Source organism: Streptomyces amakusaensis (assembly GCF_039532665.1).
In the GTDB taxonomy this organism is placed as follows: domain Bacteria; phylum Actinomycetota; class Actinomycetes; order Streptomycetales; family Streptomycetaceae; genus Streptomyces; species Streptomyces amakusaensis.
Genome location: NZ_BAAASB010000020.1, coordinates 1 through 55,705, shown reverse-complemented (window position 1 = coordinate 55,705; position 55,705 = coordinate 1). Strand labels below are relative to the sequence as shown.

General features: G+C 71.0%; 57 protein-coding genes (1 of these 57 cut by a window edge). 27 read left to right on the top strand and 30 right to left on the bottom strand.

Annotated features, from left to right (window positions below; all coding sequences use genetic code 11):
• The 6 genes from ccsB to hemL form a co-directional block, all read right to left on the bottom strand.
• Positions 1-585, bottom strand: partial view of a c-type cytochrome biogenesis protein CcsB gene (ccsB, locus tag ABD371_RS28910; protein WP_344483247.1) — the 5' portion only. 483 nt of this gene lie to the left of the window's left edge; 585 of the gene's 1,068 nt are visible here — the first part of the coding sequence; the start codon lies at positions 583-585; the stop codon falls past the left edge of the window.
• On the bottom strand, positions 582-2,366 hold the full coding sequence (resB, locus tag ABD371_RS28905; protein WP_344483245.1) for a cytochrome c biogenesis protein ResB: 1,785 nt from the start codon (positions 2,364-2,366) through the stop codon (positions 582-584). The genes ccsB and resB overlap by 4 nt, the downstream gene beginning before the upstream one ends.
• A 4-nt stretch (positions 2,367-2,370) precedes the next feature.
• Positions 2,371-3,108, bottom strand: a complete 738-nt coding sequence (locus tag ABD371_RS28900) for a cytochrome c biogenesis CcdA family protein (protein ID WP_344483243.1) — start codon at positions 3,106-3,108, stop codon at positions 2,371-2,373.
• The gene (locus ABD371_RS28895; protein WP_344483241.1) at positions 3,108-3,716 is read right to left on the bottom strand and encodes a TlpA family protein disulfide reductase; all 609 of its coding nucleotides are present in this window, start codon (positions 3,714-3,716) and stop codon (positions 3,108-3,110) included. Before ABD371_RS28895 ends, ABD371_RS28900 begins: the two co-directional genes overlap by 1 nt.
• Positions 3,717-3,880: 164 nt before the next feature.
• Positions 3,881-4,576, bottom strand: coding sequence for a histidine phosphatase family protein (locus ABD371_RS28890; protein ID WP_344483239.1), 696 nt, complete (start codon positions 4,574-4,576; stop codon positions 3,881-3,883).
• Positions 4,573-5,880, bottom strand: a complete 1,308-nt coding sequence (gene hemL / locus ABD371_RS28885) for a glutamate-1-semialdehyde 2,1-aminomutase (protein WP_344483236.1) — start codon at positions 5,878-5,880, stop codon at positions 4,573-4,575. Before hemL ends, ABD371_RS28890 begins: the two co-directional genes overlap by 4 nt.
• Before the next feature lie 274 nt (positions 5,881-6,154).
• Here hemL and ABD371_RS28880 point away from each other — a divergent pair, with 274 nt between their 5' ends.
• The 3 genes from ABD371_RS28880 (at position 6,155) to ABD371_RS28870 (ending at position 8,464) form a co-directional block, all read left to right on the top strand.
• Positions 6,155-6,712 carry a hypothetical protein gene (locus tag ABD371_RS28880; protein ID WP_190125854.1) on the top strand — a complete coding sequence of 186 codons (558 nt, stop codon included), beginning with the start codon at positions 6,155-6,157 and terminating at the stop codon, positions 6,710-6,712.
• Between the two features lie 60 nt (positions 6,713-6,772).
• A complete protein-coding gene (locus ABD371_RS28875) occupies positions 6,773-7,300 on the top strand; it encodes a GNAT family N-acetyltransferase (protein ID WP_344483231.1) in 528 nt (175 codons plus the stop codon).
• Between the two features lie 96 nt (positions 7,301-7,396).
• Positions 7,397-8,464, top strand: coding sequence for a Rieske 2Fe-2S domain-containing protein (locus ABD371_RS28870; RefSeq protein ID WP_344483228.1), 1,068 nt, complete (start codon positions 7,397-7,399; stop codon positions 8,462-8,464).
• Here ABD371_RS28870 and ABD371_RS28865 read toward each other — a convergent pair.
• Positions 8,461-9,204: a GbsR/MarR family transcriptional regulator gene (locus ABD371_RS28865; protein WP_344483225.1), complete on the bottom strand. Its 744-nt coding sequence runs from the start codon at positions 9,202-9,204 to the stop codon at positions 8,461-8,463. The genes ABD371_RS28870 and ABD371_RS28865 overlap by 4 nt on opposite strands.
• Positions 9,205-9,427: 223 nt before the next feature.
• Here ABD371_RS28865 and ABD371_RS28860 point away from each other — a divergent pair, with 223 nt between their 5' ends.
• Together ABD371_RS28860 and ABD371_RS28855 are read left to right on the top strand one after the other, a co-directional pair.
• Positions 9,428-10,099, top strand: coding sequence for a DUF4097 family beta strand repeat-containing protein (locus ABD371_RS28860; protein ID WP_344483222.1), 672 nt, complete (start codon positions 9,428-9,430; stop codon positions 10,097-10,099).
• A gap of 87 nt (positions 10,100-10,186) precedes the next feature.
• Positions 10,187-11,302, top strand: coding sequence for a serine hydrolase domain-containing protein (locus ABD371_RS28855; protein ID WP_344483220.1), 1,116 nt, complete (start codon positions 10,187-10,189; stop codon positions 11,300-11,302).
• A 97-nt stretch (positions 11,303-11,399) separates the two neighbouring features.
• On the opposite strand, the gene ABD371_RS28850 is transcribed toward ABD371_RS28855, so the two are convergent.
• Together ABD371_RS28850 and ABD371_RS28845 are read right to left on the bottom strand one after the other, a co-directional pair.
• The gene (locus tag ABD371_RS28850; RefSeq protein WP_344483217.1) at positions 11,400-11,612 is read right to left on the bottom strand and encodes a DUF397 domain-containing protein; all 213 of its coding nucleotides are present in this window, start codon (positions 11,610-11,612) and stop codon (positions 11,400-11,402) included.
• The gene (locus ABD371_RS28845; RefSeq protein ID WP_344483215.1) at positions 11,612-12,442 is read right to left on the bottom strand and encodes a helix-turn-helix domain-containing protein; all 831 of its coding nucleotides are present in this window, start codon (positions 12,440-12,442) and stop codon (positions 11,612-11,614) included. Before ABD371_RS28845 ends, ABD371_RS28850 begins: the two co-directional genes overlap by 1 nt.
• Positions 12,443-12,579: 137 nt before the next feature.
• Between ABD371_RS28845 and ABD371_RS28840 the strand changes: the two genes are divergently transcribed.
• The 5 genes from ABD371_RS28840 (at position 12,580) to ABD371_RS28820 (ending at position 16,041) form a co-directional block, all read left to right on the top strand.
• The gene (locus tag ABD371_RS28840; RefSeq protein ID WP_344483212.1) at positions 12,580-12,804 is read left to right on the top strand and encodes a hypothetical protein; all 225 of its coding nucleotides are present in this window, start codon (positions 12,580-12,582) and stop codon (positions 12,802-12,804) included.
• A gap of 244 nt (positions 12,805-13,048) precedes the next feature.
• Positions 13,049-13,342: a hypothetical protein gene (locus ABD371_RS28835; RefSeq protein ID WP_344483210.1), complete on the top strand. Its 294-nt coding sequence runs from the start codon at positions 13,049-13,051 to the stop codon at positions 13,340-13,342.
• Positions 13,343-13,347: 5 nt separating this feature from the next.
• The gene (locus ABD371_RS28830) at positions 13,348-14,082 is read left to right on the top strand and encodes a Mut7-C RNAse domain-containing protein (protein WP_344483207.1); all 735 of its coding nucleotides are present in this window, start codon (positions 13,348-13,350) and stop codon (positions 14,080-14,082) included.
• 136 nt (positions 14,083-14,218) lie between these two features.
• Positions 14,219-15,667, top strand: a complete 1,449-nt coding sequence (locus tag ABD371_RS28825; protein WP_344483205.1) for an FAD-dependent oxidoreductase — start codon at positions 14,219-14,221, stop codon at positions 15,665-15,667.
• A 38-nt stretch (positions 15,668-15,705) separates the two neighbouring features.
• Positions 15,706-16,041, top strand: coding sequence for a YnfA family protein (locus ABD371_RS28820; protein ID WP_344483203.1), 336 nt, complete (start codon positions 15,706-15,708; stop codon positions 16,039-16,041).
• Positions 16,042-16,089: 48 nt separating this feature from the next.
• Here the strand turns inward: ABD371_RS28820 and ABD371_RS28815 are convergent, their stop codons facing one another.
• Entirely contained in the window at positions 16,090-16,746 is a 657-nt protein-coding gene (locus tag ABD371_RS28815) for a TetR/AcrR family transcriptional regulator (RefSeq protein ID WP_344483200.1), read from the bottom strand.
• 116 nt (positions 16,747-16,862) lie between these two features.
• On the opposite strand from ABD371_RS28815, the gene ABD371_RS28810 reads away from it, so the two are divergent.
• A complete protein-coding gene (locus tag ABD371_RS28810) occupies positions 16,863-17,873 on the top strand; it encodes a hypothetical protein (protein WP_344483431.1) in 1,011 nt (336 codons plus the stop codon).
• A 286-nt stretch (positions 17,874-18,159) separates the two neighbouring features.
• Entirely contained in the window at positions 18,160-18,921 is a 762-nt protein-coding gene (locus ABD371_RS28805; protein WP_344483197.1) for an SDR family NAD(P)-dependent oxidoreductase, read from the top strand.
• Positions 18,922-18,950: 29 nt separating this feature from the next.
• Here ABD371_RS28805 and ABD371_RS28800 read toward each other — a convergent pair whose 3' ends face one another.
• Positions 18,951-20,144: an RtcB family protein gene (locus tag ABD371_RS28800; protein ID WP_344483194.1), complete on the bottom strand. Its 1,194-nt coding sequence runs from the start codon at positions 20,142-20,144 to the stop codon at positions 18,951-18,953.
• 172 nt (positions 20,145-20,316) lie between these two features.
• Between ABD371_RS28800 and ABD371_RS28795 the strand changes: the two genes are divergently transcribed.
• Together ABD371_RS28795 and ABD371_RS28790 are read left to right on the top strand one after the other, a co-directional pair.
• Positions 20,317-21,279 carry a hypothetical protein gene (locus ABD371_RS28795; protein WP_381734988.1) on the top strand — a complete coding sequence of 321 codons (963 nt, stop codon included), beginning with the start codon at positions 20,317-20,319 and terminating at the stop codon, positions 21,277-21,279.
• A gap of 191 nt (positions 21,280-21,470) precedes the next feature.
• On the top strand, positions 21,471-22,220 hold the full coding sequence (locus ABD371_RS28790) for a DUF3558 domain-containing protein (protein ID WP_344483191.1): 750 nt from the start codon (positions 21,471-21,473) through the stop codon (positions 22,218-22,220).
• 82 nt (positions 22,221-22,302) lie between these two features.
• On the opposite strand, the gene ABD371_RS28785 is transcribed toward ABD371_RS28790, so the two are convergent.
• From ABD371_RS28785 to ABD371_RS28775, 3 genes are read right to left on the bottom strand one after another with little or no spacing between them, the layout of a single operon-like run.
• The gene (locus ABD371_RS28785) at positions 22,303-23,502 is read right to left on the bottom strand and encodes an amidohydrolase family protein (protein ID WP_344483188.1); all 1,200 of its coding nucleotides are present in this window, start codon (positions 23,500-23,502) and stop codon (positions 22,303-22,305) included.
• Positions 23,499-24,656 carry an MAB_1171c family putative transporter gene (locus ABD371_RS28780; protein WP_344483185.1) on the bottom strand — a complete coding sequence of 386 codons (1,158 nt, stop codon included), beginning with the start codon at positions 24,654-24,656 and terminating at the stop codon, positions 23,499-23,501. Before ABD371_RS28780 ends, ABD371_RS28785 begins: the two co-directional genes overlap by 4 nt.
• The gene (locus ABD371_RS28775) at positions 24,656-25,027 is read right to left on the bottom strand and encodes a hypothetical protein (protein WP_344483182.1); all 372 of its coding nucleotides are present in this window, start codon (positions 25,025-25,027) and stop codon (positions 24,656-24,658) included. Before ABD371_RS28775 ends, ABD371_RS28780 begins: the two co-directional genes overlap by 1 nt.
• 496 nt (positions 25,028-25,523) lie before the next feature.
• Here ABD371_RS28775 and ABD371_RS28770 point away from each other — a divergent pair, with 496 nt between their 5' ends.
• From ABD371_RS28770 to ABD371_RS28745, 6 genes are all read left to right on the top strand, one after another.
• Positions 25,524-25,898 carry a transcriptional antiterminator gene (locus ABD371_RS28770; protein ID WP_344483179.1) on the top strand — a complete coding sequence of 125 codons (375 nt, stop codon included), beginning with the start codon at positions 25,524-25,526 and terminating at the stop codon, positions 25,896-25,898.
• 46 nt (positions 25,899-25,944) lie between these two features.
• A complete protein-coding gene (locus ABD371_RS28765; RefSeq protein ID WP_344483176.1) occupies positions 25,945-26,298 on the top strand; it encodes a DUF2620 domain-containing protein in 354 nt (117 codons plus the stop codon).
• A 96-nt stretch (positions 26,299-26,394) separates the two neighbouring features.
• On the top strand, positions 26,395-27,753 hold the full coding sequence (locus ABD371_RS28760; protein WP_344483173.1) for a YhfT family protein: 1,359 nt from the start codon (positions 26,395-26,397) through the stop codon (positions 27,751-27,753).
• A gap of 18 nt (positions 27,754-27,771) precedes the next feature.
• Positions 27,772-28,827 (top strand): phosphotriesterase family protein, encoded by a 1,056-nt coding sequence (locus tag ABD371_RS28755; protein ID WP_344483170.1) that lies wholly within the window; start codon positions 27,772-27,774, stop codon positions 28,825-28,827.
• Complete coding sequence (locus ABD371_RS28750) at positions 28,827-30,017, top strand: aminotransferase class V-fold PLP-dependent enzyme (protein ID WP_344483167.1); 1,191 nt, start codon at positions 28,827-28,829, stop codon at positions 30,015-30,017. Before ABD371_RS28755 ends, ABD371_RS28750 begins: the two co-directional genes overlap by 1 nt.
• A 5-nt stretch (positions 30,018-30,022) precedes the next feature.
• Entirely contained in the window at positions 30,023-31,195 is a 1,173-nt protein-coding gene (locus tag ABD371_RS28745; RefSeq protein WP_344483164.1) for an alanine racemase, read from the top strand.
• 80 nt (positions 31,196-31,275) lie between these two features.
• Here ABD371_RS28745 and lysS read toward each other — a convergent pair whose 3' ends face one another.
• Positions 31,276-33,024, bottom strand: a complete 1,749-nt coding sequence (lysS, locus tag ABD371_RS28740; protein WP_344483162.1) for a lysine--tRNA ligase — start codon at positions 33,022-33,024, stop codon at positions 31,276-31,278.
• A 144-nt stretch (positions 33,025-33,168) separates the two neighbouring features.
• Here lysS and argS point away from each other — a divergent pair, with 144 nt between their 5' ends.
• Entirely contained in the window at positions 33,169-34,938 is a 1,770-nt protein-coding gene (gene argS, locus ABD371_RS28735; protein WP_344483160.1) for an arginine--tRNA ligase, read from the top strand.
• 56 nt (positions 34,939-34,994) lie between these two features.
• On the opposite strand, the gene ABD371_RS28730 is transcribed toward argS, so the two are convergent.
• A complete protein-coding gene (locus ABD371_RS28730) occupies positions 34,995-35,264 on the bottom strand; it encodes a DUF1876 domain-containing protein (protein ID WP_190125881.1) in 270 nt (89 codons plus the stop codon).
• Between the two features lie 189 nt (positions 35,265-35,453).
• Here ABD371_RS28730 and ABD371_RS28725 point away from each other — a divergent pair, with 189 nt between their 5' ends.
• The 3 genes from ABD371_RS28725 (at position 35,454) to ABD371_RS28715 (ending at position 38,638) form a co-directional block, all read left to right on the top strand.
• Positions 35,454-36,353 carry an NAD(P)-dependent oxidoreductase gene (locus tag ABD371_RS28725; RefSeq protein WP_344483156.1) on the top strand — a complete coding sequence of 300 codons (900 nt, stop codon included), beginning with the start codon at positions 35,454-35,456 and terminating at the stop codon, positions 36,351-36,353.
• Between the two features lie 230 nt (positions 36,354-36,583).
• Positions 36,584-37,480 (top strand): glycoside hydrolase family 19 protein, encoded by an 897-nt coding sequence (locus ABD371_RS28720; RefSeq protein ID WP_381735017.1) that lies wholly within the window; start codon positions 36,584-36,586, stop codon positions 37,478-37,480.
• A 246-nt stretch (positions 37,481-37,726) separates the two neighbouring features.
• Positions 37,727-38,638, top strand: a complete 912-nt coding sequence (locus tag ABD371_RS28715; protein WP_344483150.1) for a glycoside hydrolase family 19 protein — start codon at positions 37,727-37,729, stop codon at positions 38,636-38,638.
• 73 nt (positions 38,639-38,711) lie between these two features.
• Here the strand turns inward: ABD371_RS28715 and hemB are convergent, their stop codons facing one another.
• The 7 genes from hemB to ABD371_RS28680 all read right to left on the bottom strand — a co-directional run bounded on the left by hemB (position 38,712) and on the right by ABD371_RS28680 (position 46,107).
• The gene (gene hemB / locus ABD371_RS28710; RefSeq protein WP_344483147.1) at positions 38,712-39,701 is read right to left on the bottom strand and encodes a porphobilinogen synthase; all 990 of its coding nucleotides are present in this window, start codon (positions 39,699-39,701) and stop codon (positions 38,712-38,714) included.
• Complete coding sequence (locus tag ABD371_RS28705; protein WP_344483144.1) at positions 39,698-40,273, bottom strand: DinB family protein; 576 nt, start codon at positions 40,271-40,273, stop codon at positions 39,698-39,700. The genes hemB and ABD371_RS28705 overlap by 4 nt, the downstream gene beginning before the upstream one ends.
• Before the next feature lie 171 nt (positions 40,274-40,444).
• A complete protein-coding gene (locus ABD371_RS28700) occupies positions 40,445-42,103 on the bottom strand; it encodes a bifunctional uroporphyrinogen-III C-methyltransferase/uroporphyrinogen-III synthase (protein ID WP_344483141.1) in 1,659 nt (552 codons plus the stop codon).
• Complete coding sequence (gene hemC / locus ABD371_RS28695; protein WP_344483138.1) at positions 42,100-43,059, bottom strand: hydroxymethylbilane synthase; 960 nt, start codon at positions 43,057-43,059, stop codon at positions 42,100-42,102. The genes ABD371_RS28700 and hemC overlap by 4 nt, the downstream gene beginning before the upstream one ends.
• The gene (locus ABD371_RS28690) at positions 43,056-44,717 is read right to left on the bottom strand and encodes a glutamyl-tRNA reductase (protein ID WP_344483135.1); all 1,662 of its coding nucleotides are present in this window, start codon (positions 44,715-44,717) and stop codon (positions 43,056-43,058) included. The genes hemC and ABD371_RS28690 overlap by 4 nt, the downstream gene beginning before the upstream one ends.
• A complete protein-coding gene (locus ABD371_RS28685) occupies positions 44,714-45,442 on the bottom strand; it encodes a redox-sensing transcriptional repressor Rex (RefSeq protein ID WP_344483132.1) in 729 nt (242 codons plus the stop codon). The genes ABD371_RS28690 and ABD371_RS28685 overlap by 4 nt, the downstream gene beginning before the upstream one ends.
• 389 nt (positions 45,443-45,831) lie before the next feature.
• Positions 45,832-46,107, bottom strand: coding sequence for a glutaredoxin family protein (locus tag ABD371_RS28680; protein WP_344483129.1), 276 nt, complete (start codon positions 46,105-46,107; stop codon positions 45,832-45,834).
• A gap of 193 nt (positions 46,108-46,300) precedes the next feature.
• Between ABD371_RS28680 and ABD371_RS28675 the strand changes: the two genes are divergently transcribed.
• The 3 genes from ABD371_RS28675 to ABD371_RS28665 all read left to right on the top strand — a co-directional run bounded on the left by ABD371_RS28675 (position 46,301) and on the right by ABD371_RS28665 (position 49,796).
• The gene (locus ABD371_RS28675; protein WP_344483126.1) at positions 46,301-47,245 is read left to right on the top strand and encodes an HAD family hydrolase; all 945 of its coding nucleotides are present in this window, start codon (positions 46,301-46,303) and stop codon (positions 47,243-47,245) included.
• A 331-nt stretch (positions 47,246-47,576) separates the two neighbouring features.
• Positions 47,577-48,371: an ECF subfamily RNA polymerase sigma factor, BldN family gene (locus ABD371_RS28670; protein WP_190125893.1), complete on the top strand. Its 795-nt coding sequence runs from the start codon at positions 47,577-47,579 to the stop codon at positions 48,369-48,371.
• 219 nt (positions 48,372-48,590) lie between these two features.
• The gene (locus ABD371_RS28665) at positions 48,591-49,796 is read left to right on the top strand and encodes a DUF5667 domain-containing protein (protein ID WP_344483122.1); all 1,206 of its coding nucleotides are present in this window, start codon (positions 48,591-48,593) and stop codon (positions 49,794-49,796) included.
• A gap of 111 nt (positions 49,797-49,907) precedes the next feature.
• On the opposite strand, the gene ABD371_RS28660 is transcribed toward ABD371_RS28665, so the two are convergent.
• From ABD371_RS28660 to ABD371_RS28630, 7 genes are all read right to left on the bottom strand, one after another.
• The gene (locus tag ABD371_RS28660) at positions 49,908-50,915 is read right to left on the bottom strand and encodes a lysophospholipid acyltransferase family protein (RefSeq protein WP_344483119.1); all 1,008 of its coding nucleotides are present in this window, start codon (positions 50,913-50,915) and stop codon (positions 49,908-49,910) included.
• 7 nt (positions 50,916-50,922) lie between these two features.
• The gene (locus tag ABD371_RS28655; RefSeq protein WP_344483116.1) at positions 50,923-52,014 is read right to left on the bottom strand and encodes an NAD-dependent epimerase/dehydratase family protein; all 1,092 of its coding nucleotides are present in this window, start codon (positions 52,012-52,014) and stop codon (positions 50,923-50,925) included.
• A 126-nt stretch (positions 52,015-52,140) separates the two neighbouring features.
• Positions 52,141-52,239, bottom strand: a complete 99-nt coding sequence (locus tag ABD371_RS28650) for a 30S ribosomal protein bS22 (RefSeq protein ID WP_003948845.1) — start codon at positions 52,237-52,239, stop codon at positions 52,141-52,143.
• A gap of 121 nt (positions 52,240-52,360) precedes the next feature.
• Complete coding sequence (locus ABD371_RS28645) at positions 52,361-52,573, bottom strand: helix-turn-helix domain-containing protein (protein WP_003958488.1); 213 nt, start codon at positions 52,571-52,573, stop codon at positions 52,361-52,363.
• A gap of 128 nt (positions 52,574-52,701) precedes the next feature.
• Positions 52,702-53,523: a phosphatase gene (locus tag ABD371_RS28640; RefSeq protein ID WP_344483109.1), complete on the bottom strand. Its 822-nt coding sequence runs from the start codon at positions 53,521-53,523 to the stop codon at positions 52,702-52,704.
• Between the two features lie 188 nt (positions 53,524-53,711).
• Positions 53,712-54,887, bottom strand: coding sequence for an acetoin utilization protein AcuC (locus tag ABD371_RS28635; RefSeq protein ID WP_344483106.1), 1,176 nt, complete (start codon positions 54,885-54,887; stop codon positions 53,712-53,714).
• Between the two features lie 25 nt (positions 54,888-54,912).
• Positions 54,913-55,557, bottom strand: coding sequence for an HAD family hydrolase (locus tag ABD371_RS28630; protein WP_344483103.1), 645 nt, complete (start codon positions 55,555-55,557; stop codon positions 54,913-54,915).
• Between the last annotated feature and the right edge of the window lie 148 nt (positions 55,558-55,705).

Genomic DNA, 55,705 nt, shown 5'->3' with positions numbered 1-55,705 from the left:
CGGGACGAGCTGGTCGCTGGCGGTGTAGAGCCAGGTGGTGGCGATGCCCAGATCGATGAGGACCGTGCCGACCAGCGGCAGCCCCATCCAGCGGACGTTCTTCCCCGCCGCCAGGAACACCAGGTACGCGCCGACCAGCACCGTGGAGAAGGTGATGGAGAACTCGTACATGTTGCCCCAGGGGGCGCGCTGCACGGAGAACGCGCGGGCCGCGACGCCGCCCGCCTGGACGGCGAAGGCGACCACGGTGAGCGCGATCGCGATCCGGCCGTACAGATCGCCCTTGACGGTGCCGCCGGCGGCTCCGGGGCCGTCCGGGACGTCCCGGGCGCCGGGCGCGGCACGCGTCACGACCTTCGGCTTGTCGAGGACGGCGGTGCCGCCCTCCTTGCCCCGGACCTGGACGGTCACGGCGGGGGCCGTGGCGGTGAGCGCGGCGGCGGTACGGCCGACCTTGCTGCGGCTGCCGAAGACCCACTCGGCGATGTGCGCGAGGAAGGCCAGCGTGTAGACGGCCATCGCCGAGTAGATCAGCGTGTTGCTGATCTGGGCGAGGTTCTCGTTGGTGGCGGCGGCGAGAGTCACTTCCCAGCCCCTTCGGCGGAAACTTCCACGGAATCGCTTCGATCGTCGTCGGAATCGTTCGGTTGATCGTCGGGCGTGTCGGACGAGGTGTCCTCGGCCGGGGCGGGCGTCCGCTCGTGGAGCGTCAGGGCCAGCTCGGTCAGCTCCTCCGGGAGCCTGGGCGACTCGCCCCGGCCCAGACCGGCCATCTCCACCACCGTCACCCCGTCGTCACCGCGTACGGCGCGCACCCAGATCCGGCGGCGACGCACGAACAGCGAGCCGACCAGGCCTCCGATGGCGGCGATCGCGCCGCCCAGCGCCCAGCCGTTGCCGGGCGACTGGGAGATCTGGAAGCTGGCCCACTCCTTGACCTCCGGCTCGAAGGTGATGGAGCCCGCGCCGTCGGGGAGCTGCATCGTCTCGCCGGGCAGCAGGCGCTTGGCGAGCTTGTTGCCGTCCTTGTCCTTGAACTGCTTCAGCTTGCGGGTCTCCAGCTGGTAGACGTTCTGCGGGAGTCCCGCGTTGACGCCCAGGTCGCCGGTGAAGCCGGTGAGCGCCAGGATCGGGGCGTCCAGGCCGGGGAAGGTGGAGAACATGTTGCCCTCGCCGTGGCCCGCGAAGGTCGGCACGAAGAAGGCGCTGAAGCCGAGCTGCCGCTTCTTGCCGTTCTTGTCGCGGTAGCCGTCCATGACCTTGATCGCGCCGGTGGAGGTGACATTGGCGTCCCTCGGCAGCAGCGGCACCGCGTCCTGGTAGACGACCTTGCCCCGGCCGTCGCGGACGGTCACGACGGGCGCGTACCCGTGCGCCAGCAGATAGACCTTGGTGCCGTCGACGACCAGCGGCTTATTGACCTCGATCTTGGACTTCTTCTCCTTGCCGCCCGGCTCGGACCAGGTGACGGCCGCCTCGAAGGTGCGCGGGGTGCCGCGCTGCGGACCGGTGCGCTCGTAGGTGCCGGTGAAGCTGTCCAGCATGAAGGTGAACGGGACCAGGTCGTCGGTGTCGTAGAGGGCGCCGGACCGGAAGTCGTCGTAGTGCGGGAGCACATTGGAGAAGCCGTCGCCCTCGACGATCAGCTTGCCGCCCTCGGACTTGAAGAGCTGCCCGGCGGCGAACGCCACCAGCATCACGATCAGCGAGACATGGAAGACCAGGTTCCCGGCCTCGCGGAGGTAGCCCTTCTCGGCGGCGACGGCGGTGCCGACGGTGTGGGCGCGGAACCGGCGGCGCTTGAGCATCGACAGCGCCGCCTCCCGCACCTCCTCGGGCTCGGCGTCGGTGCGCCAGGTGGTGTACGCGGGCATCCGGTTCAGCCGGCCGGGCGCGCCCGGCGGACGGCTGCGGAGCTGCTCCACGAACTGCCAGGAGCGCGGGACGATGCAGCCGATGAGGGAGACGAACAGCAGGATGTAGATCGCGGAGAACCAGACCGAGCTGTACACGTCGAAGAGCTGGAGCTTCTCGAAGAGCGGCGTCCAGGCCTCGTTCTCCTCCTTCCAGACGCTCACCTTGAGGTCGTCCACGCTGTTCTGCGGGATGAGGGAGCCCGGGATCGAGCCGAGCGAGAGCAGCAGGAGGAGGATCAGCGCGACCCTCATCGAGGTCAGCTGCCGCCAGAACCAGCGGATCCAGCCGACGACCCCGAGGGTGGGGCCGCCGATGAGGCGGTCGTCGCCGGGGCGGTCCTCGGCCGGTGCGGTGGAGAGCCGGGCGGAGGCTTCGCTGTCGCGGTGCTCCCCGTCCTCGGCCGCCGTGTTCCCGGCCCCGGACCCTGCGTCTGTCTCTGTCTTGCTCATTGGTTCAGATCCCCACCGTGAAGCTAGTGGTCCAGCTCTGTGCCTGCTGCATCATGACGTCCCAGATCCCGGTCAGCAGCAGCACCCCGGTCGCGATCATCATGATGCCGCCGACCCGCATCACCCACACGTAGTGGCGCTTGATCCAGCCGAACGCGCCGAGGGCCTTGCGGAAGGCGATGGCGGCGAAGAGGAAGGGCAGACCGAGGCCCAGGCAGTACGCCACGGTCAGTATGGCTCCCCGGCCCGCGCTGCCCTGCTCCAGGGCGAGCAGCTGCACGGCGGAGAGGGTCGGGCCCATGCAGGGGGTCCAGCCGACGCCGAAGAGCGCGCCCAGCACCGGAGCGCCCGCCAGCCCGGCGACCGGCTTCTTGTGGAAGCGGAACTCGCGCCGGTTGAGCCAGGGCATCCCGCCCATGAAGAAGGCCCCGAGCAGCACCATCACCACGCCCAGGATCTTGGAGATGGTCTCCTGATTGGCCTGGAGCTCGCTGCCGAAGTGCCCGAAGAGCGCCCCGCCGGAGACGAAGACGGCGGTGAAGCCGAGGACGAAGAGGGAAGCGCCGAGGAGCATCCGGCCGCGCTTGGCCTCGGCCAGATCGGTTCCGGTGATACCGGTGACATAGGAGAGATAGCCCGGCACGAGCGGCAGTATGCAGGGCGAGAAGAAGGAGACGAGCCCGGCCAGCAGTGCGATCGGCAGGGCCAGCGCGAGCGCCCCGCTGAAAACGGTCTCGTTCATCACTTCTCCGCGATCAGCGGGTCGATCATCTTGCGGAGCTGCTTCTCATTGAGAGCCATCAGCGAACGCGCGGCGATCTTTCCCTCGCGGTCGAGAACGACGGTGGAGGGAATGGCCTGCGGGGCCAGGGTTCCCTTGGGGAAGCCATTGACGAGCAGCTTGCCGGCCGGGTCGAAGAGGCTCGGGTAGTCGACGTCGTAATCCTTCTCGAAGGCGAGCGCCGGACCCTTCTGGCGGTCCCGGGTGTTGATGCCGACGAACTCCACGCCCTTGGGCTTCAGGTCATTCGACACCTTGACGAAATGGGGTGCCTCGACCCGGCAGGGCGGGCACCAGGAACCCCAGACATTCAGGACGACGACCTTGCCCTTGAGGTCGGCGACATCGAGGTTCTCGCCCTCCAGGGTTTCGCCGGAGAGTTCGCCGGTGCTTCTGCGCTCGCCCTGGGCGACGGTGGAGATGCCACCGGTGTTGGTGACGAAATTGCTGTCGTCGCCGCCACCGGTCTTGCCGGTCTCACCGCCGCCGCAGGCGGTGAGCAGGACGAGCCCGCCGGCCACGGTCACGGCGGTCAGCAGGGCAGCACGAGAGGCACGGCTCAGGCTCATGTGAAAAGTTTCGCATGGCGGTTGCAGCGATCTTGAGCGCCCCCCTCGCTGCCCGTATGACCCCCCTTGGGCCTGTTGTCAAGGGGCCTTAAAGAAAGTGTTCCGGCCGCGGCGCGCCGGAGAAGGGATCAAAGCCCTTCTCCGGCGGACCCGGCGGGAGTTCCTCAGGCCCCGAAGGCCTTCGACTGGCCCTTCACCGGCTTGGCCCCGGCGAGCAGATGCGGGGGCACCAGATCGCGCGCGGGCTCCGAGTACCCGACCGAGACGAGCCGGTCGCCCGTGTAGGTGAAGGTGGTGAGCGAGGCCAGCGTGCACTGCCGGCGGCGCGGGTCGTGCCAGAGCTTGCGGTGCTCGACGAAGCTCCTGACGATCCAGATCGGCAGCTGATGGCTGACGAGAACGGCCTCGTGGCCCCGGGCCGCGTCCCGCGCGGAGTCCAGCGCGCCCGACATCCGCACGACCTGCTCGATGTACGGCTCGCCCCAGGACGGACGGAAGGGGTTGGTCAGATGCCGCCAGTTCCCCGGCCTGCGCAGCGCGCCGTCGCCGACGCCGAAGGTCTTGCCCTCGAAGACATTGCCCGCCTCGATCAGCCGCTCGTCGGTGCCGAGCGACAGCCCGTGGCTCTTGGCGACGGGGGCGGCGGTCTCCTGGGCGCGCTCCAGCGGGGAGGCCACGACATGGGTGACGTCCCGGTCGGCGAGGTGCTCGGCCACCCGGTCGGCCATCTCCCGGCCGAGGTCGGAGAGGTGGTACCCGGGGCGGCGGCCGTAGAGGACCCCGTCGGGGTTGTGGACCTCTCCGTGCCGCACCACATGGACCACCGTCCGGGTGGTGTCGAGGCCGTTCCCCGTGCTCATGCCGTGGCCTCGGCGGCGGCCCGGGCGGCGGCGGGCAGCGCGGCGGCGATCCGCTCGACCGCCGCGTCGTCGTGGGCCGTGGAGACGAACCAGGACTCGAAGGCGGACGGCGGGAGATAGACGCCGTCGGCGAGCATCGAGTGGAAGAAGGCGTTGAAGCGGTGGGCCTCCTGCCGCTTCGCCCCCTCGTAGTCGGTGACGGGGTCGGCGGTGAAGAAGACGGAGAACATATTGCTCGCCCGCTGCACCCGGTGGACCACGCCCGCCTCGGTGAGCGCCTTGGTGACCAGCTCCTGGATCGTGGCGGAGACCGCGTCGACCTTCGCGTACGCCGTCTCGTCCAGCAGCCGCAGCTGCGCCAGTCCGGCGGCGGTGGCGATCGGGTTCCCGGAGAGGGTGCCCGCCTGGTAGACGGGGCCGGCCGGGGCCAGGTGTCCCATCACGTCCGCCCGGCCGCCGAAGGCCGCGGCCGGGAAGCCGCCGCCCATGACCTTGCCGAAGGTCATCAGATCGGGCTCGACGCCGTCGACGCCGTACCAGCCGGCCCGGCTGGTGCGGAAGCCCGTCATCACCTCGTCGGAGATGTAGAGCGCGCCGTGCTCGCGGCAGAGGTCCTTCAGGCCCTGGTTGAAACCGGGCAGCGGGGGGACCACGCCCATGTTGCCGGGCGAGGCCTCGGTGATCACACAGGCGATCTCCCCGGGGTGCGCGGCGAAGGCCCGCCGGACCGCTTCGAGGTCGTTGTAGGGCAGGACGACCGTTTCGCCCGCCTGCGCGCCGGTGACCCCGGGGGTGTCGGGCAGCCCGAAGGTCGCCACGCCGGAGCCGGCCGCCGCGAGCAGCGCGTCCACATGGCCGTGGTAGCAGCCGGCGAACTTCACGACCTTGGCCCGGCCGGTGAATCCCCGGGCGAGCCGGATCGCGGACATCGTCGCCTCGGTGCCGCTGGAGACCAGCCGCACCTGCTCGACGGGGGCCACCCGGGCGACGATCTCCTCGGCCAGGGCGACCTCGCCCTCGCCGGGCGTGCCGAAGGAGGTGCCGCGCGAGACGGCCTCCCGCACGGCGTCCAGAACGGCCGGGTGGGAGTGGCCGAGGATCATCGGTCCCCACGAGCAGACGAGGTCGACGTACTCCCGTCCGTCCGCGTCGGTGAGGTACGGGCCGGTGCCGGACACCATGAACCGGGGCGTGCCGCCCACGGCCCTGAAGGCCCGCACGGGAGAGTTGACGCCGCCGGGCGTCACGACGGACGCGCGGTCGAAGAGCGCCTGCGAAACTGGGGCTTCGTATGAATACGCCACTTTGGTCCTGATCTGCGATTCGGGGTTCGGGCGGCCGGGGGCGGATGATCTCGGCCACGGGTGAGCGGGGAGCGGGATCTCCTCGTACGACGGAACGACGTCAGCCCCCTCGCATCTGCGAAACTGGTGCGACACAGGGAAGGCTCACGGAATCCATGGTGTCAGAGGCCACGGCGTTCCTCGCGGACAGGTGTTTCACCAGGCGTGCGCGGGGGAGGTCACTGTCACGATGATCGGGTTGCGCGGCGGGGGCCGCGAGTGGTCGGGTGGAGATATGTATCGCGGCGGCGGACTGGGCGAGGGCACCGACGACCTGGGTCCCGAGCCTGCCCGGAGGGGCAAGCACCGGCGGGGCGACGCCGACGCGGATGCCATGGGAGGCAGGAACGGCCGCATGGGGGTGACCTACAAATACTTCGGTGCGCCCAATGGGGCGACGGCGGCACGGGTCCCCATCTCGATGCGCCCGGAAGAACTCGGCGGGGACGAGCTCGGCATGGGCGGCCTCTTCACCAAGATCAAGCCAGAGACCATAGCCGCCATGGTGCTGATGGGCATCCAGGGCATGCCCCTCAGCAAAGTCCCGCCGCTGGAGCTGGTCGTCCTGCATCCGGACTACGCCGTGGTCAAGCTCCCCATGACCGTCGTGGACCCCCTCCGCGACATAGGCGAGGAATCCGTCGGCGCCGCCGCCTTCATCTGGTCCACCGTCCCCGACCGGGGCGGCCCCAGGGACGCCTTCCACGTCTACCGGCTCCTCCACGAGTGGCAGGACTTCAGCCTCCGCCTCCACGAGGCGGGACACCAGCCGTACTGCCTGGTCTGGCCCTGATCCCTCGCCGTCGGCCGCCGCTCCGGGGCACTGTCAGTGCCGGGTCCTACAGTTCGGGACATGGTGACCAACGCGGCGGCGGTACGCCTCGAAGGATGGACCGAAGGTGATCTCGCGCTGCTCCGCGCGGCCAACGCCCCCGAGCTGATGCAGCATCTGGGCGGCCCCGAGACCGAGGAGCGCCTCCTCGCCCGGCACCGGCGCTATGTCGCCCTGAGCGCGGACCGCACCGGCCCCGGCCGGGTCTACCGCGTGGTGACGGCCGACACCGGCGAGGACGCGGGGACGGTGACCTACTGGGAGACCGACGAGTGGGGCGAGCCCGCCTACGAGATCGGCTGGGGCGTGCTGCCCGCCTTCCAGGGCCGTGGCATCGCCACCGCCGCCGCCCTCGCGGTGATCGCCGAGGCCCGTGCCCGGCAGGGCGGGCGGCGCTATCTGCACGCCTGCCCGAAGACGTCGAACGAAGCGTCGAACCGGGTCTGCGCCAAGGCCGGGTTCACGCTGCTGGGCGCGTTCGACACCGAGTATCCGGAGGGCAATCCGATACGGGCGAACAATTGGCGGTTCGATCTGTCCGCCCCCTGAGCGCCCCCTCCCCGTTCAGGTGATTTCCGGCATTCCTCGCCGATGCCGCATCTGGGTGGGCAGGCTTCCCGGAGCGGCATCCGTGAGGGGGGAATGGTGGGATTTTCACGTGATTACGGGCGCGGGATCAGCGAGGGGCCGACTCCGGCGGACAGGGCGGGGACACCCGCTCTGCCGTATCCGAGCGGCTGGTCCGCGCTGGCGTTCTCGGGGGAGGTGCGGGCGGGCGCTGTCCTGACGCGTCCGCTCGCGGGTGAGGACGTGGTGCTGTACCGGTTGCGGACGGGGGCGGTTCGGGCCGTGCGCCCCTACTGTCCGCACCTGGGTGCGCATCTCGGTCTGGGACGGCTGGAGGGGGACGACCTGGTGTGTCCGTTCCATCTCTTCGCGTTCGGCCCCGACGGCGCGTGTGTGCGGACGGGCTACGGCACCCCACCACCACCCAGGTCGGGGCTGGAATCGCTGCCGGTGCGCGAAGCGAACGGGGCCGTCTTCGTGTGGCGGCACCACGACGGACGCCCCCCGGACTGGTCGATCCCCGACTGGCATGTGATCGGCCACCTGCCCGCCCGCGGTGTCGTGTGGGAACTGGCGGGGCATGTGCAGGAGGTCATCGAGAACTCGGTGGACGTCGGGCACTTCGCCACGCTCCACGGCTGGAAGAAGGCGGACGTCGGCGGGCCCGTCGCCTACGACGGAGCCGGCTTCCATGTGTCGCTGCGGGCACAGGAGTCGGCACCGCTGCTCGGAGACTTCACGGTCGAGGTGGAGGTGGACGGATACGGGCTGGGGTGTCTGCACGCCGATGTGTACACCTCGCGGGTCGGGCTGCGGATGTGCACGATGGTGATGCCGACCGCGATCGGCCCCAACCGGATGCAGTTCCGGCAGCTGAACCGGATCGCGTTCAGTCAGCCGGGACGGCTGCCGGGCCCGCTCGCCCGTGCGGTGAGCCGGACCGCCACCCGGCTGCTGAACCGTCCGATCTTCCGCGCCAGCCGCGAATTCACCGCCGCGGACTTCCCCGTCTGGCACCACAAGCTGTACCGGCAGCCACCCCGCCTCGCCCACGGCGACGGACCGATCGGCTCTTTCCGGCACTGGGCCCGCCGCTTCTACCCCCCGCCCGAAGTGGCCGACGAGACCGGCGGCCAGGACAGCTAGGACTTGTGGGCGCCGTCGGAGGTCCCGCCGGGCGTCGTGTGGAGGATCTCGCGGGCCTGGTCGGCGGCGCGGGCGATGCTCTCGGAGACGAAGTCCACGTAGCGGGCGATGTTCTCCAGGCGCGTGGCGGCCGGGGTGTCGGGGCCGAGGACGCCGACGCCCTGCCGGGCGATGTCGCCCAGGTGCGCGGTGGCCCGGGCGCTGGCCATCGTGGACTGGTACATGACGTCGTCGTCGACGACGTAGCGCTCACGGCGGTGGTCGTCGCGTTCGCGGCGGATCAGGCCCTGGCTGCCGAGGAACGTGACCGCTTTGGAGACGGACCCGGGGCTGATCCGGAGGCGTCCGGCGAGTTCGGAGGCGGTGAGGCTGCCCGCGTCGGTGGTGTAGAGGCTGGCCAGGACCCGGGCCGTCATCCTGGGCAGGCCCGACTGCATGAAGACGGTGGCGAACGTCTCCTCGTACTCGCGCACCGCTTCGGCGTCGCGCCCATGGGTCTGCGGGGGCGTGCCGGGGTCCGGGGCCGTCGTGGTCTTCTTGCGGCGGTGGGCGCGGCGTTCGGTGGCGCGGTGGGCGAGGTCGGCGCGGTAGGCGGCGGGGCCGCCGTTGCGCATGACCTCGCGGGTGACGGTCGAGGTCGGGCGGTCCAGCCCTCTGGCGATCTCCGCGTAGGAGAGGTCGTCGGCCAGCCCCAGCGCGATCCGCTGGCGTTCCTGCTGGGTGAGTCGGCCGCCTGGCATCGTGTTCTCCTCCGTGATCGTCCGTGGCCCCCCACAGTAGCGTTCACTTTCGATCCATTGCAACGTGTCACATCTTGATCGTTGCGTTAAAACTTCCCTCATTGCAATGAATTCACTGCCTTGAGCTGCGGTTATGTCGATCCATCGCAACGATGTGATTGCCAGACCTGGAAATGCAACGTAGCTTTTCCCTCATCGGAAACAGCAACGGAAGGGCAGTACGATGCAGAAGTTCGACACCCCCACCCCGGTCACCGTCATCCTGGACGTCCCCGCCGGCGACATCCGTCTCATCGCCGCCGACCGGGCCGACACCACCGTCGAGGTCCTCCCCAAGAACCCGTCCACGGGCCGCGACGCGAAGGCCGCGGAGCGCACGGAGGTCGTCCACGGCGACAACGTCCTGCGGATCACCGCCCCGCGGGCGGACAACCAGGTCTTCGGCCCCTCCGGATCCGTCGAGGTCACGGTCCAGCTGCCCGCGGGATCCCACGTCGAGGCGAACGCGGCCCTCGCCGGGCTGCGGGGCGTCGGACGGCTCGGCGACGTCACCTTCGAGACCGCTCAGGGCACGGTCAAGCTCGACGAGGCCGCGAGCGTCCGGCTGACCCTCCAGTCGGGCGACGTCACGGTCGGCCGTCTGGGCGGCGACGCGGACATCAGCACCCAGAAGGGCGACCTCCGCGTCGACGAGGCCGTGCGCGGCACGGTCACGCTGCGCACCGAGCACGGCGAGATCTCCGTCGCCGCCGCCCGTGGGGTCTCCGCCTCCCTGGACGCCGGCACCTCCTACGGCCGGATCCACAACACGCTCCGGAACGCCGACGGCGCCGACGCCGCCCTCACCGTCCACGCCACCACCGCCTACGGCGACATCAGCGCGCGCAGCCTCTGACGCGGACACACACCCCGCGCCGATCCGGCCCGTTCACCCGCACTCTCCCCACCGCACTCCCCCCTCAGACCTGAAGGAGCACCCACCATGTCCCTCACCCTTGGCGACCAGGACCGTCCCGAGCTGCGGAAGCTCATCGAGGGGATGATCGAGTCCGGCTTCACCGGTGTGACGATGCGCCTGCACGACGAACAGGGCGAATGGGTCGGCAGCGCCGGGGCGCGCGAGCTGGGCGGGACCGAGAAGCCCCCGGTGGACGGGTACGTCCGGATAGGCAGCAACACCAAGACCTTCACCGCGGCCCTGGTGCTGCGGCTGGTGGCCGAAGGCGCGATCGAGCTGGACGCCCCGGCCGCCGACCACCTGCCCGGGTTCGGGCTGGACCCGCGGATCACGGTGCGGATGCTGCTGCGGCACACCAGCGGGGTGTTCAACTTCACCGGCGAGTACCACGCCGACGGGACCTTCACCCCGGGGATCCCCGCCACGAACACGGGCCAGGAGTGGGTCGACAAGCGGTTCACGGCCTACCAGCCGGAGGAACTGGTGCGACTGGCCCTGTCCCGGCCCGCGCGGTTCGAGCCGGGAACGGGCTGGAGCTACTCCAACACCAACTACGTCCTGCTCAGGCTGCTGGTCGAGAAGGCCACCGGCCGCTCCTTCGCCGGGGAGATGCGGCGACTGGTCCTGGAGCCGCTCGGACTGTCGGACACCCTGGTGCCGGACGGCGACCCGGAGCTGCCCGAGCCGCACGCCCGCGCCTACTACCGGTACGAGGACGCCGGGCGGACGGAGACCGTCGACGTCACCCGGCACGACCCCTCCTGGATCTCGACCGGCGGAGACATGATCTCCACCACCCGGGACCTCCACACATTCATCTCCTCGCTGCTGAGCGGCAAGCTGCTGCCCGCCCCGCTGCTGGCCGAGATGTGCGAGCCGCACCCCGAGACCGGTTACGGCCTGGGCCTGTTCGTCCAGCAGGCGAGCGGGAACGGCGGCACCGTCATCACCCACAACGGCGGTGTGGCGGGCCACGGAGCGCTGATGTACAGCACGGCCGACGGCAGCAAGACCCTGATCGCCGCGCTGAACTACGTGGACGACGCCGCGCTGTCCCTCGCCGGGGCGTTCCAGAAGGCCGTGGCACAGCTCGTCGAGGAGGTGTTCGGCGGCCAGGACACCCCGGCGGCCGAGCGGTGATCCTCATACCCGTGCGCCCGCGCCTCCATGTACGACCGAGCCCCACCGTTCCGGAAGATGGGAAACGGCGGGGCTCGGGGTGGTGTTGTACGGGTGCCTAGACGGCGCTGGACCGGGCGAGGGTCACCAGGCCGGCGAAGGCCGAGGGGGACACCATCAGGGTCGGCCCGGCCGGGTTCTTGCTGTCACGGACGGGGACGACGCCGGTGGCGGACGCGTGGCCGGGAGCCCACTCGACGCAGTCACCACCGTTCGAGGTGCTGTACGAGGACTTGACCCACCGAAGCGGGGAAGAGCTGGTCTTGCTCATTACAGATTGCCCTTTCGTAGCTGTTCGATCATGGCGACTGAGTCCGCCTGAGACATTGCCCCGAGCTGTAGTTGATGGTAGTTCCTCATCAACGGCAGCACGGATGACAGCTCACGGTCCAGATACGTATGCGTCTGCGACTCCACGTAGGACATCAGGGCCCGTTCGGGCATCGTCAGAAGAAAGACCATGCGAGTGAAAGGCTTGTCCTCCGCCATGGAGTACGGCGCGATCTGAAGCCCGGTGTGGGGAAGCGCGGCGAACTCGATCAGCCGTGCCAACTGGGCGTCCATCACCTCGGGTCCGCCGATCGGCCGACGGATACAGCTCTCGTCCAGCACGGCGAAGATCAGCGGCGCGGGCGTCCGGACGAGCCCCGCTTGCCGCTCTATCAAATAGTCGACCCGCTCGGCGGCCTGTTCGGGGGTGATGTCCCCACGCCGCACCGCGCCAGCCGCCATCGCGCTCGCGTACTCGCGCGTCTGAAGGAGGCCGGGAATCACTCCCGACTCGAACAACCTGATCTCCGACGCCCGGCGCTCATGCCCGACATAGTCCGGGAACCCCTGCAACAGTGCCGTTTTCCGCACCGCCAGACTCTGGCGCTCGAACTGATCTCCGGTGTCGAAAACCCTATCAATGCCGGACGCGAAACGTTGAGTTGGTGAGCGTCGGCCAATTTCCACAGCGGATACATGCGACCCGGTGCACCCGAGCCGTTCGGCCAGTTCCTCCTGGGTCCAGCCGCGCGCATCCCGCATAGTGCGCAGACGCGCCCCGAAGGCCGCCCCCGGTCCGCTCTCGGGGTTCAGCTCCCTGCGGTTCGGCATCCCGACTCCCGATTCATCAAGCAATCTGCATCAGTTGAACGCGCTCCGGACGTACGCCACTCTGCCATCACCGAGTAGTCGTCGTACTACAGAGAGGAATATTCGGTGTCTGGCATGAGCGGTTTTCTGGAGGCGGCATGAGCGGCGGGCTCGTGGTGGGGGACATCGCGTACGACGCCGGCGCCAGGGCTCTGGGGGTGGTGATGGCGGAGTGCGCGACGCACTACGCGCTCCGGCCTCCCCAGGGCGGCCTGGAGTGGGAGGCGTTGAGGAAGGACGTGCGTCCGCCCACGGACGCCGACAGGCTTTCGGCGGCGGTCGCCGAACGGAACGCCAACAGCCGCAAACGGACTTGGCAGTGAGCCGCTGACACCGGCGGCGACCCCACAGACCCCCCGCTCCTGTGCGGCAGCGTCCCCCGGCGCTGCGGAAGATCGCACGGAGCGGCGGACCCCCCGGCCGGGCGATGCGTGCCCGGCCGGGGGAAGGGGGAGCAGGCCCCGTGGCCCGTTCCCCGGCCCCGGCCGTCACCCGGTACCCACGCGGCGGCCGGGGCCACCCCGCACCCATCCCCGTACCCACACCGAACGAACAGGAGGCTGGGCAGTGCCACGCCGTACGGCAGCGGAGAAAGCAGCCGCCCGCAACCGCGTCATCACCGACCGGACCACCGTCATCACCCGCTACACCCGCGGCGATTCCCTCAAAGCCATCGCCCGGACGTACGACGTCCACGCCCCCTGGCTCGCCGCCCGCCTCACCCGCTGGGGCGTCCCCGTCCGCACCCACGCGCACGCGACCTCCCACACCCACGTACACCGGGACAGCGACACCGGAGCCGTCACGGGCATCCGCTGCCCCGACCTCCGCTGCCGCCGGGCTCGCCCGATGACATCCTGATCAGCATGAACAGACCGGAAATCCATCTCGCCGTCGCCCCCGAGCTGCGGCTGTTCGTCCCGTCGGAGTACCGCGAGGGCCGGACGCCACTGTGCACGGACGGCTCCTCGACGCTGGGTCATGTCGTCGAGTCGCTGGGCGTCCCGCTGACCGAGGCGGGCCGGCTGCTGGTCGACGGGGAGCCGGTGACGGTGGCTCACATCCCGCGCGAGGGCGAGAGCGTCGAGGTCTTCGCGGTGGAACGCCCGCAGCGGGTGCCCGGGGCCCCGCTGCGGTTTCTGCTCGACGTCCATCTCGGCACGCTCGCCCGGCGGCTGCGGCTGCTCGGCGTGGACGCGGCGTACGAGAGCGAGGACATCGGGGACCCGGCGCTGGCCGCGCTCTCCGCGAAGGAGCGGCGGGTGCTGCTCTCGCGGGACCGGGGGCTGCTGCGCCGCCGTGAGATCTGGGCCGGGGCCTATGTCTACAGCGACCGCCCCGAGGAGCAGCTGAGGGACGTACTGGAGCGGTTCGCGCCCCCGCTCGCGCCGTGGAGCCGCTGCACCGCGTGCAACGGACCGCTGCGGGAGGCCGACAAGGACACCGTGCAGGGCCGGCTGGAGCAGGGCACCCAGCGGTCGTACGACGTGTTCGCCCAGTGCTCCGCGTGCGAACGGGTGTACTGGCGGGGCGCGCACCACGCCCGGCTGGAGGCGATCGTCGACGAGGCGGTGCGGGAGTTCGGCGGCGCGACCGCTTAACTCGCCTCAAGATTACGGGAGTTGAAACGGATCACCCTCATGACGGCGTGATCGCCGGGGCCCGGAGTAGCGTGGCGGACGAGCTGATCGACCACCGTCCGCCGGCCGTCCTCGCGTCGGCCTGAAGGAGGCAGCCATGAGCCGAACCGATGGAACCGACGGGTCCGACAGGCCCGACGACCTGGACGGCCCCGCCCCCGAAGTCCTCGTCGTCGGCGCGGGACCCACCGGGCTGCTGCTCGCCGGGGATCTCGCCGCCGCGGGCGTCCGCGTCACCCTGATCGAGCGCCGCCCGTCCGGTACGAGTTCCCTGACCCGCGCCTTCGCCGTGCACGCCCGGACGCTGGAGCAGCTGGACGCCCGCGACCTCGCCGACGAGCTGATCACCCGGGGGACCCCCACCAACGGCATCCAGTTCCTCGGCAGCACCGTCCTGGACCTCAACCGGCTGGCGACCCGCTTCCCCTTCGTGCTGGTGACCCCTCAGTACGAGGTGGAGAGGCTGCTGGAGCGGCGCGCCCGCGCCGCCGGTGTCTCCTTCCGCCACGAGACCGAGCTGACGAGCCTGACCCAGACCGCGAACGAGGTCATCGCCGGGGTGACCTCGGCCGACGGCGCGCACTCCACGATCCGCGCCCGCTACGCCGTCGGCACGGACGGCGCGCACAGCTCCGTACGCCGCCTGCTGGGGACGCCCTTCCCGGGCAAGGCGGTGATCCGCTCGATGATCCTCGCGGACGTACGGCTGACGGAGCCGCCCTCGGAGCGGATCACGGCCGTCGCCACCGGCGACGCGGTCTCCTTCGTCGCCCCCTTCGGGGACGGCTGGTACCGGATCATCGCCTGGCGTCGCGACCGCCAGATCCCCGACACGGCCCCCGTCGAACTGGCGGAGCTGCGCGAGATCACCCGTACCGTCTACGGCACCGACCTCGGCATGCACGACGCCCGCTGGGTCTCCCGCTTCCACTCCGACGAGCGGCAGGTCCCCTCCTACCGGAGCGGCCGGGTCTTCCTCGCGGGCGACGCGGCGCACGTCCACTCCCCGGCCGGCGGCCAGGGCATGAACACCGGCCTCCAGGACGCGGCCAACCTCTCCTGGAAGCTGGCCTCGGTGGTCCGGGGCGAGGCCCCCGAGCCCGAGGCCCTCCTCGACAGCTACCACGCGGAACGGCACCCGGTCGGGGCGATGGTGGTCCGCTCCAGCGGCGCGATGCTCCGCATGGTCGTCGCCCACACCCGGCCCGTGCTGGCGCTGCGCTCGGCCGCCGTCCGGCTGCTCACCGCCGTCCCGGCCGCCGGGGACCTGGCCGCCGGGAAGATCTCCGGCATCGGCATCTCCTACGCCCGGCCCCGCGGGTCCCACCCGCTGACCGGACGGCGCGCCCCCGATCTGCGGCTGGTGGAGGGCCGTCTCCACGAGCTGCTGCGCGGCGGCACACACGTCCTGGTGGCACCGCCCGGGTCGAAGCCCTCCGAGGCCCCCGCCCCGGCGGGGACCGTCACCGCGCACTGGGCGTCGGACCGGCGCGACGCGCTGCTGATCCGCCCCGACGGCTACATCGCCTGGGCGGGCCGGGCCTGACGCCCGGAGGGCGCCGGGGCCCATGGCAGGCTGTTCCCATGCTCGTCCTGCGCTCCGCCGCCCTCTTCATCGTCGCCGCCCTCTTCGAGATCGGCGGTGCCTGGCTGGTGTGGCAGGGGTTCCGGGAGCATCGCGGCTGGATCTGGATCGGCGCGGGGGTCATCGCGCTCGGCGCGTACGGCTTCGTCGCCACGCTCCAGCCCGACGGCGAGTTCGGCCGGATCCTCGCCGCGTACGGCGGGGTCTTCGTCGCGGGCTCCATCGCCTGGGGCATGGTGGCCGACGGCTACCGGCCGGACCGCTGGGACGTGATCGGCGCGCTGGTCTGCCTGCTGGGCATGGCCCTGATCATGTACGCGCCCCGGGGCCGCTGAGCCGGGCCCCGGCGGCTCATCACCCGCGCGGAAGCACCCGGTTCGGCTTCACGGCCGGGTGCGTCGCTCGGCCGCGTCGAACGCGGGCGCGAGCGGGGCCAGCGCCGCGCGGAGCTCGTCCGGCAGGGAGCCGGAAGGTACGACCAGCCCTTCGCCGCCGAAGCTCCCGGCGGCCCCTTCGTTCCCGGCCGGCTGGAGCCAGCCTTCCAGCGCGATGCGCACCGCCGCGGCGACACCTGCCGCGAGAACACGAGCCGTGTGCGTTCCGGCGTCGTCCAGGCATTCGGCGATCACCGCCGCAAGAGGGTGCTCGATGCCGGCGGTGGCGTCGAGGAACGCGTCGCGCAGCGCGGTCCGGGTGGTGATCAGCAGAAGTGCCGCGTGTTCACGCTCACCGGTGTTCGTGTACTGCTCGACCACCGCTTCGGTGACGGCATCGGCCAGGCGCGCTCCCGCGGGCCGGGCGGCGACCGCCGCCGCGATGCGCGCCTCCCGGTCTGCGGTGACAGCGGAGACGATCGCCTGTTCGCGGCTGGCGAAGTAGTTGTTGTAGGTGCGCGGCGAGACCCCGGCCGCCTCGGCGATGTCCTCGACCCGCACCTGGTCCGGTCCGCGCTCCATGGCCAGGCGCAGGGCCGCCTCGCGCAGCGCCTCGCGCGTGGCCTTCTTCTTGCGCTCCCGCAGCCCTGGTGGTGGTGTCGTCACGCTGTCAGCGTTCCACACAGGAATGCGCGGACGCAAACTTGCGTGCACGCACATTCCCTGTCAGCCTCGATTCGGCCGAGACCGACAGAAGGGACGTCGCCATGCGCGCAAGGGGAATGACCTACAGCACCGGATTCGTTGTGCACGGCCGGATTTCCCACGAGCCTTTCGATCCCTCGGTGGTCCGGCGCGAGCTCACCATCATCCGCGACCACCTGCACTGCAACGCGGTCCAGATCATCGGCGGCGACCCGGACCGGCTGGAGTCGGCCGCCGGCTTAGCCGCCGAACTCGGTCTGGAGGTCTGGTTCTCGCCCTATCCGCTGGAGCTGGATCCGGACCGGATCCTCGCGCTCTTCCGTGACTGTGCCGAGCGGGCGGAGCGACTCCGGCGGCAGGGGGCCTCGGTCGTGTTCGTCGCAGGGGTCGAGCTGAGCGTGATGAACCGCGGGTTCCTGCCCGGAGAGAGCCCGGAGGAGCGGGTCGAGCAGCTCATGAGCCGACCCGAGCGACGGGCCGAGGCGATGCGTGAGCTCGGCGTGCGCGTCAACGCGTTCCTCGGCGATGCCGCGGCCACGGTCCGCGAACGCTTCCAGGGCGCGCTCACCTACGCCTCCATCCAGTTTGAGCAGGTCGACTGGACCCCCTTCGACATCGTGACGTTCGAGCTGATCCGCTCCGCCGAGGTCGCCGACCGGTTCCGGGACGCCGTGCGCAGCCTGGCCCAGGGCCCGAAGCCGCTCGCCGTCACCGGCTTCGGCACCGCGGCCTACCAGGGCGCGGGAGACCGCGGTGGACGCGTGCTGGAAGTGGTCGAGCACGACCCGCGAACCAAGGCACCCGTCCGGCTGAACGGCACATACGAGCGGGACGAGGCAGGCCAGGCCGCATACCTGAGCGAACTCCTGGAAATCTTCGAGACGGAGGGCGTGGACAGCGCGTTCGTGTTCCTGTTCGCCCAGCCCGGCTACCCGCACCGCCCGGACGGCGACCCCCGGGACGACCTGGACCGGGCCGGCCTGGGCATCGTCAAAATCCTCGAAGGGCGCCGGGGAGAGGCCTATCCCGACATGGAATGGGAACCCAAGGCCGCCTTCGCGGCAGTGGCTCGGCGGTATCGGAGGTGACAGCCCTCTGGCGGACGGAAGCGGCATTCACCGAACCTGCCGCGGACCTCGCGCCGGTCCACCACTGCCGCTGCCGGCGTTGCGGGCGACCGCTGGTCGATCGGGGAGGCAGTCGGCCTGGACCGACCGTTCGCCTGGACCGGGAGAGCCGGCCCGGGCGTGGACAAGATCCGGGCCATGCGCCAGGGATCCCCCCTCGGGCCGGCCCCCGCCTATCCTGGCGGCGTCGTTCGATGCTGTGCCGATCACCGCTGTGCCGTTCAAACAAACCGCCGAGGAGCAGGACATGACCACCGGTACCCCCGTCGCCGTCGTCACCGGAGCCAGCAGCGGCATCGGGGCCGCCACCGCGCGCCGGCTGGCCGCCGCCGGCTATCACGTGGTGCTCGCCGCGCGCCGGGCGGAGCGGATCGAGGCGCTCGCCGGGGAACTCGTCTCGGCGGGCCACCGGGCCACCGCCCACGCCCTCGACGTCACCGACCGGGCGGCCGTCGACGCCTTCGCCGCCGGTCTCGACCGCTGTGACGTACTGATCAACAACGCCGGGGGCGCGCTCGGCGCGGACCCGGTCGCCACCGGCGACCCCGCCGACTGGCGGCGGATGTTCGAGGTCAATGTCATCGGCACCCTGCACACCACCCAGGCCCTGCTGCCCGCGCTGACCGAGAGCGGCGACGGCACGGTGGTCGTCCTCACCTCCACGGCGGGGCACGGCACCTACGAGGGCGGCGCGGGCTATGTCGCCGCCAAGCACGGCGCGCACGTCCTCGCCGAGACGCTCCGGCTGGAGATCGTCGGCACCCCGGTGCGCGTGATCGAGATCGCGCCCGGGATGGTCAGGACCGAGGAGTTCGCCACCACCCGCTTCCACGGCGACGCCGAGAAGGCCGCGAAGGTCTACGCCGGTGTCCCCGAGCCGCTCACGGCCGAGGACATCGCCGACACCATCACGTGGGCGGTGACCCGCCCGCCGCACGTCAACATCGATCTGCTGATGGTCCGCCCCCGAGTGCAGGCCTCCAACACCAAGGTGCACCGGGAGCTGTGAGGCCCCCGGGGCTCTGAGGCTCTTAAGACTCAGCCCTTCACGCAGATGACCTGCTTGAGCTTCGCCACGACGGCCACCAGATCGCGCTGCTGGTCGATGACGCGCTCGATCGGCTTGTACGCGCTGGGGATCTCGTCGACGACGCCGGGGTCCTTGCGGCACTCGACGCCCCGGGTCTGCTCCTCCAGGTCGGCCGTGGTGAAGCGCTTCTTCGCCTGGTTGCGGCTCATGGTGCGGCCCGCGCCGTGGGAGGCGGAGTTGAAGGACTTCTCGTTGCCGAGGCCCTTGACGATGTAGGAGCCGGTGCCCATCGAGCCGGGGATGATGCCGTAGTCGCCGCTGCCGGCGCGGATCGCTCCCTTGCGGGTGACCAGCAGGTCCATCCCGTCGTACCGCTCCTCCGACACATAGTTGTGGTGGCAGGAGATGACGGGTTCGAAGGCGACCTTCGCCTTGCGGAACTCCTTGCGGATCACTTCCTGGAAGAGGCCCATCATGATCGCGCGGTTGTGCTTCGCGTACTCCTGGGCCCAGAACAGGTCGTTGCGGTACGCCGCCATCTGCGGGGTGTCCGCGACGAAGACCGCGAGATCCCGGTCCGGGAGGTCCTGGTTGTGCGGCAGCTTCTGGGCCTCGGCGATGTGGTGGGCGGCCAGCTCCGCGCCGATGTTCCGGGAGCCGGAGTGCAGCATCAGCCAGACCGCGCCGGTCTCGTCGAGGCACAGCTCCACGAAGTGGTTTCCGCCGCCCAGCGTGCCCATCTGCTGGGTGGCCCGCTCGCGGCGGAATTTGACCGTGTCCGCGACGCCGTCGAAACGGCCCCAGAAATCGTCGAGCCCCTCGGCCCGGAAGCCGAACACCCGCGCCGTGTCGACCGGCTCGGAGTGCATGGCCCGGCCGACCGGGATCACGTCCTCGATCTTGCCGCGCAGCCGGGAGAGATCGCCCGGCAGATCGTTGGCGGTGAGCGAGGACTTCACCGCCGACATGCCGCAGCCGATGTCGACGCCGACCGCCGCCGGGCAGACCGCGCCCTCCATGGCGATCACCGAGCCGACGGTGGCGCCCTTGCCGTAGTGGACGTCCGGCATCACGGCCAGGCCCTTGATCCAGGGCAGCGTGGACACATTGTGCAGCTGCCGCATCGCGATGTCCTCGACCGACGCGGGGTCGGTCCACATCCGGATCGGGACCTGGACCCCCGGTACCTCTACGTACGACATACTTCCCCGATTCCCCCGATAAGCCATGAAAAACAATGAACCGCAAAACCGGTGCCAATGTCCGCGTAAGACCCAGCGGACCGGCAGCCACGGCAGTGCGTGCGATAGACATTGTGTCCATCGGCCGCCCTCGCGCGGCAACCGCTTTTCCGCTCGAAGGGAGCCCGGTACCGTGCAGCGAAAGGCGTACGCGCCCGGCCGTGAGGCAGCCCCGGCCCGGGGGATCAGACCCCGCGCGTCCATGGTGTACGTGCCCGTTCTCGTGGCGGGTCTCCTCGCGGCGCTGGCGACCGGCTGCACCGACGACTCCGGTGCCGAGGGCTCCGCCGGGGACTCCAAGCCCGGCAACGGGACCCAGGCCGCCGCCCAGCCCGGGAAGTACCGCACCCTGCTGGAGCCCTGCGGTTCGGTGGGCCGTTCCACGCTCAGGGATCTGCTGCCCGGGGTGACCGGACTCCCGGAGACACAGCAGCGCAAGGCCCTGCGCGGCACCGCGGCCAGCACCTTCGACACCGACCGCCGGGTGGGCTGCGGCTGGCGGGCCGACTCCCCCGACGCCTCGCACACCCTCAGCCTCGACTTCGAGCGCGTGGTGTCCTACGACCCCGCCGTGAGCGACAGCGACCGCGCGCAGGAGGTGTTCCTCAAGAAGTACCCCACCGCCCTGCGCCCGGCGAGCACCCCTTCCGACACGGCGGGTACGGGGTCCGCGACGGCCGACCCGGCGGGCGCGAACGAGACGGCCCAGACCATCCGTACCGAGGAGACATCGGGGACCGAGGAGAGCGCCGGGACATCGCCGTCGTCGACGTCGTCGCAGAGCCCGTCGGACTCCTCCTCCGCTCCCCCGGACGGAACCGACGAGGGCCTGGAGAGCGACCCCGCCGACCTCGAACCGCGCATCCTCGACGACCTCGGGGACGCCGCCTTCATCAACGACACGCTCACCCCCGCCGGAGCCGGATCCACCGCCCAGCGGCGCACCGTGAGCGTGGCGTTCCGCACATCCAATGTGATCGTCACCGTCGTCTACACCGAGCAGTCCGGGCGTATCACCTCGGTTCCCGACAGTAAGGAACTCCAGGACAAGGCCCGGAGCCTGGCCGGGAAGCTGGCCGGCAAGCTCGGCGGCTGACGGCCCGGCGGCCGTGCCGCCCGCGCCCGGCGGCGGACCCGGCCGCGCGCCGGGGCCGCGTACCGTGTCCGTGGCCGTGGCCCGCCCACCGGAGACGTACGACCGTACGGCCACGACCGTATGACCGCAGCCTCAACGACCTCACGACCATCTCCGACCTCCGACCTCCGACCGACGAAACCGAAGGAACCATGCACCGAACAGCCCCGCGCCTCGCCCGCATACTCGCCTGCGCAGCCGTCCCGGTGATGCTCGTCGCCTCCGGCTGCTCATCGGACTCCGACCCCAAGCCCGAGAAGCCCGCCGCGGCCGGCGAGGCGAACGGCGGCGAGGACTCGGCCGCCGAGTCGGCGAAGCCCCCGGTGAAGAAGTCCCCGGCCGTCGAGCGCGAGAAGTTCGCCAAGCTCCCCGACGCCTGCAAGTCGATCCCCCGCGCCACCGTCGAGAAGCTGGTCCCCGAGACCAAGTCGAAGAGCGGCACCGCCGGCCGGTCCACAGACACCATGAGCCGCGCCGGCTGCTCCTGGAACAGCCTGGACGACAACGGCGTCAAGGGCTCGCAGTACCGCTGGCTCGACGTCTCCTTCCTCCGCTACGAGTCCGACGAGGCCCTCGCCGTCAGCGGCGCGCAGCGCGCCGAGGAGAGCTTCGCCAAGGAACTCGCCAAGGCCCAGGGCACCTCGGGGGCCAAGCAGGTCAAGACCGAGACCGTGAAGGGCGTCGGCGACCAGTCCTCGGCCGTCACCTACCGGCTCCGCAAGACCGGCGAGGACTTCTCGTACGTCACGGTCGTGGCCCGCACGGAGAACGCCGTGGTCAGCCTGACCTACAACGGGACCGGCTACGCGGGCGCCGAGCCCCCGGCGGTCGCGGACCTGTCGAAGAGCGCCGTGTCCGCCGCGAAGGACGCCGTGGGTGCGGTGACGGCCGCCAACAAGTGACCCCCGGCGGCGAACGGCCTCCGGGACACCGGCCGGGGAGGGGCCCGCACCGCGCATCGGTACGGGTCCTCCCTCCGGCCTCTCAGCCGTTGTCGGCGTGAAGGGGCCGGCCCGCCGCGAAGACATGCCGGATCCGGCGGAGCGCGTCCAGCTCGGCCGAAGGGTCGCCGTCGACGACGATGAGGTCCGCGCGCCTGCCCGGGGCCAGAACACCCGCGTCGGCGAGCCCGAGAGCGTGCGCGGCGTTCACCGTCGCCATGTCCAGGATCTCGGTGTTCCCGAACCCGATGGACGCGAAGAATTCGAGCATGCCGACGTAGTCGCCGAACCGCGCTCCCGGCACGCCCGCGTCGGTCCCGGCGATGAACCGGACACCGGCCTCGCGCATCTCCCCGATGGACTCGACCATCTGCTGGGCGCGTTCGGGGCCCATCTGCTTGAGGAACAGCCGCCAGTCCCCGGAGACGCAGCGGCAGACGGAAACATCGTTGTCTACGATCCGGCGGGTGACCTCCGGGTCGTAGACGATGCCCTCGGCGGTGCGCCAGGAGCAGTGCTCGATGGTCCGGACGCCGGCGTCCACGCACTCGGCGATGGTCTCCGTGCCGTGGGCGTGGGCGGCCACCCCCAGACCGTGGTGCGCCGCTTCCCGGACGATCAGACGGAGCCGGTCGGGGGTGAACTGCGGCTCCCACATGCGCGGGCCGCCGGGGGTGAGCGCGCCGCCCGAGGCCATGACCTTGATCAGGTCGGCTCCGGCCGCCGCGTTGCGGGCGATCTGCTCGCGGATCTCCTCGTCCGTGGTGACCTCGCCGCCCAGGAAACCGCAGTGCCCGCCGCGTGAGGTGATCGGCGCGGTGGCGGTGACGATCCGGGGCCCGGCGACGGCCCCCGAGGCGATGGAGTCGCGCAGCGCCACGGCGAGCCCGCCGCGGTCGCCGAGATCCCGTGCGGTGGTCACCCCCGCGGCGAGCAGCTGCCGGGCCCGGTCCGCCATGGCCGCGGACAGTTCACCGGGGGTGGCGTCGACCACCGCGCTGACGAGGTCCGGGCCCGCGTCGAAGGCAAGGTGGACATGACAGTCCATCATCCCGGGCATCAGGGTCGCCCCGGGACAGCGCAACCGGGGCACCTGCGCGTCGACCGACGCGTCCAGCTCGGCGGCGGGGCCGACGGCGGCGATGACACCGGAGTCGGCGTCGACGAGTACGGCACCATCGGCGATCAGTTGATTCGCGGGGCCGGCGATGACACGGTCCGCGGTGATCAATATCTTGCTCACGATTCCCTTTCGTGCAGAAACCTGGATATGGCGATGAGTTCACGGGCGTCGGCGTCCAGGTCCCCGCCGACGGGTATCGCCACGGGGACCGCGGACACCCCGACGTACGGGGACTCCGCCCTCGCATTCGCCATATTCGTCGAATTCAGGGCCAGCGCCTCGGTGATGTGCCGGGCGAGCTGGTCGGCGGGAGCACGGGCGAGGTCGGCCTCGGGCGCGACCTGCCTCAGATACGGGCTCAGCCGCACCAGTCCGTCGCGGCACTCGATGAACCTCCGGTAGAACCGCTGCTCCTGGGTGCGGTACCGATACGGACGACGCCACCGGAAGCCGGCCGACGGCTGATCCAGGACGAGTTCCGGGTAGGCGGCGGTCAGCGCCGTCCACAGGGGAGTGAGTTCGCGGTGCATACGGCGGTGGTGCGCGACCGACCGCAGCCTGATGAACAGCTGCACGGAGGCCGAGTAGCAGATTCCCGCGAGCGTGATCCCCATCGCCCAGTTGGAAATCGACCAGTTGACGGTGTTGAGCTCCTGGTGCGACCCGGGTTCGCCGATGCGCAGCACCACCAGGATCATCCGGTTCACCGAGGTCAGGGCCAGCCCGAAGAGCCCCAGGGCCACGATCAGCAGGCCGTAGCCGAGATGCTGGGCCGCTTTCCGGGCGTAACGCAGGGCCCACCGTCCGGAGGCCAGATAGGCATGGATGAAGTACGCGTTCCCGATGACGTAGAACGAGGCGATGGCCGGCTCCGCCATGTGCGGGGTGGCCAGCGAGTGACCGCGCATCGCCGCGGGCGTGACGGCCATGGAGACGACCAGGGCGATCAGGACGCCGGCGAGGAGGGCGGTCTCCACCCGGAGACGGCGGTCGTGCGCGGCGCGCGTGCCGCGCACCGAGAAGACGAAGAACAGCTGAAGGGCGAACAGGCCGGAGATGTAGATCCCGTTGAACGCCACCTTCCCGACCCCCACGGCCGTGGCGCTGTCGATCGAGCCGATGATCCCGGGAATGCTCAGAGCCTCGCCGACCAGCAACAGCGACAGACTGGCGACAAGGATGCGCAGCACCCGGTCGTGCGTGGCGCGCGCCAGGTCGATGCTCTTCCAGAGCACCCCGACGGCCAGCAGGACAATCAGCGGAATCTGGAACATCACATCCACCCCCAGCGGGGATGGAGCGCGGAGCGGAGCGGCCCGAGGTCCGAGTCCTCCGAGGCGGGGAGAGTGACACGGGTCATCATGGATGACCATTCCAGAATGATGGTCGCGACCATCTCGGCCTCACGCTCGTGTTCCTCGCTGTACGCGGTGCGTCGCAACACGCTGGTGATGACGTCGTACGAGATGTTCGGCAGCAGGTCCTGCCAGACCTCGTGGTCCGGCTCGCCCTCGTTGTGGTCGGCGAGTATATGGCCGATCTCATGCAGGATGATGTGGTCCTGGTGGGCCGGGCTGGTTTCCCGCTGATAGAAAATATAATCCGCGTCGCCCGCGTCGATCCATATGCCGAAGGGGCCCGACACGGGCAGGGCATAGGGAACGAGGTGAATAGGATGACCCCGGTATTCACCCAGAAGCCTGCACAGCTCATGCATCTGAATCGGGTGTTTTATACCGAGGCTTCTGAGGAAGCGCTTGCAGCGCTTCCGTAACCTACGCTCGTTCAAGGCCGTACCCCCGCTTGCAAGTCCGCCGGGCGCGCCCCCGAAAAAAGCATGCGCCAGAGAGCGCCCCGCCCACCCGATCGTTGCCATCGGGTGGCCGGATGGCAAGAGTTCAACGACTTCCACGGTGATGTTGACTCAAAAAGACCTCACTGATTGCGGCAGCCCCGTCCTTGTCATCGGGAAGTCCGCTGAAATGTCCGTGCCGCCACCCTCCCCGGCCGCCGCGATTCGCGGGACGATGGCGATGCCGATGGCGTACGGGGGGATCCGGCACGGTGCCCGCCGCGCCGGGGCCGAAGCTGCGCCGCCGGGAAAGCGGAATCCTGTTTACTGTCCGGTCCAGGAGGTTCCCATGGACGACGGACTCGCCGAGCGCCTCCGTCTCTTCCGCGAGAGCGGCCACGTCCGGCCCGCCGTGGCCGACTTCGTCGCCGCCGAGCTGGCCGCGCTCGCCGACGAGGGCCACACCGTCACCGAGGCGACGGCGGGCATGCTGACGAGCCATCTGGTCATGGCCCTCACCCGGCTTCTCGACGGAGCGCCGGTCGAGCCCTCCCCCGCCGACGGGCGGATGGCCGCGGAGCTGACCGCCCACCCGGCGGCGGTGGCGCGCGCCCGCGCCGTCGCCGCCCGCGCGGGCCGGGAGCTGGGCGGCGCGCTGCCGGAGGCCGAGGTCGCCTTCCTCGGGATGCATCTGGCGGTGCTCGGACGGCCGACCGCCCCCTGACGCCCCCGCCCCCGCCGCCCCGCCAGCAGAGAAGGAGCAGCCAGCCATGAAGATCCTCACCGGTGGAGTCGGCAAGGCCGAGACCGCGGAAGCGGTCAGGGAGCTGGGCCTCGGCGGCGTCGAGGTCATCGTCTCCAGCGACATGGACGCGGCGGTACGGCTCCGCTCGGGCGGGGCGGACTACTACCTCGGCACCTGCCACACCGGGGCCGGGGCCTCCCTCGGTGTGCTCGTCGCCCTGCTGGGGCAGGGCGTGTGCCACACCTTCGGGCGCTCCGTACCCACCCCGGAGGAGGTCGCGGAGCTGCTCCGGGGCGGCAAGCGGGTCTTCGGCTTCTCGCTGGACAGGATCGACACGGTCGCCCCCGCTCTCGCCCGTGCCATCGCCGACCGGGTCTGAGACGTCCAGACCTGAGGCGTCCAGACCTGCGGCGTCCAGACCTGAGCCGCCGAGGGCCCGAGGCACCGGGCCCCGGGCGTCCGAAGGAGTGATTCCGTGAGCGGCACGGCTCTCGACTTCTCCCTCACCCAGCAGCTGACCGTGACGGCCCTCTGCGCGCTGTCGGCGTTCATCGCCCACCGGGCCCTCGCCGTCTTCAACGACGGAGTGCGCCCCTTCCTCCTGGACTTCATCCAGGGCCGCACCACCCGCGGGGCCACCACCGCGGTCTCCTTCGGCCTCTCCGCCGGTTTCGTCTTCGGGCTCGGCGCGCCGATGGCGCTCTCCACCGGGGTGCTCAACCCCTGGCTGCTCTTCCTCCCCACCGATGTCCTCGGGCTGCTCGCCCCCAGGAAGTGGCTCGCCCCGGTGCTCGGCGGGGCCTGGGGCGCGGTGGTCGTCCTCGGCCTGGACGGCGCGAACGGCCTCGCGCACGAGCTGCCCGTCGACTTCCTCACGGCGATGCGGCGGATGGCGACGCCGATCCTCTTCCTCTTCGCGCTCTTCCCGGTGCTCGCCGTCACCCGGCAGTTCGGCCGGCTGCTCGGCGGGGTCGCGGGGGTCCTCGAACTCGCCCTGACCGTGCTGACCATGAAGCTCTGGCCACAGATGTTCGCCGGGTCGCTCGCCATGGCGGCGGGCGTGCTGATGCTCATCGGGCTCGCCGTGACACGGGATCTCCGCGGACGGCGGGCGGAGCGGGCGAAAGCGGGGGCCCTCCCGGCAGGGGCCCTCCCGGCCGGACCGCCCGGCGACGGCGACGGCGACGGCGAGGACCTCATGGCCTCCCTCTTCAGCGCGAGCGCGGCCCGCCTCCGCCGCCATCTGCCGCTCTTCATGCTGCTGGGCGCGGGCGTCGCCGTCCTCGCCCAGAGCCATGTGCTCGGCGGCGGCGAGGCCACCAGCTTCCTGATCGCCAAGGGCGACTACACCGAGGCCGCGCAGGTCGACTTCTACCGCGCCTTCGGCTTCCTCCCGCTGATCGCGACGACCGCGCTGGCCTCCGGCGCGTACGGCATCGCGGGCTTCACCTTCGTCTACCCCATCGGCTATCTGATGCCGAACCCCGCCCTCGCCGCCCTCGCCGGGGCCGCCGTCTTCGCGGCCGAGGTGCTGGCGCTCGCCGCCATCGGACGGCTCCTCGGCCGGCTGCCCGCCGTACGCGACTCCTCGGAGCAGCTGCGCGCCGCCATCACCGACGCGCTCCAGCTGGCGATCCTCTTCGGCTCGCTGCTGGCCGCCGAGGCCATGGGCGGCGGGCTCGGGATCATGGTCGTCGGCGGACTGTGGCTGCTCAACGAGGCGATGGGACGGCCCGTGGTGCGGATGGCGGCAGCCCCCGCCGCGGTGATCGCCGGCGGAGTGCTCCTCAACCTCCTGTACTGGCTGGACCTCTTCACCCCGGTCACCGGCTGACCCGCCCGTGGAGCCCCCGTGAACCGAACCCACCCACCGCCGCCACCGCCGCCCGTGGTGCTGCACACGGTCACCGGCCCGCTCCCCCTCGACCGCGTGACGGGCCCGGTCCTCGCCCATGAGCACCTCGTCCTCGATCTCGACCGTACGGGCGAGGGCGCCGCCGTCCTCGGCCGGCGGCACTCCCCGGCGGTCGCCGCCGAGCTGGCCGGGCTGCGCGAGGAGTTCGGGCTCTCCCTGGTGGTCGAGGTGACCTGCCGGGGCATGGGCCGCGACGTACCCGCGCTGGCAGAGATCTCCCGGGCGTCGGGCGTCGCCGTGACCGCCGCCACCGGCTGGTACTACGAGCGCTTCCACACCCCCGACACCGTCGGCCGCGAGGTGGCGGAACTGGCGGAGACGCTGGTACGGGAGATCACCGACGGCATCGGCGACGGCGGCGGAACCGGCGGCGTCCGGCCGGCCGTGATCGGCGAGATCGGCAGCCACGGCGAGACGCCGAGCGGGCCCGAGGCCCGGGTGCTGCGCGCGGCGGCGCGGGCGGCGCTGGCCACCGGCCTCCCGGTCGCCACCCACGCGGGGCTGGGCCGGGGCGGACCCGCCCAGCTCGATCTGCTCGCCGGGGAGGGGCTGGCCCCGGAGCGGATCGCCATCGGCCACCAGGACCTGCTGGACCGCCCGGCGACCCATCGCGCGCTGGCGGCGGCGGGCGCGTACGTCTCCTTCGACACCGTCGGCAAGGAGCACTACCGCAGCGACGCGACCCGGCTGCGGCTGCTGCTGGCGCTGCTGGACGCCGGCCACGCGGACCGGGCGCTGCTCAGCTGCGACATCTCACGCCACGGCTATCTGCGGACCGAGGGCGGACCGGGGTACGGGCACCTCCTCCGGGTCTTCCTGCCGAGGCTGCGCGCGGCCGGCGCGGACGAGGAGCTGCTCGACCTGATCACCCGGCGCAACCCGCTGCGCCTCCTCACCGGCACCGACCCCGGCCCGCGCCGCCGCCCGCACCCCGCCCCGGACCCCCTCGAAGGCCCCGAACCCCTCGATCCGCGCACCCCGCAGGAGCCCTGATGCCCGCCCTCCCCCGCACTCTCCCCCGTACCTTCCCCCTCCCCACCGTCCCGCTCCAGGACGCCATCGCCCGGCAGTTCCGCCTCCTGGAGTGCACAGCCGCCCACTTCGAGGGCCAGGAGCTGTTCACGGCGGACGCCGGAATCGTGCCGGGCCTCGGCCGCCCGCTCGCCACCGCCCGGGTGGAGGCGGTACTCGCCGACTTCCTCCGCGCGCCGGACGCGGCCCTGGTCCAGGGCGCGGGCACCGGGGCGATCCGGGCCGCCCTGCACGCCATGGCCCGGGCCATGGCCCGCTCCGCCGACCCCCGCGAGCGGGAACGCGAACTCCTCATCCACCGCGCCCCCGTGTACCGCACCACCGGCACCACCCTGCGGAGCATGGGAGTCCGCACCGCCGAGGCCGACTTCAACGACCCGGACGCGCTGCGCACCGCGCTCGGCCGCGCCCGCTGGGCCTACATCCAGCACACCCGCCAGCGCCTCGGCGACTCCTACGACCTCGGCGCGACCCTCGCCGCCTGCCGGGAGGCGGGGGTGCGCACCATCGTCGACGACAACTACGCGGTGCTGCGGGTCCCGGCCTGCGGGGTCGAACTCGGGGCGGACGCCTCCTGCTTCTCCCTCTTCAAGCTGCACGGTCCCGAGGGCGTCGGCATCGTCGCGGGCGCCCCCGACCTCGTCGCCCGGGTCCGCGCCGACAACTACTCGGGCGGCGGCCAGGTCCAGGGCCACCAGGCGCTGGACGCCCTGCGCGCCCTCACCCACGTACCGGTGATGTGGTCGATCCAGTCCCGAGTCACCCAGGAGATCGCCGACCGGCTGGCCGCCGGGGAGGTGCCGGGCGTGGCGGAGGTGGCGATCGCCAATGCCCAGGACCGCTGTCTGCTGGTACGCCTGGACCGTCCCGTCGCCCGCGAACTGCCCGCCGTCGCGGCCCGCTTCGGGGCCGCGCCGCACCCCGTGGGCGCGAACTCCCGCTACGAGATCGCCCCGCTGATCTACCGGATGTCCTCCTCCACCCTGGACGACTGCCCCGGGCTCGCCGACTGGACCGTGCGCGTGAACCCGATGCGCGCGGGCGCGAACCTGGTCATCGGCCTGCTCCGCAGCGCCCTCGCGGCACTCCCCGAACCCGCCGCCGAGCCCGCCGAAGCTCCTGAAACGGCCGTCGCGACGCCCCGGGCCTGACCGCCGTGTTCCTCGACACCGTCCTCGCCCGCAACCCCGCCCTGGTGACGGCAGCCGCCGCCCTCCACCAGCGGGGCGACATCCCGCCCGACACCTATGTCATGGACCTCGACGCCGTCGAGTCCAACGCCGCGCTGCTCGCCGCCGAGGCGGACCGGCTCGGTCTGACGCTCTGGTTCATGGCCAAACACCTCGGCCGCAACCCCGAGCTGATCCGGGCGATCGCCCGCGCCATCCCCCGGTACGCGGCCGTCGACGCCGACGAGGCCCGGGCCCTCGAAGCCGCCGGGGCCCGCCCCGGCAATCTCGGCCATCTCGTACAGATCCCGCGCCGCGCCCTGCCCGGACTGCTCGCCAGCCGGCCCACCGCGGTCACCGTGTACGACCTGGCCAACGCCCGCGCGGTGTCGGAGGCGGCGGTACGGCTGGGGTACGCGCAGGACATCCTCGTGCGCCTCGAATCCGCCCCCGGCACCGGCCACCCCGGCCAGGAGGGCGGGGTGCCCCTCCCGGCGCTGGCCGGTTTCGCGGCGGCGGCCGGGCGGCTCCCCGGGGTACGGATCGCGGGGGTCACCGCCTTCCCCTGTCTGCGCTGCGACCCGGTCACCGGGGAGCCCCGCCCGACGCCGAATCTGGGACTCCTGCTGACGGCGCGCGAGACACTGCGCGGGCTCGGTCACCGCGATCTCTCCGTCAGCGCCCCCGGCGCGACCTCCGTGGCCGCGCTGCCGCTGCTCGCCTCGGCGGGCGCGACCCACGCGGAGCCCGGTCACGCCCTCACCGGCACCACACCCCTGCACGCGGTGGATCCGCACCGGCCGGAGAAGCCCGCGTACGTGTACGTCACCGAGGTCGCCCACACCCTCGCGGACGGCCGCCCGGCGCTCTTCGGCGGCGGCTTCTACCCGCGCGGCCGGGTGGCGAGCGCCCTGCTCCCGCGCGGCGGTCTCCGGCTGCGGGTGGCGGACGCGCCCGCCGGGAACATCGACTACTACCGGCTGCTCGCGGCCCCCGCCGCCCCCGGGGCCGTGCGGACCGGCGACACGGCGGTGCTCGCCTTCCGTACCCAGATCTTCGTCACCCGCTCGACGGTCGCCGTCGTCTCGGGCCTCTCGGACCGCTCCGCGGGCTCCCCCCGGCTGACCGGCCTGTACGACTCCCGGGGCCGCCCCCTCTGATCCGCGAGGGGGTACGCCGAAGGCCCGTGCCCCGGCCGCCCCGAACGGGGGACGGCCGGGGCACGGGCCCCAATGACCGGCTACGCGCCGAGCAGCTTGCGGACGCGGTCCATGCCGACCGCCAGCAGCAGCGTGGGCAGCCGCGGCCCGGTCTCCCGGGTCACCAGCAGCCGGTAGAGCAGGGCGAAGAACGTCCGCTGGGCGGTCTTCAGCTCAGGGGTCGGCTTGGCGTCCGGCTCCAGCCCCGCCATCACCTTCGGCACCCCGTAGACCAGGGTGGTCAGGCCGTCGAGGGACCAGTGCGACTCCAGGCCCGCCAGCAGCCTGCGCAGCGACTCGCGGCCCTCCTCGTCCAGCGAGGCGAGCAGCTCGGCGTCGGGCTCCTCGCGCACGATGGTGCGCGCGTCGGCCGGGACCTGGCTGGTGATCCAGTTCTCCGCGCGGTCCAGCCTCGGCCGGGCCTCGTCGAGCGAGGCGATCGGGTTCTCCGGGTCCAGCTCGCTCAGGATGCGGATGGTCTGCTCGTCGTGTCCGGCGGTGATGTCCGCGACGGACGCCAGCGTGCGGTACGGCAGCGGCCTCGGGGTGCTCGGCAGCTCCCCGGCGGCGGTGCGCACGGCGCGGGAGTACGCCGCCGCGTCGGCGGGCAGCGCGGAGCCGTCCGCGACCTTCGCCGCGAGCTTGTCCCACTCGTCGTACAGCCGCTGGATCTCCTGGTCGAAGGCGATCTTGAAGGCCTGGTTGGGCCGGCGGCGCGCGTACAGCCAGCGCAGCAGCGGCGCTTCCATGATCTTCAGCGCGTCGGCCGGGGTGGGGACCCCGCCCTTGGACGACGACATCTTCGCCATGCCGCTGATGCCGACGAAGGCGTACATCGGCCCGATCGGCTGCTTGCCGCCGAAGATGCCGACGATCTCGCCGCCGACCTGGAACGAGGACCCGGGCGAGGAGTGGTCGACCCCGCTCGGCTCGAAGATCACGCCCTCGTACGCCCAGCGCATCGGCCAGTCGACCTTCCACACCAGCTTGCCGCGGTCGAACTCGCTCAGCCGGACGGTCTCGGTGAAACCGCAGGCCGAGCAGGTGTACGTCAGCTCGGTGGTGTCGTCGTCGTAGGCCGTGACGGTGGTGAGGTCCTTCTCGCAGCCGCCGCAGTAGGGCTTGTACGGGAAGTAACCGGAGGAGGTCGCGCCGTCGTCCTCGCCCGCCGCGCCGGAGCCCTCGGCGGCCTCCAGCTCGGCCTCGTCGACCGGCTTCTGCGACTTCTTCGGCGGGGCCTTCTTGGTGCGGTACTGAGCGAGGATCGCGTCGATGTCGCCGCGGTGCCGCATCGCGTGCAGCACCTGCTCGCGGTAGGCCCCGGCGGTGTACTGCGCGGTCTGGCTGATGCCGTCGTACTCGACGCCCAGCTCGGCCAGGGACTCGACCATCGCGGCCTTGAAGTGCTCCGCCCAGTTCGCGTGGGGGGAGCCCTTGGGCGCGGGCACCGAGGTCAGCGGGCGGCCGATGTACTCGGCCCAGCTCTCGTCGACGCCCTCGACGCCGGCCGGCACCTTGCGGTACCGGTCGTAGTCGTCCCAGGAGATCAGATGGCGGACCTGATAGCCCCGCCGGCGGACCTCGTCGGCGACCAGGTGCGGGGTCATCACCTCGCGGAGATTGCCCAGGTGAATGGGGCCGGAGGGGGAGAGTCCGGACGCGACGACGACGGGGGCGGTCGCGGCCGACGGTTTCGCCCCGGGCGCACGCCGTTCCGATTCCGCAATGACCTCGTCCGCGAAACGGGAGACCCAGTCGGTCTCGGTGCTGCTCTGAGCCACGATCGGCACGTCCTTCTTCCTCAATCGTCGGTTGAGGCCATTCTCCCAGACGCGAGGACCCGCTCCGGGGTTTTCCACAGCTGCGGAGAGTGAGCCCGGTCCCCCGTGGGACACTTGACATCCACCTACCCCGACCTTCAGGAACGGAAGATCATGGCCGCGGTCCCTTCCCTCGCCTCGCATGTGCAGCAGCGCCTCGCGGACGCCCTCTCGGCAGCCCTGCCGGAGGCCGGCTCCGCCGACCCGCTGCTGCGACGAAGCGACCGGGCCGACTTCCAGGCCAACGGCATCCTGGCGCTCGCCAAGAAGACGAAGGCCAATCCGCGCGAGCTGGCGGTCAAGGTCGTCGAGGCGATCGGGGCCGATGACGCGCTCCAGGAGATCGAGGTCTCCGGACCGGGCTTCCTCAACATCACCGTGAGCGACGCGGCGATCGTCCGCACCCTGGCCGCCCGCGCCGCCGACGACCGTCTCGGCGTGCCGTTCAACGAGCACCCGGGCACCACCGTGATCGACTACGCCCAGCCGAACGTGGCCAAGGAGATGCACGTCGGCCATCTGCGGTCGGCCGTGATCGGCGCGGCGATGGTCGAGATCCTGGAGTTCACCGGCGAGACGGTGATCCGCCGCCACCACATCGGCGACTGGGGCACCCAGTTCGGCATGCTCATCCAGTATCTGATCGAGCACCCGCACGAGCTGGACCACAAGAGCGAGGGGGAGGTCTCCGGCGAGGAGGCGATGTCCTCGCTGAACCGCCTCTACAAGGCCTCCCGCGCGGCCTTCGACTCCGACGAGGAGTTCAAGGCCCGCTCCCGGGACCGGGTGGTCGCCCTCCAGTCGGGCGACCCCGAGACCCGCGCCCTGTGGCAGCGGTTCGTGGACGAGTCGAAGATCTACTTCTACTCGGTCTTCGACCGGCTGGACATGGAGATCCACGACGCCGACGTGGTCGGCGAGTCCGGTTACAACGACATGCTGGACGAGACCTGCCGCATCCTGGAGGAGTCGGGCGTCGCGGTCCGCTCCGAGGGCGCGCTCTGTGTCTTCTTCGACGACGTCAAGGGCCCGGACGGCAAGCCGACCCCGCTGATCGTCAAGAAGTCGAACGGCGGCTACGGCTACGCGGCCACCGACCTCTCCGCCATCCGCGACCGGGTCTCCGCTCTCCAGGCCGACACCCTGGTCTATGTGGTGGACGCCCGGCAGGCCCTGCACTTCAAGATGGTCTTCGAGACCGCCCGCCGGGCCGGCTGGCTCAATGACGAGGTCAAGGCGGTCCAGCTGGCCTTCGGCACGGTCCTCGGCGCGGACGGCAAGCCGTTCAAGACCCGTGAGGGCGAGACCGTGCGGCTGGTGGACCTGCTCGCCGAGGCGGTGCAGCACGCCACCGCCGTCGTCCGCGAGAAGGACAGGCAGAACCAGCTGACCGAGGCCGAGATCGCCGAGCGCGGCGAGCAGGTCGGCATCGGCGCGATCAAGTACGCGGACCTGTCGACCTCGGCCACCCGCGACTACCGCTTCGACCTGGACCAGATGGTGTCCCTCAACGGCGACACCTCCGTCTACCTCCAGTACGCGTACGCCAGGATCCAGTCGATCAAGCGCAATGCCGGCGAGTTCCGCCCGGCCGCCCACCCCGAGCTGCCGCTCGCCCCCGCCGAGCGGGCCCTCGGTCTGCACCTGGACCGGTTCGCCGAGACGGTCGCCGAGGTGGCCGCCGCCTACGAGCCGCACAAGCTGGCCGCGTACCTCTACCAGCTGGCCTCGCACCTGACCAAGTTCTACGACCAGTGCCATGTGCTGAGCGCGGACAACCCGCCGGAGGTCGTGGAGAACCGGCTGTTCCTGATCGACCTGACCGCCCGCACCCTCCACCAGGGCATGGCCCTGCTGGGCATCCGTACCCCCGAGCGCCTCTAGGCATCCGCCTGTCCCCGAGGGCCCCGGCCGATGACGGCCGGGGCCCTCGGGGCTGCTCAGGCCAGGGGGTGGGAGGTCCGCCCGGAGGCCTCGTCGATCTCGGTGTGGGCTTTTCTCAGCAGCTGGGACGAGATGTCCATGAGCGCGCGGGCAGCCGCGATCTCCTCCCCGACCCGGAGCTGTTCCGAGTCGGACGGATGGCGCTGCGCATGGCCGTGCCCGCGCACTTCCGTCCCGTCCGCGAGTCTGACCATGGCGGCGGCGCGGGTGCTGTCGCCCTCCTCGCGGAATTCCAGCTCGATGTGCCATCCGACGAGTGTCTGCATGGTGGATCACCTCCAGCGGTACGTCTCCAGGGTGCGCCCGAAGGCCGCAGATCACCACTTTCCGGCGGGCCCGCGCCTCCCACGGCTTACCTTCTGGTGGGTACGCACTCATTAGTCGGTACTTGTGGCTCCCGCCGCGCGCGATGAGGATCGAGGAACACCCCAGGCCATTCACCGAGGAGCCTCCCCATGTCCGCGCCCGTCTCCCCCTCCCTCTCTCCCTCGTCCTCCTCTTCCTCCGTCTCCGTGCTGGGTCTCGGCATGATGGGCTCGGCCCTCGCCTCGGCCCTGCTCGACGCCGGTCACCGGGTGACCGTCTGGAACCGGACCTTCGCCAGGACCGGCCCGCTCGCGGACCGGGGCGCGGTCGCCGTAAAAACGGCGGCCGAGGCCGTCGCGGCGAGCGAGCTGGTGATTCTGTGCCTGCTGGACAACGGAAACGTGCGGGAGGTCCTCGACTCGCTCGGCGAGGAGGCGGCGGGCCGGACGCTGGTCAATCTGACCAATGGGACGCCCCGGCAGGCGCGTGATCTCGCGGTGTGGGCCGGCGGGCGCGGGGCCCGCTATCTGGACGGCGGGATCATGGCGGTTCCCCAGATGATCGCGGGACCGGCCGCCTATGTCTTCTACAGCGGCGACGAGAAGGCGTTCGGGGAGCACGAGTCCACCCTCGCCGCGTTCGGCGGCGCACAGTTCGTCGGGGCCGACGCCGGTTTCGCGGCGCTCTACGACATCGCCCTGCTCACCGGCATGTACGGGATGATGATCGGCGTCTTCCAGGCGTTCGCGCTGGCCCGTACGGAGAACATCCCGGCGACCGAGGTCGCCGGCCCGCTCACCGATTGGGTCGGCGCGATGCTGACCGGTGCCCGGCCCTGGGCCGAGGCGATCGACTCGGGCGAGCATCTCACCGATGTCTCCAGTCTCGCCGTCAATCACGCGGCGGTACCCAACTTTGTGGAGACCTTCCGGGACCAGGGTCTGGACCCCGCCTTCTTCGAGCAGCTGCAGAAGCTGCTGGTGCGCGGGATCGAGCGGGGGCACAGCGCGGACGGCCTCTCCCGACTGGCTGATCTCTTGAAGAAGTAGCGGCTCAGAACAAGCCGCCACACCTCTTTCGATGGCATTTGGGGGTCAACAGCCCCCGGAAACATATGCGTTGTGAAAGTGGATTCACATTGGTCTATACCTTGACTGCACCCCGTCAAGACGCTTCAGTAGAGCGAACCCCCACCACCACGGCGCACCGGGAACCCCCCGGACTCCCCCCACCGGGCGGACCCGGTACGGCCGTTGACGCACGAAGGAGACACTCCGTGCTGAAGCAGCGCATCAAATCGGTGCTCGTCGCCGTGCTCGCCGCCGCGGGCCTCGCGGCGGCCAGCCTGATCCCCACGGCGACGCCCGCCGCGGCCGACGAGTGCACCTCGGCCCCCAACTGGCGCGCCGGGACCAATTACGTCCAGGGCAACGTCGTCAAGTACACCGACGGCAACTACTACATCGCCGAGCACGCCAACCCCGGCTACGACCCCACGGTCAGCACCTGGTTCTGGAACCCGCACACCTGTAGTGGTGGCGGGAACCCCAACCCGAGCGGCTTCGTGGTGACCGAGGCACAGTTCAACCAGATGTTCCCTGGCCGGAATTCGTTCTACACCTACAAGGGTCTGACGGACGCGCTGAGCGCGTTCCCCGCCTTCGCGAAGACCGGCAGCGACACGGTGAAGAAGCAGGAGGCCGCGGCCTTCCTCGCCAACGTCAGCCACGAGACCGGCGGCCTGGTCCACATCGTCGAGCAGAACACCGCCAACTACCCGCACTACTGCGACCGTACCCAGCCCTACGGCTGCCCGGCCGGCCAGGCCGCGTACTACGGCCGCGGCCCGATCCAGCTCAGCTGGAACTTCAACTACAAGGCCGCCGGCGACCACCTCGGCATCGACCTGCTGAACCAGCCCTCGCGGGTCCAGACGGACGCGGCCGTGGCCTGGAAGACGGGCCTCTGGTACTGGAACACCCAGACCGGCCCCGGCACCATGACCGGCCACTCGGCCATGGTCAACCAGTCTGGTTTCGGCCAGACGATCCGGTCCATCAACGGCTCGCTGGAGTGCAACGGCGGTAACCCGGCCCAGGTTCAGAGCCGGGTGAACAAGTACACCCAGTTCACTCAGATCCTGGGTGTGCCGACGGGCGCCAACCTCTACTGCTGATCGGAAAGGGAGAGCGCTCCCACACACCGCGGGCCGGGGTCTCCACCCCGGCCCGCGGTGTGTTTGCAGGTCAACGGGGGTTCATATCAAGTGGGTTACTACGGAATCTCGCATTGGTCTATACCTTGACTGCACCCCTCGGGGGGCGCTTGGGTGTGGCGTACACCCCGCCACGGCGTGCTCACGGTCATCTCTGTTCCCAACAGACCGTCCAGGCATGTCCGTTGACGCACGAAAGGCATAGTCGTGCTCAGAGAACGAATGAAGTCACTCATGGTCGGCGTAGTCGCGGCCGGATCCCTCGCGGCGACGGCGCTCATGCCGACCGCCACGGCCACCGCGGCCACCACGCCCGTGGACGAGTGCGCGATCGCGCCCACGTGGACCGCCGGTGCCAACTACCAGGCCAATGACATCGTCAAGCACAGCGACGGCAAGATCTACGTCGCCGAGCGGGACAACCCGGGCTACGACCCGACCGTCAGCACCTGGTACTGGAACCCGTACACCTGTGGCGGGAACGGGAACCCGAACCACAACAGCTTCGTGGTGACCGAGGCCCAGTTCAACCAGATGTTCCCCCGCCGGAACTCCTTCTACACGTACAAGGGTCTGACGGACGCCGCCAAGGCGTTCCCGAAGTTCGCCCACACCGGCACCGACACCATGCGCAAGCAGGAGGCCGCGGCCTTCCTCGCGAACGTCAGCCACGAGACCGGTGGCCTGTACTACATCCGCGAGATCAACGAGGCGAACTGGCCTCACTACTGTGACCGCGACCAGTCCTACGGCTGCCCGGCCGGCCAGTCCGCGTACTACGGCCGCGGCCCGATCCAGCTCAGCTGGAACTTCAACTACAAGGCCGCCGGCGACTTCCTCGGCATCGACCTGCTGAACAACCCGTACCTGGTCGAGACCGACCCGGCCGTCTCCATGATGACCGGTCTCTGGTACTGGAACACCCAGGACGGCCCCGGCCCGATCACCGGCCACGACTCCATGGTCAGCGGCGCCGGCTTCGGCCAGTCGATCCGTTCCATCAACGGCGCTCTTGAGTGCGAGGGCGGCAACCCCCGCCAGGTCGAGAGCCGGATCAACCGCTACAAGCAGTTCACCCAGATCCTGGGCGTGCCCACCGGCCCGAACCTGTCCTGCTGACGAACTGACCGTATGACGACGGGCCGGGGAGCGACTCCCCGGCCCGTCTCCGTCGTTTCCGAGGCTCCCGAGGTCAGAGGGAGCGCGCGACCTCGGTCGCCCAGTAGGTGAGGATCATGTCCGCACCCGCCCGCTTGATGCCCATGAGGCTCTCCAGGATCGCCTTGTCCCGGTCGATCCAGCCCCGCTCGGCGGCGGCCTCGACCATCGCGTACTCACCGCTGATCTGGTACGCCGCGACCGGTACGTCCACCGAGTCGGCGATCTTGGCGAGAACGTCCAGATAGGGCCCGGCGGGCTTCACCATGACGATGTCCGCGCCCTCCTCCAGGTCCAGGGCCAGCTCGCGCATCGACTCGCGCACATTGGCGGCGTCCTGCTGATAGGTCCTGCGGTCCCCGACCAGGGACGAGCCGACGGCCTCCCGGAAGGGCCCGTAGAACGCGGACGCGTACTTGACGGTGTACGCCAGGATCGCCACGTCCTCCTTGCCGATGGTGTCCAGCGCGTCCCGGACCACACCGACCTGGCCGTCCATCATCCCGCTGGGGCCGACCATATGGACGCCCGCGTCGGCCTGGACCTGGGCCATCTCCGCGTACCGCTCCAGCGTCGCGTCATTGTCGACCCGGCCGTCGTCGTCCAGGACCCCGCAGTGCCCGTGATCGGTGTACTCGTCGAGACAGAGATCCGACATGATCACCAGATCGTCGCCCACCTCGGCGCGCACATCGCGGATGGCGACCTGGAGAATCCCGTCCGGATCCGTGCCCGCGCTGCCCAGCGCGTCCTTCTTCGCGTCCTCCGGCACCCCGAAGAGCATGATCCCGGAGACCCCGGCCTGCCGGGCCTCGACGGCCGCCTTCCGCAGCGTGTCCCGGGTGTGCTGCACGACGCCCGGCATCGCCGAGATCGGCACGGGCTCGCTGATGCCCTCCCGTACGAACGCGGGAAGGATCAGGTCGGAGGGGTGCAGCCGGGTCTCGGCGACCATACGGCGGACGGCGGGCGAGGTCCGCAGACGGCGGGGCCGGGTGCCCGGGAAGGATCCATACACACTCATGCCCCCAACGCTACGCCCCGGCCGGCGAGAGCTTTACGCAGGTGCAGCGTGAGACCGATCTCGGAGACGTTTTTGGCCAGCTCGAAGTTGACCCAGGAGGCGATGTCGACCAGCGGCAGCCCCTCGCCCCAGGGGAGCCCCCGGGTCCGCTCGACGGAGTCCAGGTCGCTGTCGCCGAGCGTCAGCAGCTCCGCCCGCCAGCGGTCCTTCAGCTCCGTCACCCACCGGACCGCGCCGTCCGCGTCGCCCGGCCAGAAGATCTCCTCCCGCTCCGGCGACCCGCCGTCGAAGCAGTGCCCGAGCGTGGTGGTCCACCAGTAACCGATGTGCCAGGTGAGCCAGGCGATGCTGGTGGTGGGGACCGGCTCGGGCTCGGGCACCTGCCAGTCGGGGACCCACCGCCCCCGCTCGTCCTCGCGGACCGTCCAGGCCCCGGGCGCGGGCTCCCAGAGACAGGCGGCGTCGTCCAGGGCGGGGCGGTGATGGGCGAAGAGCGACCATACGGTGTCGAGCTGGCGCACAAGAAGATCGGCGCGGGCCGAGGCGGCCCGGACGGCCGGGGCTGAGGTCATCCCAGGAGCCTTCCACCCGGCCCGGCGGCCCGGCAATCGCTTTCCCGACCCCGGACACGGCCCCGGACACGGCCCCGGACCCCGGCCCCGGGCACGGCGAAGGGCGGGGCCGGGGAGAAAATCCCCCGCCCCGCCCTCGTGACTCACAGACGTGCGCCAGGCGCGCGCCGGTCAGGTGGTGCGCCGGCGTCTTCCGCCGGGGCGGCGCTCGGAAGGCCGGAGCACATGGTCGCCCGCCTCCACGGCGGTCGCCCGGCGCGCCGCGCCGAACTCCGCCAGCGCCTCGGCCAGCCGGTGCACCGAGGGCTCGGGCGACAGCACGTCCACCCGCAGCCCGTGCTCCTCCGCCGTCTTGGCGGTGGCCGGACCGATACAGGCGATCACGGTCACGTTGTGCGGCTTCCCGGCGATGCCCACCAGATTCCGCACGGTGGACGACGAGGTGAAGAGCACCGCGTCGAACCCGCCGCCCTTGATCGCCTCACGCGTCTCGGCCGGCGGCGGCGACGCCCGCACCGTCCGGTACGCGGTGACGTCGTCCACCTCCCAGCCCAGCTCGATCAGCCCGGCGACCAGCGTCTCCGTGGCGATGTCCGCACGCGGCAGGAACACCCGGTCGATCGGGTCGAAGACCGGGTCGTACGGCGGCCAGTCCTCCAGGAGGCCGGCCGCGGACTGCTCGCCGCTCGGCACCAGATCGGGCTTCACACCGAAGTCGATCAGCGCCCGCGCGGTCTGCTCGCCGACCGCCGCGACCTTGATCCCGGCGAAGGCGCGCGCGTCGAGCCCGTACTCCTCGAACTTCTCCCGCACCGCCTTCACCGCGTTGACCGAGGTGAAGGCGATCCACTCGTACCGCCCGGTGACCAGGCCCTTGACCGCCCGCTCCATCTGCTGCGGAGTGCGCGGCGGCTCGACGGCGATCGTCGGGACCTCGTGCGGGACGGCACCGTAGGACCGAAGCTGGTCGGAGAGCGACGCGGACTGCTCCTTGGTCCGCGGCACCAGCACCCGCCAGCCGAACAGCGGCTTCGACTCGAACCAGGCGAGCTGGTCGCGCTGCGCGGCGGAACTGCGCTCCCCGACCACGGCTATCACCGGCCGATGCCCGTCCGGGGACGGCAGCACCTTCGCCTGCTTCAGGGTCTGGGCGATGGAGCCGAGGGTCGCGGTCCAGGTCCGCTGCCGGGTCGTGGTGCCCCCGACGGTGACGGTCAGCGGGGTGTCGGGCTTGCGGCCCGCGGCCACCAGCTCGCTCGCCGCCGCCGCGACCGTGTCCAGCGTGGTCGAGACGACGACCGTGCCGTCGCTCGCGCCGACCTCGGTCCAGCACCGCTCGCTCGCGGTCCGGGCGTCCACGAACCGGACGTCCGTCCCCTGCGCGTCCCGCAGCGGGACACCGGCGTACGCGGGCACGCCGACGGCGGTGGCGACACCCGGCACGACCTCGAAGGGAATCCCCTCCGCGGCGCACGCGAGCATCTCCTGCCCGGCGTCCGCGTCCAGTCCCGGATCACCGGTCACCGCACGGACGACCCGCTTGCCGCCCCGCGCGGCCTCCATGACAAGATTGACCGCATCCCTGAGTACGGGGATTCCGGCGGCTGTTGACGCATCGTCAGCAACTGTCGGCTCAGGCGTGCTGACGCTCGCCCGCGCATGGCCGCGTACCACTTCGAGCACATCCGGCTCGGCGATGAGTACGTCGGCTCCCGCGAGTGCCTCGACAGCGCGCAGTGTCAGCAGTCCGGGATCGCCGGGACCGGCGCCGAGGAAAGTGACGTGCCCGTGTGCCGAGAACGCCGAGGACGGGTTGGTGGTGGGGCTCAATGTGCTCGCTCCCCCATAAGACCGGCCGCACCCTTGGCGAGCATCTCGGACGCGAGTTCGCGACCGAGCGCGATGGCGTCGCCGTGCGACGTGGGTACGGGACCGGTGGTGGACAGCTGCACCAGCGTCGAGCCGTCGGTGGTGCCGACGACGCCGCGCAGGCGCATCTCAGTGACAGCCTCCTCCTCGCCCAACAGGTCGGCGAGCGCACCCACAGGTGCGCTGCAGCCGGCCTCCAGGGCGGCGAGCAGGGATCGCTCGGCGGTCACGGCGACCCGGGTTCGCGGGTCGTCGAGCTCACCGAGCAGAGCGGCGAGGGCTGCGTTATCCGCAGCGCACTCGATCGCCAGTGCCCCCTGGCCGGGGGCGGGCAGGACGGAGTCGACCGACAGGAAGTCGGTCACCTCGTCAGCACGCCCGATCCGGTTGAGACCGGCCGCGGCGAGTACCACCGCGTCCAGCTCCCCTTTTCGGACGTATCCGATCCGAGTGTCGATATTGCCACGGATCGGCACGGTCTCTATCCGCGTGTGGTGCGCGCGGGCGTACGCGTTCAGCTGCGCCATCCGGCGCGGCGAGCCGGTGCCGACCCGCGCGCCCTCCGGAAGCCGCCCGAACGCCAGGCCGTCCCGGGCCACCAGCACGTCCCTGGGGTCCTCGCGCGGCGGGACCGCGGCGAGGACCAGCTCATCGGGCTGCGTGGTGGGAAGGTCCTTCAGCGAGTGAACGGCGAAGTCCACCTCATCGCGGAGCAGCGCCTCCCGCAGCGCGGCGACGAACACTCCGGTGCCGCCGATCTGCGCGAGCTGCTCACGGGAGACGTCCCCGTACGTGGTGATCTCGACCAGCTCGACGGAGCGGCCGGTCAGCCGGCTCACCGCCCGGGCCACCTGCCCGGACTGGGCCAGGGCGAGCTTGCTGCGCCTGGTCCCGAGCCTCAGTGCCCTCTCGGTCATACTCGCCCTCGGTTCTTGACGTCTGCGTCATTCAGGTCGGCCCGGCTGACGGAGGCGACCGTCTCCGGGGCAAGGTCGAAAAGTGTCCGCAGCGCGTCCGCGTACCCCGCGCCGCCGGGCTCGCTCGCGAGCTGCTTCACCCGCACGGTGGGCGCGTGAAGAAGCTTGTCGACCACCCGGCGAACGGTCTGGCCGATCTCCGCGCGCTGCTTCTCGTCGAGGGCGGGGAGCCGCCCTTCGAGCCGGGCGATCTCGCCGGCGACGACATCGGCGGCCATGGCGCGCAGGGCGACCACGGTCGGAGTGATGTGCGCCGCCCGCTGGGCGGCCCCGAAGGCCGCGACCTCGTCGGAGACGATCCGGCGCACCTGGTCCACATCGGCGGCCATCGGCGCGTCGGCGGAGGCCTCGGCGAGCGATTCGATGTCGACCAGCCGGACGCCGGGGATCCGGTGCACGGCATGGTCGATGTCACGGGGCATGGCGAGATCGAGCAGGGCCATCCGCACGGGTCCCTCGCCGGCGCCCGCCACCGCGGTGGATCCGGTGCGGACCCGGCGCGGGGCGTTCTCCGTCCACAGGCCATGCTGGGCGAGCGCCTCGGCGGAGTGCTGCTCGTCGAGACCCACCGGGCAGCCGCCCCTGGACTCGCCCTGCTCGGCCTCGGTGTCCTGGGTCGTGACGCCGAAGCTCTCGCCGCCCGCCAGAACCCCGGCGGAACGGTCCGTCACCCGTCCGTCGCGCGCCGCGGCGGCGGCGAGCCGGGCCACCAGACTGCCGTCCGGGGCCCGCAGCCGGTCGGCGTCGGAGCCGCCGCCGCCCGCGGACTCGGCGAGAGCCGCGGCGACCGCGTCGGCGGTCAGCACGAGACCGGTGGCCCCGGTGCAGGACACCACGGCGTCGGCACGTGTCAGCTCGTCGGCCACGGCCGTCATCGGCACGGCCCGGACCGAGACCCCGCCCGGCCCGGAGAGCGCGGCGGCCAGCCGCTCGGCGCGCTCCAGCGTGCGGTTGGCGATCACCAGCTCGCGTACGCCGAGCCTGGCCAGCGTCGTCGCGGCGAGGGAGGACATCGACCCCGCGCCGATCACGAGCACCCGCTTGTCGGCCGCCCATCCGGCGACGTCGGAGCCGTCGGCGAGCTGCTCCAGACCGAAGGTGACGAGCGACTGCCCGGCCCGGTCGATCCCGGTCTCGCTGTGGGCGCGCTTGCCGACCCGCAGGGACTGCTGGAAGAGATCGTTGATCAGGCGGCCCGCGGTGTGCAGGCCCTGACCGGTCGCGAGGGCGTCCTTTATCTGACCGAGGATCTGGCCCTCGCCGACGACCATCGAGTCCAGACCGCAGGCCACCGAGAAGAGATGGTGAACGGCCCGGTCCTCGTAGTGGACGTACAGATAGGGGGTCAGCTCCTCAAGGCCCACCCCGCTGTGCTGGGCGAGCAGGGTGGACAGCTCGGCGACGCCCGCGTGGAACTTCTCCACGTCCGCGTACAGCTCGATGCGGTTGCAGGTGGCCAGCACCGTCGCCTCGGCGGCGGGCTCGGCGGCCAGCGTGTCCGTCAGCAGCTTGGCCTGCGCGTCAGCCGACAGCGAGGCGCGCTCCAGCACGCTCACCGGTGCGCTGCGGTGGCTCAGTCCGACGACCAGAAGGCTCATGCCGGCATCACGGCGGGCATGTCCCCGTCAGGACCTTTCCGGCCCGCGGCGGCCTCGGCCTCCTCGCCGGCCTTCCGCTGCTCGTGGAAGGCGAGGATCTGGAGTTCGATCGAGAGGTCGACCTTGCGCACATCGACGCCGTCCGGCACGGACAGCACGGTGGGGGCGAAGTTCAGGATGGAGGTCACACCGGCCGCGACAAGACGCTCGCACACCTGCTGCGCGGCGCCCGCGGGCGTGGCGATGACACCGATCGACACCCCGTTGTCGCTGATGATGCTCTCCAGCTCATCGGTGTGCTGGACGGCGATCCCGGCCACCGGCTTCCCGGCCATCGCCGGATCGGCGTCGATCAGCGCCGCGACCCGGAACCCCCGGGAGGCGAATCCGCCGTAGTTGGCGAGGGCCGCGCCGAGGTTTCCGATACCGACGATCACCACGGGCCAGTCCTGGGTCAGCCCCAGCTCACGGGAGATCTGGTAGACGAGGTACTCGACGTCGTAGCCGACACCGCGGGTCCCGTAGGAGCCCAGGTACGAGAAGTCCTTGCGCAGCTTCGCGGAGTTCACTCCGGCCGCCGCCGCCAGCTCCTCGGAGGAGACGGTGGGCACGGAGCGCTCGGAGAGCGCGGTCAGCGCCCGCAGGTACAGCGGGAGCCGGGCGACGGTGGCCTCGGGGATTCCTCGGCTACGGGTCGCCGGTCGGTGATTTCGGCCAGTTGCCACGGTGCTCCTGCGGGATGAGCGAGGCTCTAGGCGGCCGTGTGTTCCAAGACCGCCCCGTCGAATGCAGGCTATGTCTTTGTGAACGCGTGCACAAAGATGGTGTCCGTTTTGTCCGAGCAAAGTGATCGGGGTCACGCGATAGGGCAGCGCAAAGGCGGAACCGCGAACCAGCTCGGGCCGTTGTAGACGTGATGGGGGCAAAGCAGCGCACGCTCCTCACCTGATCACCCCCCGAGACCGCTCCACTGTGCCCTGTCACCCCGGAATCCCGATAGAGCCATGACGGGGGAAGAACGGCCGGGCAACCGTTCCGATCGCAACGGAAGACGCCCGCAGCGCCCGGCGCTCCCCCTCGTACGCACCCCGCGCCCTCCCCCGAAGCCCCTCGCTCACGCCTCCAGCGCGCGCCGCAGCCGCTCCGGGTCCACCCGCCAGAACGTGTGCTGCTCCCCGTCGACCAGCACCACCGGGATCTGCTCCCAGTACTCCCGGTGCAGCGCCTCGTCCAGGGTGATGTCCTTCTCCTCCCAGACGGCCCCGGTCCGGCCGCACACCTCCTCGACCACGGCCCGGGCGTCGTCGCACAGATGGCACCCCGGCTTCCCGATCAGCGTCACCACACGCCCGTCGGCCTTCTTCTTCGCACGCCGCAACAGAGGACTCATCCCCCCATTCTCCGCCCGCGCCCGACCCCGTCCGACGCCCGGGCACCGTGAAGAACCGGCCATCCGCCACACCGCCCCGACACCGCCGCCGCACCATCGCCGAAGCCCCGCCCGATACCCCGGACGCACGGACTCCACACCCCGGCACCCCGGCGTGTCGGGAAGTTCCGAACAGACTGGCTATGCTCGCCGCATGGCCGCATTCGGATGGCTCACCCCCCGTAGGCGCTCCGCCACCGCACGGAGCGTCCTCGCAGGCGAGGCGGCGGCCGAGGCGGCGCGCACCTCATCGCGAGAGCTGGCGGAAGCCACCGCTCCGCAGCAGACCGACGAGCAGGCCGACGAGCCCCGCTTCCCCGTCGCCGGGGATGTGCGGGCCGCCGCCTTCTTCGACCTCGACAACACCGTGATGCAGGGCGCCGCGCTCTTCCACTTCGGCCGGGGCCTCTACAAGCGGAAGTTCTTCCAGCGCAATGAGCTGGCCCGGTTCGCCTGGCAGCAGACCTGGTTCCGGCTCGCCGGCGTCGAGGACCCCGAGCACATGCGGGACGTCCGCGAGTCCGCGCTCTCCATCGTCAAGGGCCACCGGGTCTCCGAGCTGATGAGCATCGGCGAGGAGATCTACGACGAGTACATGGCCGACCGGATCTGGCCGGGCACCCGGGCGCTCGCCCAGGCCCATCTCGACGCGGGCCAGAAGGTGTGGCTGGTCACGGCCGCCCCGGTGGAGACCGCGACCATCATCGCCCGCCGACTGGGCCTGACCGGCGCGCTCGGCACGGTCGCCGAGTCCGTCGACGGCGTCTACACCGGCCGGCTGGTCGGCGAACCGCTGCACGGCCCGGCGAAGGCCGAGGCCGTCCGCGCCCTCGCGGCGGCGGAAGGGCTCGAACTGGAGCGCTGCGCCGCCTACAGCGATTCGCACAACGACATCCCGATGCTCTCGCTCGTCGGGCACCCCTACGCGATCAACCCGGACACCAAGCTCCGCAAGTACGCGCGGGAGCGCGAGTGGCGGCTGCGCGACTACCGGACGGGCCGCAAGGCGGCCAAGGTCGGCATCCCGGCGGCAGCCGGAGTGGGAGCCATCGCGGGCGGCACCGCCGCCGCCGTGGCCATCCACCGCCGCCGCCGCTGACGGCCGCCGATCGCCCGCGTACCGCCCGAGACCCCGCCCGAGACCGCCCAAGACCGGCTGAGACCGCTCCGCGCGGTACGTCACCCAGAGTGCGCCACCCCGGGAACGGTCATATTGCGATCCGATTCGATCAATAAACGCTCATGCTTCGCTAAGAGAACCGCCTCCCAAGCGGCACAGAAGCGACGGAAACGGTGATTTGAGCAACTGGGTGTAGCACTGCCTGTACGAAGCGTTATTCTCCTCAGACGCATACGGGACCCCGTCCGTCGCCACGACGGGTGAACGGTTCCGCACTGCTCGTGATGGAAGCTCTGCCTCTGGGAGTCCCGTGTACCCACACGTCGGGGTTGACGCCTCGGGCCTGGCTACGCTGCGCGCGGCGGTCCTCGACCACTTGCGCGGCTTCGTCCCCACCGCGTACGCCGTCCCCGCGCTCGCCCTGCCCCGCCTTGCCACCAGCGGTCCCGCCGCTCCCTGCTACGCCCTGGCCGACGGCCGCGCGGCCGTCGGCAGACGCACCTCCCGGGGCGGCTCGCACGCCCCGGCCACCGCCCGCCGACCCAGCGCCGACAGCGACAGCGCCCGCATGATGGAGCTGGTCGAACGCGCCCAGGCGGGCGAGGCCGAGGCCTTCGGCCGCCTCTACGACCAGTACAGCGACACGGTCTACCGCTACATCTACTACCGCGTCGGCGGAAAGGCGACCGCCGAGGATCTGACCAGCGAGACCTTCCTGCGCGCCCTGCGCCGCATCTCCACCTTCACCTGGCAGGGCCGCGACTTCGGGGCCTGGCTGGTCACCATCGCCCGCAATCTGGTCGCCGACCACTTCAAATCCAGTCGTTTCCGACTGGAAGTGACCACCGGCGAGATGCTCGACGCCAATGAGGTCGAGCGCAGCCCCGAGGACTCCGTGCTGGAGTCCCTCTCCAACGCCGCGCTGCTCGAAGCGGTGCGCAAGCTCAACCCCCAGCAGCAGGAGTGCGTGACCCTGCGCTTCCTCCAGGGCCTGTCGGTCGCCGAGACCGCCAGGGTGATGGGCAAGAACGAGGGAGCGATCAAGACCCTCCAGTACCGTGCCGTACGCACTCTCGCCCGCCTGCTTCCCGACGACGCCCGCTGACCGCCCTCAACTCACCATCGGTGACGCCTCGATGACGCACTGGTCCGATCATCCTTCGCGCGTAACCCAAGTGCCGCGACACTCGTTGTCCGGGATGCAGGCTCCCTGTGGTCACGCCAGGTCCACAGCCACTCACTCGATCGTGTGGCCGTGTTCACGGCGTGCAACCTTTCAGAACCCCGGGGGAGTCGACCGTCATGACGAGAGGAGGTGCCGCCAGTGATCGCGAACGTATCGGCGCACCGGCGGGCGAACGCCTTCGCCCAGGCCTTGGAAGACCAGGCGGCCGGGCAGCCGGATGACTCGGTCGAACCGACCGAGCGCGGACGGCTGTTGGCCCTGGCATCCGGTCTCGGCGAGCTGCCGAAACCGGAGATGGATCCCGAGGTCAAAGTGGTGCAGCGGGCACAGCTCGTGGCAGCCATGGAGACCATGCTCCAAGAGGGCACGGCCTCGGGCGGCGAGCACACCGGCCCCTCGGTGCCGGAGCAGCGCAAAGCCGGCCGGGGTGCCCACCGGGCCTCCCCGCTCCGCAAGCTCAGACCACGTTCCCGCTGGTCAAAGGGGCTCGCGGCCGGCGGACTGACCGTCGGCGTCGCCGCCGGAGCGTTCAGCGGAGTGGCCGCGGCCAGCTCCGACGCGCTCCCCGGCGACACGCTGTACGGGCTGAAGCGCGGCATGGAGGACATCCGGCTCGGGATGACCGACGGCGACTCCGACCGGGGTGAGCTCTACCTCGACCAGGCGTCCACCCGGCTCAGCGAGGCCCGCCGCCTCATGGAGCGCGGCCGGGCCGGCGATCTGGACCACGAGTCGCTCGGCGAGGTCCGCCGCGCGCTGAACGGCATGCGCCACGACGCCAAGGAGGGCCACCGGCTGCTCCACGCGGCGTACGAGCGCGACGGCTCGCTCGGCCCGATCCAGAAGCTCAACTCGTTCTCCCGCGCCCACCGCGACGCCTGGGCCGGGCTCCGGAACCGGCTTCCGGCCCAGCTCACCGATGTCGGCGACGAGGTCACCGATGTCTTCAGGGCCATAGAGGACGAGGTCAGCCCGCTCCAGTCCCTGCTGCCCACCCCGCCCGAGCAGGGCCGGGGATCCTCCCAGCGCCCCGGCACCACCTCCCAGGACACCAGCCGTACGCCCTCCTCCGGAGAGCGCACGACCCCGTCCTCGACCCAGGCCCCCGCCGCTCAGAAGAACAGCTCGGAGACCGCCAAGCCGGGCCCCTCCGAGTCGGCGGCGACCAAGGACAGCAGTCTGCTCGGCGGCGACGGCACCGGCCTGTTCGACTCCCCGTCGAACGACGCCTCCACCCCCGCCTCGGGCAAGTCCTCCTCGTCCCCGAAGGCGGATGTCACCATCCCGCCCCTGCTCCCCGGCATCCTGCCGGGCCTGGGGCTGGACGGATCCGAAGAGGAGTAGCGACACCCAGCTGGACCCCGAGGCCCGCGCACCCCGGTGCGCGGGCCCGGAACGGGGGCGGGCGGGCCGGAGAGATCCGGCCCGCCCGCCGTGTGCACCGGCCTCGAAGGCTCAGAAGAACACGGATCTCCGCCGCACCAGCAGCTTGTACAGCGTGTGCTGGATCTGCTCCCGCACCTGATCCGTCAGATTGAACATCAGCATCGGGTCCTCCGCCGCCTCGGCCGGATACCCCTTGGTCTCGATGGGCTCCCCGAACTGAATGGTCCACTTCGTCGGCAGCGGCACCGCGCCCAGCGGCCCCAGCCAGGGAAACGTCGGCGTCAGCGGGAAGTACGGAATCCCCAGCAGCCGGGCGAGCGTCTTGGAGTTCCCCAGCATCGGATAGATCTCCTCCGCCCCGACGATCGAGCACGGCACGATCGGAGCCCCCGCCCGCAGCGCCGTCGACACAAACCCGCCGCGCCCGAAGCGCTGGAGCTTGTACCGCTCGCCGAACAGCTTCCCGATGCCCTTGAAGCCCTCCGGCATCACCCCGACGACCTCACCGCGCCGCAGCAGCCGCTCGGCGTCCTCCGTGCAGGCCAGCGTGTGCCCGGCCTTGCGGGCCAGCTCATTGACGACCGGCAGCACAAAGACCAGATCCGCCGCGAGCAGCCGCAGATGACGGCCCGCCGGATGCCGGTCGTGGACGGCGACCTGCATCATCAGCGCGTCCAGCGGAAGCGTGCCGGAGTGATTGGCCACCACCAGCGCCGGGCCGTCGGACGGGATGTTCTCGATGCCCTTGACCTCGACCCGGAAGTACTTCTCGTACAGCGGCCGCAGCAGGGACATCAGCACCTGATCGGTGAGCTCCTCGTCGTAGCCGAACTCGTCGACCTCGTACTCGCCGGTGATCCGACGGCGCAGAAACGCCAGCCCCTCCGCGACCCGGCGGTCCAGGCCGCCGCCGTCCTCGCCGTCGGCGGGGTCCTCGCGCGAGGAGCGCGCCCCGGGCAGCGAGCTCACCGGGGCCGGACCCGCCGCCCCGGGCTTGCGGCGCGGCGAGCGCCGCTGGTCCGCGCCACCGCCCCGCGCACGGTCGTCGTCGAACGGAATGACCTTGGCATCCGCCATCGTCTGCCTACGCTCCCTCTCCGGCACCGCTCCGGGCCCGCCGTCCGGCCGACCCGCCGCCTCGCCGCCCCGCGCCCCCGAGGGACGCCTCCACCCGGTCCACCGCCCCCGCCAGGGTCTTGGGCGGCAGCAGCCCCGGCGGCCGGGACCGGGCGAAGTCGGCGAACGCCTCAGCGGTCGTGAAACTTGGCTCAAACCCCAGTGTCTCGCGCATCTGTACGGTGCTCACCACCCGCCCATGGGTCAGCAGCCGGATCTGCTCCGGCGAGAAGTCCGTGACCCCGACCGCCCGCAGCGCGGAGCCGACCCAGGTGACCGCCGGCAGCAGCACCGGCAGCGTGGGCCGCCCCAGCCGCCGCGCGCACTGCGACAGCAGCAGCACCCCGTCCCCCGCGACATTGAAGGTGCCGCTGTTGAGCGTGGCCCGGCGGGGCTCGTGGAGCGCGATCCCCAGGACGTCGATCACATCGTCCTCATGGACGAACTGGAGCCGGGGGTCATAGCCGAACACCGTCGGCACCACCGGCAGCGAGAAGAACTCGGCGAGCGGGGAGTCCGCGCGCGGTCCGAGGATGTTCGCGAAGCGCAGTACGCAGACGGCGACGTCGGGCCTGCGCCGGGCGAAGCCGCGGACATACCCCTCCACCTCGACCAGGTCCTTCGCGAAGCCGCCGCTCGGCAGCGACTTGGGCGGGGTGGTCTCGGTGAAGACCGCCGGATCCCGGGGCGCGGAGCCGTAGACGCTCGTACTGGACTTGATCACCAGCCGCCGGACGGTGGACGACTTCTGGCAGGCCCCGAGCAGCTGGAGGGTGCCGATGACATTGGTCTCCTTGACCGCCGTCCGCCCGCCGGCCCCCAGCGGGGTGCCGGTGACATCGAGATGGACGACGGTGTCGACGGCGTGCTCGGCGAGGACCCGCCCTATCGCGGGGCGGCGGACGTCGGCGTGGACGAATTCGGCCCCGCCGAGATCGTGCGCGGGCTCCACCACATCGACGCCGATCACCCGTTCCACCGCGGGATCGCGCCGCAGCCGCCGCACAAGACGGCCGCCCAGCTGCCGGGCCACGCCGGTGACGAGCACGACCTTTCCCAAGATCAGCGCCTTCCCTGAGGTCGGAATAGAACTTCCGTCGTCACCGTAGCGGTTCGCCCCGGGAAAACACCGCGGCCCCCTCACCATGGTGGTGAGAGGGCCGCGATGACACGTACAGCTGCCGTATTACTTCTTGTTACGACGCTGAACGCGGGTGCGCTTGAGCAGCTTGCGGTGCTTCTTCTTCGCCATCCGCTTGCGCCGCTTCTTGATAACAGAGCCCACGACTACCCTCGCTCACTTCTCTTTACTCGGTGCGGGGCGTCTGGGCCCACACGACCTACGTCGGTCCAGCCTACCCGCCTGAGCATCGAGGTTGTAATCCGAGGGCAGCCGCCCGGTTCCACTACGCGGATTCCACCCCCACAAAGGACTCGCGGAGATAGTCGTGAACCGCTTGCTCCGGTACCCGGAAGGACCTCCCCACCCGGATCGCCGGCAGATGACCGCTGTGTACCAACCGGTACACCGTCATCTTCGACACCCGCATCACCGAGGCGACTTCCGCCACGGTAAGGAACTTGACCTCGTTAAGAGGCCTCTCGCTGCCAGCAGCCATGACCCACCTGTACCTTCCGCGCAAGACGCCCACCGGCTTCCCCTCCGGTGACTCTTCGTCGCTACGCGCTCACTCCCCAGACTAGGGGCGGGTGGTACGAGTGGGGAAGAGGAGCAGCCATCGGCCGCCTACTGTGACAGACACGCTCGATTGAGTACATAGCGCGTCAGCGGTCGGTAGCAGGGAGACCGCACGGAGTCATCGAGCGGCACCACGACCGCGACCCGCCCCTCGGCCTCGCCGACGAAGAGGGCGGGGTCGTCGACATCCGCCGGCCCCATCGCCTCAAAGCCCAGCTGACCTGCTCCGCAGACCCATCCGTGGTCCCCGACGACAAGGTCCGGAAGCGGTCCGCCGGCCTCCGCGAGACTCTCCAGAGCGGCTCGTACGGGGAGGGGGGAATGGGTGTGTGCGCCGGATTCACCATGGCTTGCCCGTACGCCGGATTCCCGCACCAGCGCGACGCCCCGTACGTAATCAATCGCGTATGTGCGTACTCCGAACCGGGTCGTTATGTCGACACATCGCCCCTGCGCGGGGGTGAGGAGGAGACAGCCCGCCGCCGACAAAGCGTCTGCCAGCCCCCCGTAGAAGCCGAGCAGCCGCCCCGGATGCCCGGTGCCCAGCAGCACCGCCCCCCGCGCCGCGGCCACCTCGCGCAGCCGGTCGGCGAAGGCGTCCAGCGCGCACAGCGTCCGGTCGGGGTCGATGACGTCGGGCCCGCTGATGTGCGCCGGATCGGCCGAGACTCCGCATTTCGCGGCCATGAGCGCGATCACGTCCCGCTCGGTCCAGTCCCGCTCGGGACCGAGCCCGAGGGTGACCCGGGGATCGCGCGCGGCGAACAGCCGATAACTGCGCAGGCTCTCCTCCCGTAGGGTACGCACGCTCCCGGCCAGCCGGGTGGCCAGAAGATGGGCCCGCAGCGCTGTGACACTCGTACTCGGCACACCGCCGATGGTGTCGCGGCCGGGGCGCGACCGGCCCGGAAACCCTTGCCCAGTCGCACGGTTGGCCCAACGCGCCGGCGTACGGAGGTACGGCCCCCCGGGCCCCTGGACGGCCCTCTGCGGCCCTGGAGGGGCCTCACGGCCCCGCCGGACGCCCGCGGGGGACCCGGGGCCCTCTCCCGTCTCTCCTACGCCAGCAGCCCCCGCAGCGGGAAGGCCGCCCGCCGGGTCGCCAGCACCGCCTGGTCGAGCCGGTCGGCGGGGTCGTACCCCTGGCCCCACTCCCGCCACACCGGCGTCCGGCCGTCCGTCATCCGGCGCGGCCCCGGCTGCCGGGTCCGCGCGTACACCTCGTCCCGCCACTCCTGCGGAGTCATCGACTCCGGGTCGATGGGCCGGTGCGCCGCGATACCCACCAGATGCGTCCACGACCTCGGCACGACGTCCACCACCGCGTACCCGCCACCGCCGAGCGCGATCCACCGCCCGTCCTCGGCGTACTCGTGCGCCAGCGAGTGGCACGCCTCCTGGACCGCGCGCTGGGCGTCCAGCGACACCGCCAGATGCGCGAGCGGGTCCTCGAAGTGCGTGTCCGCGCCGTGCTGGGTGACCAGCACCTGCGGCCGGAAGTCCGCCAGCAGCTCCGGGACCACGGCGTGGAAGGCCCGCAGCCACCCCTCGTCGCCGGTCCCCGCCGGCAGCGCCACATTCACGGCCCCGCCGTCCGCCGGGCCCTCGCCGCCGGTCTCCTCCGGCCAGCCCGTGTGGGGGAACAGGGTCCTGGGGTGCTCGTGCAGGGAGACCGTCAGCACCCGGGGGTCGTCCCAGAACGACGCCTGAACGCCGTCGCCGTGGTGCACATCCACATCGATGTACGCGACGCGTTCCGCGCCCAGCTCCAGCAGCCGGGCGATCGCGAGGGAGGCGTCGTTGTAGACGCAGAACCCGGCCGCGGAGCCCGGCATCGCGTGGTGCAGCCCCCCGGCGAAGTTCACCGCGTGCTCGGCGTCGCCGCGCCACACCGCCTCGGCCGCCCCGACGGACTGCCCGGCGATCAGCGCCGCGGCCTCGTGCATCCCGGCGAACGCCGGGTCGTCCACCGTCCCCAGCCCATACGCCCGGTCCGCGTCCCCCGGCCGCGCAGAGGCCGCGCGCACGGCCGCCACATAGTCCTCCCGGTGCACGAGCCGGAGCGTCGAGTCCCCGGCCGGCCTCGCGGACACCACACCGACGGCCCGGTCCAGCTGATAGGCCCGCACCAACTCCATGGTCAGCGCGAGCCGCACCGGGTCCATCGGATGGCCGTCCCCGAAGTCGTACTTCGTTACCGCCTCGTCCCACATCAACATCGTGCGGCTGCTCATCCCGCCACCGTATCGGCCACGCAGGTCAGACGAGCAGCGCGGGCAACTCCGCCATCGAGCCGAAGTACCCCTTCGCACCCACGAGTTTCTCCGCCGGGGTCATCGCCGTGAAGCCGTACACGTCCATCCCCGCGGCCACTGCGGCACGCACCCCGAGCACGCTGTCCTCCACCACCACACAGCGCCCGGGAGCCACCCCCATGCGCTCGGCGGCGTACAGGAAGAGATCGGGCGCCGGCTTGCCCCTCCCCACATCCTGCGCACTGAAGACGATCTCCTCGCGGAACCAGCGGTCCAGCCCGGTCCTACGGTGCCCCACCCGGATCCGCTCATGACTCCCCGAGGAGGCGAGACAGTACGGAACCGAGTCCGCCGCCAGCTTCTCCAACACCTCCGTCACCCCCTCGACCGCCACCAGCTCCCGCTCGAACGCCGCGAACGTCCGCGCGTGCAAAGTCGCGTCGAAATCGTCCGGAAGTCGCTCCCCACTCCGCTCCAGCACCAGATCGTGCACCCGGTGCACCGCCGCCCCCATGTAGTCCCGCAGCGAATCCTCGTACGAGGTGGGGTGCCCCAACTCCGTCAAATAGCCCGCGAGGATCGCATTGGCCACCGGCTCACTGTCGACGAGCACGCCGTCGTTGTCGAAGATGACAAGGTCATATCTCATCCCTCCAGCCTAGGAGGCCCATAAGGGTCTTGAACGCAAAAATGCCTCAGTCCCCGGACACAATGTGTCCGGGGACTGAGGCTAAAAATTGTTCGGCGGCGTCCTACTCTCCCACAGGGTCCCCCCTGCAGTACCATCGGCGCTGAAA

What these genes read in the sequence shown, in the direction of transcription:
- ABD371_RS28875 (WP_344483231.1), top strand. Translation starts at nt 6,773, where the DNA reads ATGGTGACCAACGCGGCGGCGGTACGCCTCGAAGGATGGACCGAAGGT.
- ABD371_RS28880 (WP_190125854.1), top strand. Translation starts at nt 6,155, where the DNA reads ATGTATCGCGGCGGCGGACTGGGCGAGGGCACCGACGACCTGGGTCCC.
- ABD371_RS28750 (WP_344483167.1), top strand. Translation starts at nt 28,827, where the DNA reads ATGCCCGCCCTCCCCCGCACTCTCCCCCGTACCTTCCCCCTCCCCACC.
- ABD371_RS28850 (WP_344483217.1), bottom strand. Translation starts at nt 11,612, where the DNA reads ATGAGCAAGACCAGCTCTTCCCCGCTTCGGTGGGTCAAGTCCTCGTAC.
- ABD371_RS28840 (WP_344483212.1), top strand. Translation starts at nt 12,580, where the DNA reads ATGAGCGGCGGGCTCGTGGTGGGGGACATCGCGTACGACGCCGGCGCC.
- argS (WP_344483160.1), top strand. Translation starts at nt 33,169, where the DNA reads ATGGCCGCGGTCCCTTCCCTCGCCTCGCATGTGCAGCAGCGCCTCGCG.
- ABD371_RS28705 (WP_344483144.1), bottom strand. Translation starts at nt 40,273, where the DNA reads ATGACCTCAGCCCCGGCCGTCCGGGCCGCCTCGGCCCGCGCCGATCTT.
- ABD371_RS28730 (WP_190125881.1), bottom strand. Translation starts at nt 35,264, where the DNA reads ATGCAGACACTCGTCGGATGGCACATCGAGCTGGAATTCCGCGAGGAG.
- ABD371_RS28820 (WP_344483203.1), top strand. Translation starts at nt 15,706, where the DNA reads ATGCTCGTCCTGCGCTCCGCCGCCCTCTTCATCGTCGCCGCCCTCTTC.
- ABD371_RS28690 (WP_344483135.1), bottom strand. Translation starts at nt 44,717, where the DNA reads ATGAGCCTTCTGGTCGTCGGACTGAGCCACCGCAGCGCACCGGTGAGC.
- ABD371_RS28830 (WP_344483207.1), top strand. Translation starts at nt 13,348, where the DNA reads ATGAACAGACCGGAAATCCATCTCGCCGTCGCCCCCGAGCTGCGGCTG.
- ABD371_RS28765 (WP_344483176.1), top strand. Translation starts at nt 25,945, where the DNA reads ATGAAGATCCTCACCGGTGGAGTCGGCAAGGCCGAGACCGCGGAAGCG.
- hemC (WP_344483138.1), bottom strand. Translation starts at nt 43,059, where the DNA reads ATGACCGAGAGGGCACTGAGGCTCGGGACCAGGCGCAGCAAGCTCGCC.
- ABD371_RS28810 (WP_344483431.1), top strand. Translation starts at nt 16,863, where the DNA reads ATGACCTACAGCACCGGATTCGTTGTGCACGGCCGGATTTCCCACGAG.
- ABD371_RS28855 (WP_344483220.1), top strand. Translation starts at nt 10,187, where the DNA reads ATGTCCCTCACCCTTGGCGACCAGGACCGTCCCGAGCTGCGGAAGCTC.
- ABD371_RS28865 (WP_344483225.1), bottom strand. Translation starts at nt 9,204, where the DNA reads ATGCCAGGCGGCCGACTCACCCAGCAGGAACGCCAGCGGATCGCGCTG.
- ABD371_RS28680 (WP_344483129.1), bottom strand. Translation starts at nt 46,107, where the DNA reads ATGAGTCCTCTGTTGCGGCGTGCGAAGAAGAAGGCCGACGGGCGTGTG.
- ABD371_RS28790 (WP_344483191.1), top strand. Translation starts at nt 21,471, where the DNA reads ATGCACCGAACAGCCCCGCGCCTCGCCCGCATACTCGCCTGCGCAGCC.
- ABD371_RS28825 (WP_344483205.1), top strand. Translation starts at nt 14,219, where the DNA reads ATGAGCCGAACCGATGGAACCGACGGGTCCGACAGGCCCGACGACCTG.
- ABD371_RS28890 (WP_344483239.1), bottom strand. Translation starts at nt 4,576, where the DNA reads ATGAGCACGGGGAACGGCCTCGACACCACCCGGACGGTGGTCCATGTG.
- ABD371_RS28645 (WP_003958488.1), bottom strand. Translation starts at nt 52,573, where the DNA reads ATGGCTGCTGGCAGCGAGAGGCCTCTTAACGAGGTCAAGTTCCTTACC.
- ABD371_RS28900 (WP_344483243.1), bottom strand. Translation starts at nt 3,108, where the DNA reads ATGAACGAGACCGTTTTCAGCGGGGCGCTCGCGCTGGCCCTGCCGATC.
- ABD371_RS28800 (WP_344483194.1), bottom strand. Translation starts at nt 20,144, where the DNA reads ATGTCGTACGTAGAGGTACCGGGGGTCCAGGTCCCGATCCGGATGTGG.
- ABD371_RS28770 (WP_344483179.1), top strand. Translation starts at nt 25,524, where the DNA reads ATGGACGACGGACTCGCCGAGCGCCTCCGTCTCTTCCGCGAGAGCGGC.
- ABD371_RS28725 (WP_344483156.1), top strand. Translation starts at nt 35,454, where the DNA reads ATGTCCGCGCCCGTCTCCCCCTCCCTCTCTCCCTCGTCCTCCTCTTCC.
- ABD371_RS28860 (WP_344483222.1), top strand. Translation starts at nt 9,428, where the DNA reads ATGCAGAAGTTCGACACCCCCACCCCGGTCACCGTCATCCTGGACGTC.
- ABD371_RS28635 (WP_344483106.1), bottom strand. Translation starts at nt 54,887, where the DNA reads ATGAGCAGCCGCACGATGTTGATGTGGGACGAGGCGGTAACGAAGTAC.
- hemB (WP_344483147.1), bottom strand. Translation starts at nt 39,701, where the DNA reads ATGAGTGTGTATGGATCCTTCCCGGGCACCCGGCCCCGCCGTCTGCGG.
- ABD371_RS28630 (WP_344483103.1), bottom strand. Translation starts at nt 55,557, where the DNA reads ATGAGATATGACCTTGTCATCTTCGACAACGACGGCGTGCTCGTCGAC.
- ABD371_RS28845 (WP_344483215.1), bottom strand. Translation starts at nt 12,442, where the DNA reads ATGCCGAACCGCAGGGAGCTGAACCCCGAGAGCGGACCGGGGGCGGCC.
- resB (WP_344483245.1), bottom strand. Translation starts at nt 2,366, where the DNA reads ATGAGCAAGACAGAGACAGACGCAGGGTCCGGGGCCGGGAACACGGCG.
- ABD371_RS28660 (WP_344483119.1), bottom strand. Translation starts at nt 50,915, where the DNA reads ATGGCGGATGCCAAGGTCATTCCGTTCGACGACGACCGTGCGCGGGGC.
- ABD371_RS28805 (WP_344483197.1), top strand. Translation starts at nt 18,160, where the DNA reads ATGACCACCGGTACCCCCGTCGCCGTCGTCACCGGAGCCAGCAGCGGC.
- ABD371_RS28675 (WP_344483126.1), top strand. Translation starts at nt 46,301, where the DNA reads ATGGCCGCATTCGGATGGCTCACCCCCCGTAGGCGCTCCGCCACCGCA.
- ABD371_RS28895 (WP_344483241.1), bottom strand. Translation starts at nt 3,716, where the DNA reads ATGAGCCTGAGCCGTGCCTCTCGTGCTGCCCTGCTGACCGCCGTGACC.
- ABD371_RS28780 (WP_344483185.1), bottom strand. Translation starts at nt 24,656, where the DNA reads ATGTTCCAGATTCCGCTGATTGTCCTGCTGGCCGTCGGGGTGCTCTGG.